Annotated in this window: 53 protein-coding genes and 3 pseudogenes (1 of these 56 running past the window's edge); 34 read left to right on the top strand and 22 right to left on the bottom strand. The window is 67.1% G+C overall.

The genetic code is table 11. The features are described from left to right. From H5T77_RS11605 to tkt, 6 genes are all read right to left on the bottom strand, one after another. Positions 1–625, bottom strand: the 5' portion of a protein-coding gene (locus H5T77_RS11605; protein ID WP_292649246.1) for a type IV toxin-antitoxin system AbiEi family antitoxin domain-containing protein. Its footprint begins 344 nt before the window's first position; only the first 625 of its 969 coding nucleotides appear in the window; its start codon is at positions 623–625; its stop codon lies off the left edge, out of view. A 143-nt stretch (positions 626–768) separates the two neighbouring features. Next, positions 769–1950: an endonuclease gene (locus tag H5T77_RS11600; protein WP_292649244.1), complete on the bottom strand. Its 1182-nt coding sequence runs from the start codon at positions 1948–1950 to the stop codon at positions 769–771. Between the two features lie 148 nt (positions 1951–2098). Continuing rightward, positions 2099–2842, bottom strand: a complete 744-nt coding sequence (gene pgl / locus H5T77_RS11595; RefSeq protein WP_292649241.1) for a 6-phosphogluconolactonase — start codon at positions 2840–2842, stop codon at positions 2099–2101. Continuing rightward, on the bottom strand, positions 2839–4512 hold the full coding sequence (gene pgi, locus H5T77_RS11590; protein ID WP_292649239.1) for a glucose-6-phosphate isomerase: 1674 nt from the start codon (positions 4510–4512) through the stop codon (positions 2839–2841). Before pgi ends, pgl begins: the two co-directional genes overlap by 4 nt. Beyond that, positions 4509–5615, bottom strand: coding sequence for a transaldolase (tal, locus tag H5T77_RS11585; protein WP_292649236.1), 1107 nt, complete (start codon positions 5613–5615; stop codon positions 4509–4511). The genes pgi and tal overlap by 4 nt, the downstream gene beginning before the upstream one ends. 2 nt (positions 5616–5617) lie before the next feature. Continuing rightward, positions 5618–7729, bottom strand: a complete 2112-nt coding sequence (tkt, locus tag H5T77_RS11580; protein WP_292649233.1) for a transketolase — start codon at positions 7727–7729, stop codon at positions 5618–5620. Between the two features lie 171 nt (positions 7730–7900). Between tkt and H5T77_RS11575 the strand changes: the two genes are divergently transcribed. Continuing rightward, positions 7901–8839 carry a heme o synthase gene (locus H5T77_RS11575; protein WP_292649230.1) on the top strand — a complete coding sequence of 313 codons (939 nt, stop codon included), beginning with the start codon at positions 7901–7903 and terminating at the stop codon, positions 8837–8839. 103 nt (positions 8840–8942) lie between these two features. On the opposite strand, the gene H5T77_RS11570 is transcribed toward H5T77_RS11575, so the two are convergent. From H5T77_RS11570 to H5T77_RS11560, 3 genes are read right to left on the bottom strand one after another with little or no spacing between them, the layout of a single operon-like run. Beyond that, entirely contained in the window at positions 8943–9860 is a 918-nt protein-coding gene (locus tag H5T77_RS11570) for a COX15/CtaA family protein (RefSeq protein WP_292649258.1), read from the bottom strand. Next, positions 9857–10648 (bottom strand): ABC transporter permease, encoded by a 792-nt coding sequence (locus H5T77_RS11565; protein ID WP_292649227.1) that lies wholly within the window; start codon positions 10646–10648, stop codon positions 9857–9859. Before H5T77_RS11565 ends, H5T77_RS11570 begins: the two co-directional genes overlap by 4 nt. Then, positions 10641–11618: an ABC transporter ATP-binding protein gene (locus H5T77_RS11560; protein ID WP_292649225.1), complete on the bottom strand. Its 978-nt coding sequence runs from the start codon at positions 11616–11618 to the stop codon at positions 10641–10643. The genes H5T77_RS11565 and H5T77_RS11560 overlap by 8 nt, the downstream gene beginning before the upstream one ends. A gap of 246 nt (positions 11619–11864) precedes the next feature. Here H5T77_RS11560 and H5T77_RS11555 point away from each other — a divergent pair, with 246 nt between their 5' ends. From H5T77_RS11555 to H5T77_RS11500, 12 genes are all read left to right on the top strand, one after another. Beyond that, positions 11865–12506: a VOC family protein gene (locus H5T77_RS11555; protein WP_292649222.1), complete on the top strand. Its 642-nt coding sequence runs from the start codon at positions 11865–11867 to the stop codon at positions 12504–12506. Further along, entirely contained in the window at positions 12472–12942 is a 471-nt protein-coding gene (locus H5T77_RS11550) for a PPOX class F420-dependent oxidoreductase (RefSeq protein WP_292649220.1), read from the top strand. Before H5T77_RS11555 ends, H5T77_RS11550 begins: the two co-directional genes overlap by 35 nt. Positions 12943–13224: 282 nt before the next feature. Then, positions 13225–14424, top strand: a complete 1200-nt coding sequence (locus H5T77_RS11545) for an RtcB family protein (protein WP_292649218.1) — start codon at positions 13225–13227, stop codon at positions 14422–14424. Positions 14425–14563: 139 nt separating this feature from the next. Beyond that, on the top strand, positions 14564–14947 hold the full coding sequence (locus H5T77_RS11540; RefSeq protein ID WP_292649216.1) for a hypothetical protein: 384 nt from the start codon (positions 14564–14566) through the stop codon (positions 14945–14947). Between the two features lie 170 nt (positions 14948–15117). Further along, positions 15118–15435 (top strand): hypothetical protein, encoded by a 318-nt coding sequence (locus H5T77_RS11535; RefSeq protein WP_292649213.1) that lies wholly within the window; start codon positions 15118–15120, stop codon positions 15433–15435. Positions 15436–15519: 84 nt separating this feature from the next. Then, positions 15520–16251: a helix-turn-helix transcriptional regulator gene (locus H5T77_RS11530; RefSeq protein WP_292649211.1), complete on the top strand. Its 732-nt coding sequence runs from the start codon at positions 15520–15522 to the stop codon at positions 16249–16251. After that, entirely contained in the window at positions 16248–17666 is a 1419-nt protein-coding gene (gene sufB / locus H5T77_RS11525) for a Fe-S cluster assembly protein SufB (protein WP_292649209.1), read from the top strand. Before H5T77_RS11530 ends, sufB begins: the two co-directional genes overlap by 4 nt. Continuing rightward, positions 17666–18847: a Fe-S cluster assembly protein SufD gene (gene sufD, locus H5T77_RS11520; protein WP_292649208.1), complete on the top strand. Its 1182-nt coding sequence runs from the start codon at positions 17666–17668 to the stop codon at positions 18845–18847. Before sufB ends, sufD begins: the two co-directional genes overlap by 1 nt. Beyond that, complete coding sequence (sufC, locus tag H5T77_RS11515; protein ID WP_292649207.1) at positions 18844–19602, top strand: Fe-S cluster assembly ATPase SufC; 759 nt, start codon at positions 18844–18846, stop codon at positions 19600–19602. Before sufD ends, sufC begins: the two co-directional genes overlap by 4 nt. A 1-nt stretch (position 19603) precedes the next feature. After that, positions 19604–20857, top strand: coding sequence for an aminotransferase class V-fold PLP-dependent enzyme (locus H5T77_RS11510; protein ID WP_292649206.1), 1254 nt, complete (start codon positions 19604–19606; stop codon positions 20855–20857). Between the two features lie 23 nt (positions 20858–20880). Further along, on the top strand, positions 20881–21321 hold the full coding sequence (sufU, locus tag H5T77_RS11505) for a Fe-S cluster assembly sulfur transfer protein SufU (protein ID WP_292649204.1): 441 nt from the start codon (positions 20881–20883) through the stop codon (positions 21319–21321). 143 nt (positions 21322–21464) lie between these two features. Then, on the top strand, positions 21465–21800 hold the full coding sequence (locus H5T77_RS11500; RefSeq protein WP_292649256.1) for a metal-sulfur cluster assembly factor: 336 nt from the start codon (positions 21465–21467) through the stop codon (positions 21798–21800). Between the two features lie 266 nt (positions 21801–22066). Here the strand turns inward: H5T77_RS11500 and H5T77_RS11495 are convergent, their stop codons facing one another. Further along, entirely contained in the window at positions 22067–23320 is a 1254-nt protein-coding gene (locus H5T77_RS11495) for a tyrosine-type recombinase/integrase (RefSeq protein WP_292649202.1), read from the bottom strand. A gap of 200 nt (positions 23321–23520) precedes the next feature. Here H5T77_RS11495 and H5T77_RS11490 point away from each other — a divergent pair, with 200 nt between their 5' ends. Beyond that, positions 23521–23709 (top strand): helix-turn-helix transcriptional regulator, encoded by a 189-nt coding sequence (locus H5T77_RS11490; RefSeq protein ID WP_292649198.1) that lies wholly within the window; start codon positions 23521–23523, stop codon positions 23707–23709. 297 nt (positions 23710–24006) lie between these two features. Here the strand turns inward: H5T77_RS11490 and H5T77_RS11485 are convergent, their stop codons facing one another. After that, positions 24007–24807 carry a hypothetical protein gene (locus tag H5T77_RS11485; protein ID WP_292649196.1) on the bottom strand — a complete coding sequence of 267 codons (801 nt, stop codon included), beginning with the start codon at positions 24805–24807 and terminating at the stop codon, positions 24007–24009. Positions 24808–25033: 226 nt separating this feature from the next. Here H5T77_RS11485 and H5T77_RS11480 point away from each other — a divergent pair, with 226 nt between their 5' ends. The 3 genes from H5T77_RS11480 to glyS all read left to right on the top strand — a co-directional run bounded on the left by H5T77_RS11480 (position 25034) and on the right by glyS (position 29041). Then, positions 25034–25513: a hypothetical protein gene (locus H5T77_RS11480; protein ID WP_292649193.1), complete on the top strand. Its 480-nt coding sequence runs from the start codon at positions 25034–25036 to the stop codon at positions 25511–25513. A 493-nt stretch (positions 25514–26006) separates the two neighbouring features. After that, positions 26007–27050 carry a glycine--tRNA ligase subunit alpha gene (locus H5T77_RS11475; protein WP_292649190.1) on the top strand — a complete coding sequence of 348 codons (1044 nt, stop codon included), beginning with the start codon at positions 26007–26009 and terminating at the stop codon, positions 27048–27050. Continuing rightward, entirely contained in the window at positions 26945–29041 is a 2097-nt protein-coding gene (gene glyS, locus H5T77_RS11470; protein WP_292649253.1) for a glycine--tRNA ligase subunit beta, read from the top strand. The genes H5T77_RS11475 and glyS overlap by 106 nt, the downstream gene beginning before the upstream one ends. 300 nt (positions 29042–29341) lie before the next feature. On the opposite strand, the gene fxlM (H5T77_RS11465) is transcribed toward glyS, so the two are convergent. The 3 genes from fxlM (H5T77_RS11465) to H5T77_RS11455 form a co-directional block, all read right to left on the bottom strand. After that, positions 29342–31108 carry a methyltransferase, FxLD system gene (gene fxlM, locus H5T77_RS11465; protein ID WP_292649188.1) on the bottom strand — a complete coding sequence of 589 codons (1767 nt, stop codon included), beginning with the start codon at positions 31106–31108 and terminating at the stop codon, positions 29342–29344. A 207-nt stretch (positions 31109–31315) separates the two neighbouring features. Next, positions 31316–32110: a glycosyltransferase gene (locus H5T77_RS11460; RefSeq protein WP_292649185.1), complete on the bottom strand. Its 795-nt coding sequence runs from the start codon at positions 32108–32110 to the stop codon at positions 31316–31318. Between the two features lie 7 nt (positions 32111–32117). Further along, a complete protein-coding gene (locus H5T77_RS11455; protein WP_292649182.1) occupies positions 32118–32939 on the bottom strand; it encodes a GntR family transcriptional regulator in 822 nt (273 codons plus the stop codon). Between the two features lie 601 nt (positions 32940–33540). On the opposite strand from H5T77_RS11455, the gene H5T77_RS11450 reads away from it, so the two are divergent. The 9 genes from H5T77_RS11450 to H5T77_RS11410 all read left to right on the top strand — a co-directional run bounded on the left by H5T77_RS11450 (position 33541) and on the right by H5T77_RS11410 (position 43864). Next, a complete protein-coding gene (locus tag H5T77_RS11450) occupies positions 33541–33828 on the top strand; it encodes a hypothetical protein (RefSeq protein ID WP_292649179.1) in 288 nt (95 codons plus the stop codon). A 176-nt stretch (positions 33829–34004) separates the two neighbouring features. Beyond that, on the top strand, positions 34005–35267 hold the full coding sequence (fxlM, locus tag H5T77_RS11445) for a methyltransferase, FxLD system (protein WP_292649175.1): 1263 nt from the start codon (positions 34005–34007) through the stop codon (positions 35265–35267). 81 nt (positions 35268–35348) lie between these two features. Next, complete coding sequence (locus H5T77_RS11440; RefSeq protein WP_292649174.1) at positions 35349–35513, top strand: FxLD family lanthipeptide; 165 nt, start codon at positions 35349–35351, stop codon at positions 35511–35513. 192 nt (positions 35514–35705) lie between these two features. Next, entirely contained in the window at positions 35706–38705 is a 3000-nt protein-coding gene (locus H5T77_RS11435) for a lantibiotic dehydratase (protein ID WP_292649251.1), read from the top strand. After that, positions 38702–39943, top strand: a complete 1242-nt coding sequence (locus H5T77_RS11430) for a lanthionine synthetase C family protein (protein ID WP_292649172.1) — start codon at positions 38702–38704, stop codon at positions 39941–39943. The genes H5T77_RS11435 and H5T77_RS11430 overlap by 4 nt, the downstream gene beginning before the upstream one ends. Before the next feature lie 14 nt (positions 39944–39957). Then, complete coding sequence (locus H5T77_RS11425) at positions 39958–40785, top strand: thiopeptide-type bacteriocin biosynthesis protein (protein WP_292649170.1); 828 nt, start codon at positions 39958–39960, stop codon at positions 40783–40785. Then, a complete protein-coding gene (locus H5T77_RS11420; RefSeq protein ID WP_292649168.1) occupies positions 40782–41957 on the top strand; it encodes a hypothetical protein in 1176 nt (391 codons plus the stop codon). The genes H5T77_RS11425 and H5T77_RS11420 overlap by 4 nt, the downstream gene beginning before the upstream one ends. Then, complete coding sequence (locus H5T77_RS11415; RefSeq protein WP_292649165.1) at positions 41896–42975, top strand: lanthionine synthetase C family protein; 1080 nt, start codon at positions 41896–41898, stop codon at positions 42973–42975. Before H5T77_RS11420 ends, H5T77_RS11415 begins: the two co-directional genes overlap by 62 nt. A 145-nt stretch (positions 42976–43120) precedes the next feature. Beyond that, a complete protein-coding gene (locus H5T77_RS11410; protein ID WP_292649162.1) occupies positions 43121–43864 on the top strand; it encodes a nucleotidyltransferase domain-containing protein in 744 nt (247 codons plus the stop codon). Positions 43865–44040: 176 nt separating this feature from the next. Here the strand turns inward: H5T77_RS11410 and H5T77_RS11405 are convergent, their stop codons facing one another. Further along, positions 44041–44586 carry a hypothetical protein gene (locus H5T77_RS11405; RefSeq protein WP_292649160.1) on the bottom strand — a complete coding sequence of 182 codons (546 nt, stop codon included), beginning with the start codon at positions 44584–44586 and terminating at the stop codon, positions 44041–44043. Between the two features lie 606 nt (positions 44587–45192). Between H5T77_RS11405 and H5T77_RS25750 the strand changes: the two genes are divergently transcribed. After that, positions 45193–45276, top strand: coding sequence for a hypothetical protein (locus H5T77_RS25750; protein ID WP_442940998.1), 84 nt, complete (start codon positions 45193–45195; stop codon positions 45274–45276). A 307-nt stretch (positions 45277–45583) separates the two neighbouring features. Next, the gene (locus H5T77_RS11395) at positions 45584–46030 is read left to right on the top strand and encodes a hypothetical protein (RefSeq protein WP_292649158.1); all 447 of its coding nucleotides are present in this window, start codon (positions 45584–45586) and stop codon (positions 46028–46030) included. Here H5T77_RS11395 and H5T77_RS11390 read toward each other — a convergent pair. Next, positions 45977–46435 carry a hypothetical protein gene (locus tag H5T77_RS11390; protein WP_292649155.1) on the bottom strand — a complete coding sequence of 153 codons (459 nt, stop codon included), beginning with the start codon at positions 46433–46435 and terminating at the stop codon, positions 45977–45979. The genes H5T77_RS11395 and H5T77_RS11390 overlap by 54 nt on opposite strands. Positions 46436–46459: 24 nt before the next feature. On the opposite strand from H5T77_RS11390, the gene H5T77_RS11385 reads away from it, so the two are divergent. Then, the gene (locus tag H5T77_RS11385) at positions 46460–47509 is read left to right on the top strand and encodes a serine/threonine-protein kinase (RefSeq protein ID WP_292649152.1); all 1050 of its coding nucleotides are present in this window, start codon (positions 46460–46462) and stop codon (positions 47507–47509) included. A gap of 64 nt (positions 47510–47573) precedes the next feature. On the opposite strand, the gene H5T77_RS11380 is transcribed toward H5T77_RS11385, so the two are convergent. Together H5T77_RS11380 and H5T77_RS11375 are read right to left on the bottom strand one after the other, a co-directional pair. Beyond that, positions 47574–48716, bottom strand: a complete 1143-nt coding sequence (locus tag H5T77_RS11380; protein ID WP_292649149.1) for an OB-fold nucleic acid binding domain-containing protein — start codon at positions 48714–48716, stop codon at positions 47574–47576. Continuing rightward, on the bottom strand, positions 48713–49375 hold the full coding sequence (locus H5T77_RS11375; protein WP_292649147.1) for a DUF4365 domain-containing protein: 663 nt from the start codon (positions 49373–49375) through the stop codon (positions 48713–48715). The genes H5T77_RS11380 and H5T77_RS11375 overlap by 4 nt, the downstream gene beginning before the upstream one ends. A 216-nt stretch (positions 49376–49591) precedes the next feature. On the opposite strand from H5T77_RS11375, the gene H5T77_RS11370 reads away from it, so the two are divergent. Then, positions 49592–50011, top strand: coding sequence for a hypothetical protein (locus tag H5T77_RS11370; protein ID WP_292649144.1), 420 nt, complete (start codon positions 49592–49594; stop codon positions 50009–50011). Between the two features lie 8 nt (positions 50012–50019). Further along, positions 50020–50193 (top strand): hypothetical protein, encoded by a 174-nt coding sequence (locus H5T77_RS11365; protein WP_292649141.1) that lies wholly within the window; start codon positions 50020–50022, stop codon positions 50191–50193. 127 nt (positions 50194–50320) lie between these two features. On the opposite strand, the pseudogene H5T77_RS11360 reads toward H5T77_RS11365, so the two are convergent. Together H5T77_RS11360 and H5T77_RS11355 are read right to left on the bottom strand one after the other, a co-directional pair. Further along, positions 50321–50524: pseudogene (locus H5T77_RS11360) on the bottom strand (NUDIX domain-containing protein); the annotation flags it as partial. A gap of 71 nt (positions 50525–50595) precedes the next feature. Further along, positions 50596–52140 carry an ISL3 family transposase gene (locus H5T77_RS11355; protein ID WP_442940947.1) on the bottom strand — a complete coding sequence of 515 codons (1545 nt, stop codon included), beginning with the start codon at positions 52138–52140 and terminating at the stop codon, positions 50596–50598. A gap of 170 nt (positions 52141–52310) precedes the next feature. Between H5T77_RS11355 and H5T77_RS11350 the strand changes: the two genes are divergently transcribed. Beyond that, positions 52311–52763 carry a transposase gene (locus H5T77_RS11350; protein WP_292649138.1) on the top strand — a complete coding sequence of 151 codons (453 nt, stop codon included), beginning with the start codon at positions 52311–52313 and terminating at the stop codon, positions 52761–52763. A 340-nt stretch (positions 52764–53103) separates the two neighbouring features. Then, positions 53104–54285, top strand: a pseudogene (locus H5T77_RS11345) (IS256 family transposase); the annotation flags it as partial. Between the two features lie 81 nt (positions 54286–54366). Here H5T77_RS11345 and istB read toward each other — a convergent pair. Both istB and istA read right to left on the bottom strand, forming a co-directional pair. Next, on the bottom strand, positions 54367–55170 hold the full coding sequence (gene istB, locus H5T77_RS11340) for an IS21-like element helper ATPase IstB (RefSeq protein WP_292649136.1): 804 nt from the start codon (positions 55168–55170) through the stop codon (positions 54367–54369). Then, a pseudogene (istA, locus tag H5T77_RS11335) lies at positions 55170–56427 on the bottom strand (IS21 family transposase). Before istA ends, istB begins: the two are co-directional and overlap by 1 nt. Before the next feature lie 213 nt (positions 56428–56640). Here istA and H5T77_RS11330 point away from each other — a divergent pair. Continuing rightward, positions 56641–57585, top strand: a complete 945-nt coding sequence (locus H5T77_RS11330) for a site-specific integrase (protein WP_292649133.1) — start codon at positions 56641–56643, stop codon at positions 57583–57585. Positions 57586–57671: the final 86 nt, after the last annotated feature.

Below are 57671 nucleotides of genomic sequence, written 5' to 3'. Positions count from 1 at the left end.
CGGCGCGGCCATCAGCGAGCGGTCCGACGGCCCTCAGCGTGGTGACGTACCGCTGTCCACGGAACCTGTTGATTCCAGCAAGGAACTCGTCGCAGTCGTAGCGACCGAGCCGGTGCATCTGGTCGACCGCGGCGACGGCCCGCTCCGGCCAACGCACCCGGCCGACGTCCCAGGCCGTGCGGAGTGCGCTGGTGACCAGCAGACCGTCGACATCGACGATGTCATCGTCGTGGAAGGTGCGTTCACCGCTGGCAGCGAGGTCGTTACGCAGACGTCCACGGCCGGCGGGAAGGAAAACGGAGAGGGGCTGCAGGTCGAGGTGTTCCCCAGGAGCGAGCATCATGTCGGCGCCTAGAAGCCACCCGGCATGCCGATCGACCACCACGGCGTCTTTGGGAATCACAAGCTTGAGCCCCGCGACCCGCAGTCCGAGCGAGTCGCCCATCTCCGTTGCGAGGTAGACCCCTTTGATCAAGCGACGGATCAGGCCCAGGTGCACGAGTTCGCGCAGTTGTCGATAGGTCACGCCGGAATCGAGCGCCATCTTGGCTGTGAACGGCAGGGTCGCTGCCAGCGGAAAGTCGGGGCCGAGCGTACGGGTGAACTGCATCTGTTCGATATCCATGGGCCCAGCATGAGCGGGACCACCGACATTTGACCTTGAGCGCCGAGTCGGCTCGTTGTGACGAGCCGACTCGGCGCGGGATCTGATCAGGATGAGCCGACTCGATGAGTTCTTCGGTCAGGACGCGCCGACTCGGCAGGGGGTCAGCAGGTTGCGCCGAAGACGGCGTCGGCGTACTCCGGGTGGTCGACGAACGGGTTGCGGTTGCGCTGGTAGGTCGAGTAGATCCTGTCGTTTCGCGAGCGCTCGGCTGTGGTGACTGGGTCGGCGCCGTGCCAGTCCAGCAGGACGCAGACCTTGCCGAGGTAGTTGGTCGAGCCGTTGATGGTGTTGTTGACCTCCAGGTCGGCGAACCCGTCGTCGCCGTTGTAGCGCACGGCCATGTAGAGGATGCCGCGGGCGAGGTCGCCCTTCACGCTGTCGCGGGGCTCGAACGAGTCCGAGTCGGTCCAGCAGTCGCCGCACTCCGAGACGGCCGACCCGCCGAGGTCGAAGTCCTTGCTGCCGCGGGTGGAGTTGACGGTGACGTCCTCGGGCCGCAGATGGTGCACGTCGGTTCCCGGGCCGTTGCTCGTGCCGAAGTCGCCGCGGCTCTGCGGCCAGGTGTGCTCGCGGTTCCAGTTGTCGGCGCCGCCACCGTTGTTGGTCTTCGGCGTCGAGACGCCGGAGTAGAACTCGATCACGTTCGCGGAGTTGTTCGGGTCCTGGTCGAGCACCTTCAGCGCCTCCCACACCGCGCTGTAGGACATCGTGGTGTGGCCGTCGATGATGTTGTGCAGCGCCGACTTCAGCTGCGCGCCGGAGAGGCCGGACGCCGAGTCGTAGTAGCCAGGTGGAACGCCCGGGGCGGTCGGGGGCGGATCGGACGGGTCGGTGGGCGGGGGAGTGGAGCCGGCGAACGCGAAGGCGGTCGCGTTCTTGTGGCCGGGATGAGAGAAGTACGCCGCCAGGGTGCCGGTGACGTCGATCTGGCGGCCCTTCAGGCTCGGGTTGGACCGCAGGCCCCAGGCGGACCGGAAAGCGGTCGGAATCTGCACGTAGAGCATCCGCGAAGTGCTGGTCTCTGTCGCCGAGTCCGCGATCGCGAGGGCGTAGTCGCTGGGGTAGTTGCTGGTGACGACGGTGTTGGTCGCCGTGGGTTGGCCGACGACGTAGCCACGTACGGTGGCAGTCGAGCCGTTCTGGGAGGCGATCGCCGTGCTGACGTTGATCGTGGCCGCCTGGGCCGGGGCGGTCGTGATCACGACCGCCATGAAGCTCGCCAGGGCGAGGGCAACGAGGCTGGCCAGGGTCAGGCGCAGCCGCCGAGAGGCGCTGATGGGCATGCTCGGATGGTGGCAGGTCCGCAGGGGTGCGCGGCACCCGTAATGGGAAAGATTTACCCGGCGTTAGCATCCTGGGTAACTGAATTTCCGAGACGTTCGCGCCGACTCGGCGCGCCTGCGTGCGGCAGTTGCGCCGAGTCGGCGGAGGTCAGAGCTTCGAGGCGGCGGCCCGGTCCAGGAACCAGGTGGTCTCGTGGGTGCCGATGACGCCGGCGGCCGGGATCTCGGAGATCGGGGCTCCGGCGTGGGCCTTCGCCACGGCTTCGGCCTTGCCTTCGCCGCTGACCAGGAACCAGACGTTTGTGGACCGGCGCAGGGCCTCGAAGGTGAAGGTGATGCGCTCGGGCGGGGGCTTGGGGGAGCCGGTGACGCCGACCGCGATCGCGTCCTTCGTCTCCAGCTGCGGGAAGCCGGGGAAGAGGGAGGCGATGTGGCCGTCGGGGCCGACGCCGAGCATGAGGATGTCGAAGCTGCCGCCGCCGTGGCTGCGTACGTCCTCGGAGAACTGCGCCGCGGCCTCGTCGACGCTCAGGCCTGAGTCGGAGGCGGGCATCTCGTGGATGCGGTGGTCGGGCACGCCGACGGAGCCGAGGAACGCCGCGCGGGCCTGGCCGGCGTTGCGGTCGGGGGAGTCGGCGGCGACGTAGCGCTCGTCGCCGAAGAAGATCTCGACGGCACCCCAGTCGACGCCCGACTCGGGCGCGAGCCGCGCGATCTCGCGGTGGATGGCCTCGGCGATGGTGCCGCCGGTGAGGCCGATGGTGGGTACGTCGCCGGCGGCCTGCAGGTCGGCGACGCGGCTGAGGAACTCTCCGGCGACCGCGGTGGCGAGCGCTTCCGCGGTGTCGTGGACCTCGATGAGTGACTCGGGGTGACCGTCGCTGGTCGTCACTGACGCTTCTCTCTGTAGTAGGCGATGAGGGACTGGGTGGAGGTGTCCTGCTGGCGAGCGGTGCTCGCGTCGCCGGAGACGGCGGAGCTGATCTGCTGAGCGAGCTGCTTGCCGAGCTCGACGCCCCACTGGTCGAAGGAGTCGATGCCCCACACCACGCCCTGGGTGAAGGTGATGTGCTCGTAGAGCGCGATCAGCTGGCCCAGGACGCCGGGCGTCAGGGCCGGCGCCATGATGGAGGTGGTGGGCCGGTTTCCGGAGAAGACCCGGGCGTTGACGATGTGCTCAGGGGTGCCCTCGGCACGCACCTGCTCGTCGGTCTTGCCGAAGGCCAGCGCCTGGGTCTGGGCGAAGAAGTTGGCCAGGAACAGCTCGTGGACGTCGACGTCCTGCCCGTCGCTGTTGTCCACGAGCGGGTAGGCGGGGTTGGCGAAGGCGATGAAGTCGGCCGGAATCACCCGGGTGCCCTGGTGGATCAGCTGGTAGAACGCGTGCTGCCCGTTGGTGCCGGGCTCGCCCCAGAACACCTCGCCGGTGTCGGTGGTGACTGCGGTGCCGTCCCAGCGCACCGACTTGCCGTTGGACTCCATCGTCAGCTGCTGAAGGTACGCAGGGAACCGGTGCAGCAGCTGGGAGTAGGGCAGCACGGCGTGGGTCTGAGCGTCGAGGAAGTTGACGTACCAGACGTTGAGGAGACCCATCAGAGCCGGCACGTTCTGGGCCAGCGGGGTCTCGGCGAAGTGCTTGTCGATGGCGTGGAACCCGCCGAGGAACTCGCCGAACCGCTCCGGCCCGATGGCAATCGCCAGGCTGATGCCGATCGCGGAGTCGACCGAGTAGCGGCCACCGACCCAGTCCCAGAATCCGAACGCGTTCTCCGGGTCGATGCCGAAGTCCGCGACCTTGTCCAGCGCCGTGGATACCGCGACGAAGTGCTTTCGCACGGCGTCGGCCTGGTCCACGTCACCGTGCTCGGCGAGCGCGTCGAGCAGCCAGGCCCGCGCGAGGCGGGCGTTGGTCAGCGTCTCCAGCGTCGAGAAGGTCTTCGAGGAGACGACGAACAGGGTCGTCGCCGGGTCGAGGCACTTCAGCTTCTGGCCGGCGTCGGTGGGGTCGATGTTGGAGATGAACCGGCACTCGATCTCCGGGTGGCGGAACGGCTCCAGCGCTTCGTAGGCCATCACCGGACCGAGGTCGGAGCCGCCGATGCCGATGTTGACGACCGTCCGGATCCGCTCGCCGGTGACGCCCGTCCACTCACCGGAGCGGACCCGGTCGGCGAAGGCGTACATCTTCGCCAGGGTCTCGTGGACGCCGGGCACGACGTCAGTGCCGTCGACGACGAGAGACGCGTCGGCGGGAAGACGCAGCGCGGTGTGGAGCACCGCGCGGTCCTCGGTCACGTTGATGCGCTCACCGGCCAGCATCGCGTCGCGGCGCGCCTCCAAGCCGACCTGCTCGGCAAGCGCCAGCAGGCTGGCCAGGAGGTCGTCGGTGATGAGGTCCTTGGAGAGGTCGACGTGGAGGTCGGCCGCTCGATAAGTGAAGCGAGAGGCCCGGCCGGGATCGTCGGCGAACCACGAGCGCAGGTCCGGCTCGAAGCCGGCCCGCAGCTCGGTGAGTGCCTTCCATGCTTCCGTCGTCGTCGCGTCGACCGGGCCTTCGGTCACTTCTTGACCGCCTCGATCTGAGCGACCACGGTGTCGACGAGCTCGGTCCAGGAGGCCTTGAACTTGTCCACGCCCTCGGTCTCCAGCGTCAGGAAGACGTCGTCGACGTCGATCCCGACCGAGCGCAGCGACTCGAAGACCGTCGCGGCCTCGGCGCCCTTGCCGCTGACGACGTCGCCCTTGACCTCACCGTGGTCGGCGAAGGCGTCCATCGTCTTCTCCGGCATCGTGTTGACCGTGTCGGCGACGACCAGGTCGGTGACGTAGAGGGTGTCGGGGTAGGCCTTGTTCTTGACCCCGGTCGAGGCCCACAGCGGCCGCTGGGCGTTGGCACCCTGGCCGGCCAGCGCGGTCCAGCGCTCGCTCTTGTGGACCTCCTCGAACGCGGCGTAGGCGGCGATGGCGTTGGCCACCGCGGCCTTCCCGAGCAGCGCGTTGGCCTCGGGGCTACCGATCACCTCGAGCCGCTTGTCGATCTCGGCGTCGACCCGGGAGACGAAGAACGAGGCGACGCTGCGGATGGTGGACAGGTCCTTGCCGGCCGCCTTGGCCTGCTCCAGGCCGGTCAGGTAGGCGTCCATCACCGCGCGGTAGCGCTCGACCGAGAAGATCAGGGTCACGTTGACCGAGATGCCCTCGGCGATCGCGGCGGTGATCGCCGGCAGACCTTCCAGGGTCGCCGGGATCTTGATCAGCACGTTGGGACGGTCGACCGCGGCCCACAGGGCCTTCGCCGAGGCGATGGTCGCGTCGGTGTCGTTGGCCAGGGTGGGCTCGACCTCGATCGAGACCCGGCCGTCGTCCTTGGTGGCCTCGGCGACGGGCGCGAGGATGTCGCAGGCGTTGCGTACGTCCTCGGTGGTGAGGGCGAAGATGATCTCGTCGACGGGCTTGTCCTCGGCGACCAGCGAGCGCAGCTGCGCGTCGTAGCGTTCGCCGTCGGCGATCGCGGCGGCGAAGATGGTCGGGTTGGTGGTCACCCCGACGACGGACTTCTCCTTGACGAGATCGGAGAGATTGCCGGTCTCGATCCGCTCCCGGGAGAGGTCGTCGAGCCAGATGGACACGCCGGCGTCGGCCAGCGCCTTGAGACGGTCAGACATGTTCATGCTCCCTTGTTGATGGCGGCAAGGCTCTCCTTGGCGGCCGTGACGACCGCCTCAGGGGTGAAGCCGTACTCCTTGAACAGCAGCGCTCCGGACGCCGAGGCGCCGAAGTGCTCGAGCGAGACGATCCGGCCGGCGTCGCCGACGTACTCCCGCCAGCCCTGCTTCACGCCGGCCTCGACGCTGACTCGCGCCTTGATGCTGGGCGGGATCACCGAGTCGCGGTAGTCCTGCTCCTGGGCCTCGAACCACTCCAGGCAGGGCAGCGAGACGACGCGGGCGCCGATGCCCTCCTTCGCGAGCTCCTCGCGGGCGGCGACGGCGTACTGCACCTCGGAACCGGTGCCGAGCAGCACGACGTCGACGTTGTCGGTGGGGGAGTCGAGGAGTACGTAGCCACCCTTGGCCACGCCCTCGGTGGTCGCGTAGCCGTCCTTCCCGCGCGGGAAGGTCGGCAGCGCCTGGCGGGTCAGGACGAGCGCCGAGGGGCGGTCGTGGTGCTTGAGCACCTCGAGCCACGCGGCGGCGGTCTCGTTGGCGTCAGCAGGACGGATCACGTCGAGGCCGGGCATGGCCCGGACCGCGGCGAGGTGCTCGACCGGCTGGTGGGTCGGGCCGTCCTCGCCGAGGCCGATGGAGTCGTGGGTCCAGACGTGGATCACCGGCAGCTTGGACAGCGCCCCGACGCGTACGGCGCCGCGCATGTAGTCGGAGAACTGGAAGAACGTGCCGCCGAAGACCTTGGTCGGGGAGTGGGCCGCGATGCCGTTGAGGATCGCGCCCATGCCGTGCTCGCGGATGCCGAAGTGGAGCACGCGGCCGGCGTACGGGTCGGCCTTCCACTCTCCGGTGGAGCGGTCCTCCGGGACGAAGCTGGGCGCGTCCGAGATGGTGGTGTTGTTGGAGCCGGCGAGGTCGGCCGAGCCGCCCCACAGCTCGGGCAGCACCGGCGCGAGGGCGTTGATCACCTTGCCGGAGGCGGCGCGGGTCGCGATGCCCTTGGCGTCGGCCTCGAAGACCGGGAGAGCGTCGTCGATGCCGTCGGGGAGCTCGCCTGCCTGGAGACGCTCGAGCAGCTTCGCGCCCTCCGGGTTGGCCTCGGCCCAGGCGGCCTCCTCGGCGCGCCAGGCCTCCTCGGCCTCTTCGCCGCGCTCGATGAGCTTGCGGGTGTGGGCGAGCACGTCGGGGTCGACGTCGAAGGTCTTGGCGGGGTCGAAGCCCATGATCTTCTTGGTCGCGGCGACCTCCTCCTCGCCGAGAGCCGAGCCGTGGGAGGCTCCGGTGCCCTGGGCGTTGGGGGCGGGCCAGGCGATGACGGTGCGCAGCACGATCAGCGACGGCTTGTCGGTGACCTCGGCGGCCGCGTTGATCGCGGAGAACAGCTCCGGCACGTCCTCCTTGTACTCGGTTCCGTCGTTGGTCCAGTCGACGACCTGCACGTGCCAGCCGTACGCCTCGTAGCGAGCGGCGACGTCCTCGGTGAAGGCGACGTTGGTGTCGCCCTCGATCGAGATCCGGTTGGCGTCGTAGATCATCGTGAGGTTGCCGAGCTTCTGGGTGCCGGCGATCGAGCTGGCCTCGCTGCTGACGCCCTCCTGCAGGTCGCCGTCGCTGGCCAGGACGTAGGTCTTGTGGTCGAACGGGCTGGGCTGGTCGGCCGGGGTGTCCGGGTCGAGCAGGCCGCGCAGCCGGCGCTGGGCCATCGCGATCCCGACGGCGTTGGCGACGCCCTGGCCCAGTGGGCCGGTGGTCACCTCGACGCCGCGGGTGTGGCCGCGCTCGGGGTGGCCCGGGGTGAGCGACTCGAACGTGCGCAGGCTCTCCAGGTCGCCGAGCTCGAGGCCGAAGCCGCCGAGGTAGAGCTGGATGTAGAGGGTGATGCTGGAGTGGCCGACGGAGAGGACGAACCGGTCACGGCCCAGCCAGTCGGTGTCAGCGGGGTTGTGCTTCATCACCTTCTGGAAGAGCAGGTACGCCGCCGGGGCCAGGCTCATCGCGGTGCCAGGGTGGCCGTTGCCGACCTTCTGCACGGAGTCCATGGCCAGAACACGGACGGTGTCCACGGCCTTGCTGTCCAGATCGGTCCACTCGAGTACAGGTTTGGTGCTCACGAGGTGCCTTTTCAAAATCGTAGAGTCCACTTGGGAAGTTCTTGGGCTGGCCGTGGGGGGCTGCCGAATCCGAGCCTACTCACGACCCGGGTTAGACTGCGAGCCGCATGCTGTGAACTGCCGCTGTGAGCCGCATGTGACGCCTCAACCCGATCGAGAAGGATCTTCTCAGTGACGCACGTCGAACAGCCGGTCCCCGACCTCGACCAGCGTAGCGACCGCGCGTCAATGCGCGATGTCATCTCGGCGTACGTCTCCTTGACGAAGCCTCGCGTGATCGAGCTGCTGCTGCTCACCACGGTGCCGGTGATGTTCTTCGCTGCCCAGGGTGTCCCGGGCGTCGGCCTGGTCGCTGCCACGGTCGTCGGCGGGGTCTTCTCGGCCGGTTCGGCTTCGGTCTTCAACTGCGTCTACGACCGCGACATCGACGAGCAGATGAGGCGTACGCGGCGCCGGGCTCTGCCGCGGCACGTGGTCACTCCGCGCGCGGCGCTGATCTTCGGGTCGGTGCTCGCCGTGCTGTCGGTCGTCGTTCTCGGGTTCTTCGTGAACTGGCTCTCCGCGGGTCTCTCGCTGGCCGCCAACGCGTTCTACGTCTTCGTCTACACGATGCTCCTCAAGCGGCGCACCACCCAGAACATCGTCTGGGGTGGCATCGCGGGCTGCTTCCCGACCCTGATCGGCTGGACGGCGGTCACCAACCAGGTCTCCTGGGAGCCGCTGATCCTGTTCATGGTCGTTTTCTTCTGGACCCCGCCGCACACCTGGGCGCTGGCCCTGCGCTACCGCGAGGACTACGCGCAGGTCGACGTGCCGATGCTGCCCGTGGTCAAGTCCGCCCGCCACGTGGGTGGCCAGATCGTGGCGTACTCCTGGGTCATGGTCGCGACCTCGCTGCTGATGTGGCCCCTCGCCACCACGGGCTGGCTCTACCCGGTCGCCGCCATCGCGCTCGGCGCCGTCTTCCTCGTCCAGGCCCACCAGCTGCACGCGCGTGCCAAGGGCACCGAGGACCTCACCAAGATCCGCCCGATGCAGCTCTTCCACTCGAGCAACCTCTACCTGAGCCTGCTCTTCGTCGCCCTCGCGGTCGACCCGCTCGTCCGCTGACCCCTCTCGCCGAGACGTCACCCGCGTCGGCCGACGCACCTGACGTCTCGGCCTGCAGGAGTGACTTCTCGGCCGACCGAGGTGACGCCTCGGCGGGGGTGGGTCAGGCGGTGTGGGCGCGGGTGGAGACCAGTACGCGGGCGATGCCGGCGGAGATGAGGGCGGCGCCGAGCATGTGGAAGCCGACCAGGACGACGGGGAGGTCGGTGAGGTACTGCACCCAGCCGATCAGGCCCTGGGCGAGCTCGATGACCAGGAGCACGATCGTGACCCGACGGACGTACGCGTGCTTGCGGCCGAGCCAGAGAGTGATCAGGGTCGCGGCGACGAGCGCGTAGACGGCGTAGGCGTGGATATGGGACATCAGCGCCGGGTCGAGGCCGGTGCGGCGGGAGTCGAGGTCGCCGGAGTGGGGGCCGGAGCCGGTCACGACGGTGCCGAGCCAGAGGGTGACCCAACCGAGGGCGAAGGTGACCAACGCGGCGACGCGCACGCTGCGCGGCGCCGCGTCACGCACGGGGGAGCGGAGCTCGTCGAGCAGCCAGACGCACAGTCCGACCATCGCCATCGACAGCAGCAGGTGGAGGGCGACGACGTACGGGTTGAGGTCGGTGAGCACAGTGATCCCGCCGATGACCCCCTGGAGCGGTACGCCGCAGGCGATGGTGATCGCCAGGTTGCGGATGACCCCTCGTCGGTTCCAGACGGCGACGACGACCGTGATGGCGATCGTGGCCAGGACGTAGGTCAGCATCCGGTTGCCGAACTCGATGACCCCATGGACCCCGAGCGCCTCGTGAGCCACGTAGGACTCATCGGTGCACTTGGGCCAGGTGGGGCAGCCGAGGCCCGACCCGGTCAACCGGACCACCGCACCGGTCACCACGATCCCGACGTTGGCGACCAGGTTGGCGATCGCCAGCCCGAACACGTGGGCGCGGAGCCAGGCGAGGACCCTGTCTTTGGCTGAGGGAGTCTTGGCCGAGGGCGACGGGCCGGTGGAGCGCTCGGTGGAGGTCATTCCCACTTGAAGGTCCTAGCTGTGAGGGTGGAGCCGAGGAGGGCCCAGATCAGGAGCACGCCGAGGTCTCGCCAGGCGGGGACGCCGTCGAGGAAGGCGGTGCGTACCGCCTCACCCAGCGCGCCCGAGGGCAGCCAGCGGGCGACGTCGCCGAAGGAGCCGTAGGCCGTCAGCGGCAGCACCACGGCGCCGCCGGCGAGGAGAAGCAGGTAGATGAGGTTGGCCGCCGCCAGGGTCGCCTCGGCACGCAGCACGCCGGCGACGAAGAGCCCCAGCGAGGCGAAGGCCAGCGTGCCCATCGCGATGGCGAGGAAGAAGGCGAGGACCGTGCCGAACCCGGCGGCCGGGGTCCAGCCGAGGAGCTGGCCCACGGCGCCGATCACGAAGAGCTGCACGAGCTGTACGCAGCCGAGCGCGAGCACCTTGCCGGCGAGCAGGCCGATCCGGGGCAGCGGTGAGGCACCGAGCCGCTTGATCACGCCGTAGCGCCGCTCGAAACCGGTCGCGATCGCGAGACTGGTGAAGGAGGTCGACATGATTGCCAGGGCGAGGACGCCGGGGGTGAGGAGGTCGACCAGCGGCCGGTCGGTGCCGAGGTCGAGGTCGATCGCGTTGCCCGCGGTGACGCCGCCGATCAGGACCATCACCGGGATCACGACGGCGAGCAGGAGCTGCTCGCCGTTGCGGAGCATCAGCTTGGCCTCCATCAGCGCCTGGGCGATCACCTGACGGGGGAGCGGGGCACTGCCGGGCTTCGGGGTGAAGGTCCCCGTGGTCACCTCAGACATGCTCGACCCCGTCCGTGAGAGTGAGTCCACCGGTGAGGTCGAGGAAGACGTCCTCGAGACTCCTTCGGCCCAGGGTCAGCGACTCCGGGAGGACGTCGTTCTCCTCGCACCAGCGGCTCACCTTGGCGAGCGTGGTCGGGTCGGCCCGGCCGGTGACCCGCATCGAGCGCTCGTCGAGCAGGATCACCTCGGTGTCCTCGCCGAGCGCCTCGCGCAGGGAGTCGCGGGCGCCGGGCGGGAACGGCTTGGTCACCACGAGCCTCACGGTGGCCGTGGCGCTCATCCCATTTCCTGGGCCGCGGGTGAGCTCGAGGGGAGTGCCCGAGGCGATCATCCGCCCGCGGTCGATGATGTGCACCTGGTCGGCCAGCTCCTCGGCCTCCTCCAGGTAGTGGGTGGTGAGCACGACGGTGACGCCATCGGCGCGCAGCTCGCGGAGCAGCTCCCAGGTCGTACGCCGCCCCTGCGGGTCCATCCCCGCAGTCGGCTCGTCCACGAAGACCAGCTCCGGGCGGCCCACCAGGGCCATCGCGAGCCCGAGCCGCTGCTGCTGGCCGCCGGAGAGCCGTCGGTAGGGGGTGCGGCCGCACTCGCCCAGCCCGAGGCGCTCGGCAAGGAGGTCGATGTCGAGCGGGTGCGCGTGCAGCCGGGCGATGTGGCGCAGCATCTCCATGGCGCGTACGCCGCTCCAGGCGCCCTGCCCCTGCAGCATCACCCCGATCCGGGGGAGCAGCCGCTTGCGGTCGGCGATCGGGTCGAGCCCGAGCACTCGCACCGTCCCCTGCTGGGGTCGGCGATAGCCCTCGCACGTCTCCAGCGTCGTCGTCTTCCCGGCGCCGTTGGGCCCGAGGACAGCCGTGATGGAGCCGGACGCGACGCTCAGCGAGAGCCCGTCGACGGCTGTCTTGTCGCCGTAGGTCATGCGCAGGTCGCATACCTCGACAGCGGGCCTGGCGACGGAAGATTCCACGGCGGCAGTCTAAGAAGGCCCACGCCACCAGCCCAATCGCGTACGGCTGATCCTGTGGATTCTTAGGCATCTGTCAGGACGTTGGCCGCCCAACTCCCACCGAAGGACGGCCAACGCGGGGATGAGACGCGATGCCCCCGGTCCTATGACGCGGTGTCTCAGACACAATTTCTGCTCAGAAGATCAACAGGCAAGGCGGTCAGGAATCGAGAAGCCCCGAGGTCCCGGGATTCCTAAGGTCAAGACATGTTCACTCTTCAGACCATCACCCTCGACGCAACCGACCCCACGGACGCCCGGGCGTTCTACGACAAGGCCTTCGGGCTCACCGACCAGATCTCCGTACGCCAGGGCCCGGGCGCCGGCACCGGCCGGCCGTTCACGGTCTCGCTGGTCGTCGGCCAGCCCTCGACGGTCGACAGCCTCGTCGACTCCGCGCTCGCTGCCGGTGCCACCTCCCTCAAGCCGGTCGAGAAGTCATTCTGGGGCTACGGCGGCATCGTCCAGGCCCCGGACGGCTCGATCTGGAAGGTCGCGACCTCGGCCAAGAAGGACCGCGGCCCCGCCACCCGGGAGATCGACGACATCGTCCTCCTCCTCGGTGTCGCCGACGTCAAGGCGAGCAAGAGGTTCTACGCCGAGCGCGGGCTCGGCGTGAAGCGGAGCTTCGGCGGCAAGTACGCCGAGTTCGAGGCCGCCCCTGGCGCGGTCCAGCTCGCGATCTATCCCCGGCACGCGCTGGAGAAGGAGACCGGTGTCGCGCTCGACCCGTCTGCGGCGTACGGCATCGTTCTGGGAGGTGGCGGCGAGGCATTCACCGATCCGGACGGGTTCACCTGGCAGGCTGTGGACCATGGCACGCACGATCGCGACGAACACGACCGTTGATCTCGAGGGGCTGCTGGAGTTCGTCCGCCCCCGGCACCAGATGGTCCTGGTGACCAGCCGGTCCGACGGGTCCCCGCAGCTCTCCCCGGTCGCCGGCGGCGTCGACGACGACGGCCGGATCGTGATCGCGACCTATCCGGAGCGGGCCAAGACCCGCAACGCCCGCAGTCGCCCGCAGGTCAGCGTCCTGGTCCTCTCCGAGGAGTGGAACGGCCCCTGGGTCCAGGTCGACGGCGAGGCCGAGGTGCTCGACGCCAACGCGGGGGAGGCCGCCCTGGACGCCTTCGTCACCTACTTCCGCAACATCTCCGGCGAGCACTCCGACTGGGACGAGTACCGCCAGGCGATGGTCGACCAGGACAAGTCCCTCCTCCGGATCACACCGCACCGCTGGGGGCCGGTCGCCACCGGCGGCTTCCCCGCCCGCCTCACCTAAACCAGTGGCACCAGACGTACGCCGCTGACTACCGTTGCTGCCTCAGCAACACGTGACGAGGAGATGAGCATGCGCAGGTCGGTCGAGATCCGCTCCGCCGCCGGGAACCCCGGTCTGGCGAGCGAAGCCTGCCTGCCGTCCGGCCTCCGCTCGGACCGCATCGGCCAGGAGCTGCCGACGCGCTGAGCCACAGCGCATCCCGTCGAAGGGCCGCTCCCGCCGAACAGAAACCCGGCCGGAGCGGCCCTTCCGCATGTCCGGCCACGACCCGAGGAGAGAAGAATGACGAACGAGTTTCCGATCGCCCTGGCCGGTGCCAAGGCCGAGACCCTGATGTGGGCCCGCCCGCACGAGATCGAGCATGCCGCTCAGGACCAGTTGCGCAACATCTCCAAGCTGCCGTGGGTGCACGGTCTCCGGGTGATGCCCGACGTGCATCTGGGAAAGGGTGCCACGGTCGGGTCCGTCGTCGCGATGAAGGACGCGGTCTCGCCGAGCGCGGTCGGCGTCGACATCGGCTGCGGGATGATGGCGGTCAAGACCTCGGTCACGACCAGCCACCTCCCCGACGACCTCGGCGCGCTGCGCTCGGCGATCGAGGAGGCGGTCCCGGTCGGCTTCCAGGCCAACGATGGCCAGGCCGGCGTGGTCCGCAAGGACCTGAAGCTGAAGGTCGCCTTCGACAAGCTCTTCGGTGGGTTCGAGGAGCTGCGGGCGCCGCGGCTCGACGACCGGCACAAGCGGGCGGTCGCGCAGTGCGGCTCGCTCGGCTCCGGCAACCACTTCATCGAGGTGACGTCGGATGACGACGGCGTCGTGTGGTTGATGCTGCACAGCGGGTCCCGCAACATCGGCAAGGAGATCGCCGAGCGGCACATCTACGCGGCCAAGGGGCTCGAGCACAACCTCGGCCTGCCCGACCGCGACCTGGCTGTCTTCCTGGCCGGCACCGCGGAGATGGACGCCTACCTGCACGACCTCTACTGGGCCCAGGACTACGCCAAGCTCAACCGGCGGATCATGATGGCCACGGTCAAGAACGTCTTCGCGCGCTTCTTCCCTGAGGTCGTGTGGGGTCGCGAGGTCAACGCCCACCACAACTACGTCGCCCGGGAGACGTACGACGGCGTCGACCTGGTCGTCACCCGCAAGGGCGCGATCTCGGCCAAGTCCGACGAGCTCGGGCTGATCCCGGGGTCGATGGGCACGGGCTCGTACGTCGTGCGCGGGCTCGGCAACGAGGCCTCCTACTGCTCCGCCTCCCACGGCGCGGGACGGAAGATGTCGCGTACGAAGGCGAAGAAGACCTTCAGCGTCGCCGACCTGGCCGCCCAGACCGAGGGCGTCGAGTGCCGCAAGGACGCCAGCGTCGTTGACGAGATCCCCGGCGCGTACAAGTCGCTGGAGAGCGTCATCGAGGCGCAGACCGACCTGGTCTCGATCGAGGCCCGGCTGCGCACCCTGCTCTGCGTGAAGGGCTGAGGTCGTGAAGCTGAGAGTGGTCTCCGGGCCGCTCTCAGTTTCACAAGCCGACGATCCGGCCGTCGACGACTGCTACCGCGCTTTTCGCAGCATCCGCGAGCGGTTCCGTGTGCCGTCGCTGACCGGTACGCTCTCGAACATGAGATCGACTAGCGGTGTGTCCCGGTGTGACGTACCGCTGCCGTTCGACGTCGCCGCCCGTGCGGTGCCCGCGCCCGCCATGCGAACGCGGGTGCCTGCATTGGAAGACGGAAGGCAGGTCCACCGACTTGTCGGCGCTCACCTGACCTCCCGCGGCCTGCCGCCCGGCTCCGACCTGGTGATCAACCCCGGTCGACCCAAGCGCGGGGAGGTGGCGATCGTGCGTTTTGGCGGCCGCACCAGGGTCGGTGTCTTCGACCTCGAACGTGGACGCGCGGTCCTCCGCTCCGACCGTGGCACGCGCTGGCTGCCGCCCGACACCGTCTACGTCGGCGTCGCTTCTCTCGCCTCGCCGACCCTCGACGGGATGCCGGCGAGCTGATCCCCTCAGATCTGTCGGTGCTTGGTGAGGATGTGGCGCAGGTTTTCGATGTTGCCAAGGGCGGGCAACCGCGAGGGACCTAGCCGGTGGGGCAGGTTCACACGCGGCCACCCGCGCACGTTGCCCGGCCGGCTGCTGCCTCAGCTATGACGGGGGACAAGGCCAACCACATGATCCCGTGGTTGAAGTACCTCATGATGACGTTCCTCACGGCAGGTGCGAAGGCGGAGGGGCCAGCAGGTTTTGAGGATTTCACCTGCGATCACGTCCTCAACGGGATGGTCGTGGGATCGCGCCGCGACAACGGCGAGCTCTATGCGATCGCCGTCCACGACAACCAGGTCGAGGTGGAGATGCTCTGGCCGGGGGTGAAGGACTGGAGCACCTACCCGCCGCTCGGCTCCACGCATCGCCGACCACGCGATGAAGGCGGCTCGCCGCTGATCGGGGTGCGCTGCCGGTTGCTGCCAGGCCGCGTGCAGTGGTGACGTACGGCACATTGTCGTTCCCCGCCGAGGAAGTAAGGGTCACCTTCGTTGAATCCCCCGGGGGAATAACGTCACAATGGTGTTGTGAAATTCGACGAGAGCACTCTGCAGCCCGCAGAGCCCAACGAGGAGAGCACCCGTCAGCGGGTCGCTCGCTCGCTGCTCGTCGACGGCCCGCAGACCGCTGCGGCGCTGGCGAAGCGGCTCGACCTGACGCCGGCTGCGGTCAGGCGCCACCTGGACGCCCTCGCTGACGAGGACGCCGTGGAGCAGCGTGAGCAGCGCATCGCTTCCACGCGAGGGCGGGGCCGTCCGGCCAAGCTCTTCGCGCTCACCGACCAGGGTAGGGACGGCTTCGAGAAGAAGTACGACGACCTGGCGGTCGAGGCGCTGCGGTTCCTCTCCGAGGTGGCAGGCGAAGAGGCCGTACGGGAATTCGCGGAGCGCCGCGCAGCGTTCATCAAGCAGGGACTGGATCGGATCGCCGCCAGCGAGACGGATCTGAGCCCCGCCCAGGTGCTCGCGAACGTGTTCACCGCCAACGGCTACGCCGCCTCCGTCCGGGAGCTGCCGCTGATCAACGGCCACGACGCCGGTGAGCAGCTGTGCCAGCAGCACTGTCCGGTGGCTCACGTCGCCCAGGAGTTTCCCGAGCTCTGCGAGGCGGAGACAGAGGCCATCGCGAAGCTGCTCGGCACCCACGTACAACGCTTGGCCACCATCGCCCACGGCGACGGTGTCTGCACGACGCACATCCCTCCTGGATCCTCCGGTCCCGGCGAAGTTTCGAAGAAGAAGGAGCAGGTCACGACATGACCTCCATCGAGGAGCTCAACCCTGAGCTGAAGGGCATCGGCAAGTACGAGTTCGGCTGGGCCGACTCGGACGTCGCCGGTGCTACGGCACAGCGCGGTCTCAACGACGCCATCGTCCGCGACATCTCCAGCAAGAAGTCCGAGCCGCAGTGGATGCTCGACATGCGCCTGAAGGGCCTCAAGCTCTTCGGCCGCAAGCCGATGCCCACGTGGGGCTCCGACCTCTCGGAGATCGACTTCGACAACATCAAGTACTTCGTGCGTTCGTCGGAGAAGCAGGCGACCTCGTGGGAGGACCTCCCCGAGGACATCAAGAACACCTACGACCGGCTCGGCATCCCCGAGGCGGAGAAGCAGCGCCTGGTCGCTGGTGTCGCCGCGCAGTACGAGTCCGAGGTCGTCTACCACTCGATCCGCGAGGACCTCGAGGAGAAGGGCGTCCTCTTCCTCGACACCGACACCGCGCTGAAGGAGCACCCGGAGCTCTTCCAGGAGTACTTCGGAACGGTGATCCCGGTCGGCGACAACAAGTTCTCCGCGCTGAACACCGCGGTGTGGTCGGGTGGCTCGTTCATCTACGTGCCCAAGGGCGTCCACGTCGACATCCCGCTGCAGGCCTACTTCCGGATCAACACCGAGAACATGGGCCAGTTCGAGCGCACCCTGATCATCGCCGACGAGGACTCCTACGTTCACTACGTCGAGGGCTGCACCGCGCCGATCTACCAGTCCGACTCGCTGCACTCCGCGGTCGTCGAGATCATCGTGAAGAAGAACGCCCGCGTTCGCTACACGACCATCCAGAACTGGTCGAACAACGTCTACAACCTCGTCACCAAGCGCGCCGTCTGCGACGAGGGCGCGACCATGGAGTGGGTCGACGGCAACATCGGCTCCAAGGTGACCATGAAGTACCCGGCCGTCTACCTGATGGGCGAGCACTCCAAGGGCGAGACGCTCTCCATCGCCTTCGCCGGCGAGGGTCAGCACCAGGACGCGGGCGCCAAGATGGTCCACGCCGCCCCGAACACCTCCTCCTCGATCCTGTCGAAGAGCGTTGCCCGCGGTGGCGGCCGGACCTCCTACCGCGGCCTGGTCCAGATCAACGAGGGCGCGCACGGCTCGAAGTCCAACGTCCTGTGCGACGCGCTCCTGGTCGACCAGATCTCGCGTTCGGACACCTACCCGTACGTCGACATCCGCGAGGACGATGTCTCGATGGGTCACGAGGCCTCGGTCTCGAAGGTCTCCGCCGACCAGCTGTTCTACCTGATGTCGCGCGGCATGGCCGAGGACGAGGCGATGGCGATGATCGTGCGCGGCTTCGTCGAGCCGATCGCCAAGGAGCTCCCGATGGAGTACGCCCTCGAGCTGAACCGCCTGATCGAACTGCAGATGGAAGGAGCGGTCGGCTGATGACCGCAGCTGTACAGGAGGCCCTGGAGCTCGGCACGGTCGAGTCCCACCTCCACCCCGAAGGCTCTTTCGACGTCGACGCCCACGAGGTGCCGAAGGGTCGCGAGGAGATCTGGCGGTTCACCCCGCTCAAGCGCCTCAAGGGCATCCACGACTCGGCGCCCTTCGCCGACGGTGCTACCAAGGTCGAGGTCGAGGCTGCTGCCGGAGTGAGCGTAGAGACCGTGGCGGCCGACGACGCCGTACGCGGCACCTCGGGTCTGGTCCCGACCGACCGTGTCTCGGCGCGGGCCTGGGCGGCGTCGACCGGGGCCACCGTCGTGCGCATCCCGACCGACACCGTCATCGAGGGTGCGACCGTGATCCGTCACCACGGCACCGGCTCGGAGACCGCCGGCGCCGGTCACGCGGTGATCGTCGCGGAGAAGTTCGCCAAGGCGACCGTGGTGCTGGTCTTCGAGGGCTCTGCCGTCGTCGCCGACAACATCGAGATCGTCGTCGAGGACGGTGCCGACCTGACCGTCGTCTCCGTCCAGGACTGGGCCGACGACGCCGTCCACCTCTCCACCCAGCACGCCAAGGTCGGCCGCGACGCCAACCTGAAGCACGTCTCGGTGAGCTTCGGTGGCGACGTCGTGCGCCACGACTTCACCGCCGAGTACGCCGGCCCCGGCGGCTCCGTGGAGGCGCTCGGTCTCTACTTCGCCGACGCCGGCCAGCACATCGAGCACCGTCTCTTCGTCGACCACACCGCCCCGAAGACCAAGTCCAACGTGGTCTACAAGGGTGCGCTGCAGGGCGAGAAGGCCCACGCGGTCTGGATCGGCAACGTGCTGATCCGCAAGGAGGCCGAAGGCATCGAGACGTACGAGGAGAACCGCAACCTCATCCTCACCGACGGTGCCTGGGCCGACTCCGTGCCCAACCTGGAGATCGAGACCGGCGAGATCGAGGGCGCGGGCCACGCGTCGGCGATCGGCCGGTTCGACGACGAGCAGCTCTTCTACCTGCAGAGCCGCGGCATCGCCGAGACCGAGGCCAAGCGCCTGGTCGTGCACGGCTTCTTCAACGACCTCATCCGCCAGATCGGCGTCCCCGAGCTCGAGGAGAAGCTGACGAGCACGGTCGAGGCCGAGCTCGCCAAGAACATCAACACTCTGATCACGAAGGACAACGTATGAGCACGCTTGAGATCAAGGACCTCACGGTCTCGGTGGAGACCGAGGACGGCCCGAAGGAGATCCTCAAGGGCGTCACGCTGACCATCAACTCCGGCGAGACCCACGCGATCATGGGCCCCAACGGCTCGGGCAAGTCCACCCTTGCCTACTCGATCGCCGGTCACCCGAAGTACACCATCACCGGCGGCACCGTCACCCTCGACGGCGAGGACGTCCTGGAGATGTCTGTCGACGAGCGCGCCAAGGCGGGTCTCTTCCTCGCGATGCAGTACCCCGTCGAGGTTCCCGGCGTGAGCGTGGCCAACTTCCTGCGCACCGCGAAGACGGCGCTGACCGGCGAGGCCCCCAAGCTGCGTACCTGGGTCAAGGACGTCAACGGTGCGATGGACAAGATGCACCTGGACCCGACCTTCTCGCAGCGCTCGGTCAACGAGGGCTTCTCCGGTGGCGAGAAGAAGCGCCACGAGATCGCCCAGCTCGACATCCTCGACCCGGCGTTCGCGCTGCTCGACGAGATCGACTCCGGTCTCGACATCGACGCGCTCAAGGTGGTCTCCGACGGCATCAACGACTTCCGCGCCCGCGACGGCAAGTCGGTCCTGCTGATCACCCACTACACCCGCATCCTGCGCTACATCAAGCCTGACCACGTGCACGTCTTCGTGGCCGGCCGGATCGCGGAGTCGGGTGGCCCGGACCTCGCCGAGGAGCTCGAGGCCAGCGGCTACGAGCGGTTCACGAGCGCGGCGGTCTGACATGAAGGGTCTGCTGCCCGACCTGGATCTGGTCCGCAAGGACTTCCCGATCCTGGAGCGCACCTTCGACGGCGGCGAGACCCCGCTGGTCTACCTCGACAGCGCCAACACCTCGCAGAAGCCGCAGATCGTGATCGACACCATGGTCGACCACCTGGAGCGGCACAACGCCAACATCGCCCGGGCGATGCACCACCTGGGCGCCGAGGCGACCGAGGCTTTCGAGGGGGCGCGCGACACCGTCGCGCGCTTCCTCGGCGCGCCCGAGCGCGACGAGGTGATCTTCACCAAGAACGCCTCGGAGGGTCTCAACCTCGTCGCCAACACGGTGCCGCTGAGCCCCGGTGACGTGGTCGTGACCACCGAGATGGAGCACCACTCGAACATCGTTCCGTGGCAGCTGGCCACGCAGCGGTCCGGTGCGTCGTTGAAGTGGTTCGGGCTGACCGACTCCGGTGAGCTCGACCTGTCGAACATCGACGAGCTGATCACCCCGGCGACCAAGATCGTGGCGCTGACCTGGGTCTCCAACATGCTCGGCACCATCAACCCGATCGCCGAGATCACTCGGAAGGCCCACGAGGTCGGTGCGCTGGTCGTCATCGACGCTGCCCAGGCCGCCCCGGTGCTCCCGATCGACCTGGCGTCGATGCCGGAGGAGGAGCGTCCTGACTTCCTCGTCTTCACCGGCCACAAGGTCGTCGGCCCGACCGGCATCGGGGTCCTGTGGGGCCGGCGTGCCGCGCTCGAGGCGCTGCCGCCGTTCCTCGGCGGTGGCGAGATGATCGCGACCGTGACGATGGAGAAGGCGACCTACGCTCCGATCCCGCACAAGTTCGAGGCCGGCACCCCGCCGATCGCCGAGGCTATCGGTCTCGGTGCGGCGCTCGAATACCTGATGCACGTCGGCATGGAGAACATCCACGCCCACGAGCAGGCGATCACGGCCTATGCACTGGAGCGTCTGGCGAGCGTGCCCGGTGTGACCGTGCTCGGCCCGCCCGACGCGGCCAAGCGCGGCGGCGCGATCTCCTTCGAGCTCGACGGAGTGCACCCGCACGACGTGGCTCAGGTGCTCGACTCCAAGGGTGTCGCCATCCGCGCCGGGCACCACTGCGCCAAGCCGGCCCACCAGCGGTTCGGCGTACAGGCCTCCAACCGGATGTCGTCCTACCTCTACACCACGCCTGCTGAGATCGACGCGCTGGTCGAGGGGTTGGAATACGTACGTAGCTTCTTCAAGTTGGACAAGTGATGACTGCCGCGAACCTAGAATCGATGTACCAGGAGATCATCCTGGACCATTACAAGAACCCGCACGGGAAGGGTCTTCGCGACCCCTTCGAGGCGGAGGTTCACCACGTCAACCCGACCTGCGGTGACGAGATCACCCTGCGGGTGCACGTCGTCGGCGGCAAGATCGAGGACATCTCGTACGACTCCCTCGGCTGCTCCATCTCGCAGGCCTCGGCCTCCGTGCTCAACGACCTCGTCGTCGGCAAGACGGTCGATGAGGCGATGGTCATCCACGAAGAGTTCCTGCGGCTGATGCAGGGCAAGGGCCAGGTGGAGCCCGACGAGGACATTCTGGAGGACGGCATCGCCTTCGCCGGCGTCGCCAAGTTCCCCGCCCGGATCAAGTGCGCGCTGCTGTCGTGGATGGCCTGGAAAGATGCAGCCGCCCAGGCAAACGAGCACGCGCTCGCTGAGGAGAAATGATGACTGAGACCGACCACAGCACACACGACCACGCGGGTCACGACCACGCCGGTCACGACCACGCCGGTCACGACCATGCAGGTCACGATCACTCCGACCACTCGGGCCACGGGCACGGGCACGAGGCTCCGGAGTGGCAGGGCATGCGTTCGTCCACGGTCGAGGGCGCGAGCCTGAAGATCGAGGACGTCGAAGAGGCGATGAAGGACGTCGTCGACCCCGAGCTCGGCATCAACGTAGTCGACCTCGGCCTGGTCTACGGGATCCACGTGGAGGAGCACTCCAACGTGGTCCTCGACATGACCCTGACCTCGGCCGCCTGCCCGCTGACCGACGTCATCCAGGACCAGACCTCGCAGGCTCTGGAGGGCATGGCCAACGACGTGCACATCAACTGGGTCTGGATGCCGCCCTGGGGTCCGGACAAGATCACCCCCGACGGCCGCGAGCAGCTGCGCGCCCTCGGCTTCAACGTCTGACGGTTCCACGCCGGAGGATTCTGCACGCTTAAATGGCAGGTCAGACCAGCACCCTCGTGCCGCTGACCTGCCATTTTGCATCTCACGGACACGTTCGCTGGAGTGCTTGGGCTCAATAGGAGCGTGGCATGGGGGATCTTGGTGGGTGTCAGATCGGATGAGTGGTTCGGGGCGCTGTAGGGCTCTGAGGGGTGCCTGAGGTATCCGAGCTTGCGCGTAGTCCAGCGCGTAGTTTCGCAGCGCACGAGCCTGATCCCCGGATTCGGCTAGGGCTTGGGAAGCTTGGCGGCGGCCGCGAGACCCCTGAGGTCGCGGACGTCGGTGTAGTGCTTCTGGGCGACCTTCTCGGAGTGGCCGAACTGGGAGTTCAGCACGGCCGGCGGTACGTACCCTTCGTAGAAGCTTCGCAGCGTTGTGCGCCACATGTGGGACCGCTCGGAAAGCATCACGTCGATGCCCAGTTCCTTGGCGCCCAATTCGTAAAGCTCGCGGACCGCTGCGCCACAATTGCTGCGAGCCCACATCTTTGAGGGGTCCGAGGGGGAACCGAGGACGTACCCGATTGCTTCGGTCTCATGCTGACGGTCAAGGAAGCGCTTGGCCACCCGTTGATCGAGTACGAGAACGACTCGGGCGTCGCCGGTCTTGGCGACTTCCTCGGTGATGTCGAAGCTGATGACGCCTTGGTCATTGACCTGCATCAAGGGCCAGGTGAGGCGTCGGGCTTCGGTTTGTCGCAGCCCTGTCGTCATCTGGAGGAGGGTCATGTCGATGGCATTGCGAATCTTTTGGATCCGCACCTCTTTCGGCCAGGCATGACCCTTCATGATGATGAGGTCGGCGGGTTCCAGGGCTAGGAGCCAGCGGAGAAATCTCTTGTACTGCTTTCGGTCGATGGCGCGGCCACCTCGTGTCCGCGTGGCCTTCTTCTTGCCGGTGACGGTCGATAGGCGCATCCCGGCGAGTGGGTTCGCGGGTACCAGGTCGTCGCGGACGAGTTTCTGGATGAGGTACTCGTTCAATATGGTTCGACAATGCCGGGCCTTCGCGACCCCGTGGCGCTCGGAGACCTCTGCGAGCAGGTTCTCCAGTGGGGCACGGCGAATTCCTGCCCCGATCGTGTATGACTTGAGCCCGAACTCGTGGCGTCTTCCTTGCCTAGAGCATTTGACGCACTTGCCGAGCACCATCTCCAGGGCTGCGTCATAGCTGGCTCTAGTCAGCGGGCGGAGGTCGGCCTTCTTCAGGGCAGGCTTGGTCACTTGGTTGATGTACTCGGAGAGGGGAGTAGTCAGCTTCCAGTCTCCACCCCCGGTCTGCAGTAGTTCCTTAGCCTTGCTTTTGGCGCGCCGACGGGCTTCGCCGACAGTTGGTCCGAACGAGCTCGGCCTCTTGGTACGGCCATCACGCAGAACGATCGTCCACTGGATTCGCCACGAGCCGTCGGGCTGTTGGATGGGGTGCACTCGATCGATGCTGTCCTCGCCAGGGGCGAGTTTGCTGGTTGCTGCTCGGGTCACAAACAGAGCGTAGCCCAACTAGTGTGATTAACGCATGTTCAAAGTAAACTAGTGTTAGTTCTGCATGAGACGAAGGGGCTGTCTGGATAGTCCCGCGACCGAAGGATGCTGCGATGACGAGTCCGCGCAATGTTGACCGAGGTCGCGCTGGTCCACATGCTGAGGTATCGGCGGGGGCGCGAGCGTCGCATGGTCCGGCAGTGCGGGCGCTGCATGACCGAATGGCATTGACGCCGGAAGATGCGGCGGTGTTCATGGGCATCGCTTGCGCAACCCTCAAGAAATGGCGTGGCGCGGGCGATGGGCCGGCGTACGTCAAGGTCGGGTCAAAGATTGTGTACCTCGTGGAGGACCTCGAGTCGTTCCTGCGCGCGCATCGAGTGGCTTGACTGCTCTTTCGGCGGATGGCCGGCGGGAGGTCGGCCAATCGGCACGCGCTCATGGGTCGAAGCTCTCTCGCGGGGTTGACTCGTATGCGCCGGCGTCCGGGGCGCTCGGGGCACGTGTTGCCGGCCAGGCTTTCCGTGTCTGCTGTTGGAGGTGTTGACGAGTGGAGCCTGGGGAGTTTCTGCAGAAGTCGCGCTCGCCACGGGTGGGTCACGAGAGCGTGTGCCTACCCTCCATGCTGCTGCGGCCTTCGGGGACATGTTGGTCCCATCGCTGATGGGCAACTGGCTCGATGTTCGTCAAGTCTGGGTAGCCTGGTCGACCTTCTTCGTTGCGGCCTCGACGATCTCCAAGAAGGCGGTGGGGTCCTTGACGCTCCCGTCGGTTCGGACGGTGATTACTGTTGTGTGGCGAATGATGTATGCGAAATAGACATCGGTCAGCGTGCCGTCGGGCTGGCCCCATGTCTGTGCTAGGCCGATGTTGTCCCTGCTGAGATCGAGGACCTTGATGCCTCCCGTGTATGCGGATCCGTCAGGCCTGGTCACTTGGTAGGAGGCGCAGGCCTCCGGCAGTTGATCGAGGGGGTGGCGAAGTTGCTCCGGCTCGAGGCTGGGGTCGTTGGTGATGGAATGGGTTACGAGCGCACCGTCGCTGTTCTGGTACGTCGTCTTCTCCTGAATAGGCGCGCCGTCCCACTGTTGCTGGATGGTGTCAAGCCTTGCCCAGGCTGATGCGCAGCTGGCGGGGGAGAGTCCTGTGGTGTCGAGTGATGTGAAGCTGCGCTTCACGGCGCTGTCCTCCGGGCGCCAGTCTTTGGGGAGGTCGTCCGCCTCGAGGAGAAGCGTTTGCGCCTCTGTTGGGGTAAGCCTTCCGGAGTGCACGTGCTCGGCGGGTTCTGTGTGGTCTGCTGACCTGCAGCCGGCGGTGAGTGTGACGACGGCCATGGTGGTTGCTGTGGCGGTGATCCAGTGCATGAATATCGTCGTCGCCCCCTTGTTGAATCGAACTGCGTCTGCCGCTCCGCTTTCGACGGTCTTTGCGTCTTGTTGGATGTCGTCGTGGGGCGTGCTTGCCCACTTGCAATGTGATGTTTTCACATGATAGCGCGATGAACATGTGAAAATCGCATGATTCGTTGTCTGTCTGCCTCGCCCGACGCGTTTGCATGGGACCTCGAACCGCGCCCAGCTGCCGGACGGCGACGATGACAGCACTGATGCTGGGGTGGGTCGCACGGCGCGGCGCCCCTTGTGCTGTGATGTGAGCATGCGCCCACCCGCACCGCCAACGGTGCCTGGCACGCTGCCACCGCGACTGCGCGACGTGCCCAGGATGGTGTGGTGGGCCGAGCGCGGCTACGTGCACGGGATCCGGAATGGAACCGCCGCGGAACGGATCTTGTCGTTGATGTTGGCGTTCCTGTGGTGGCCGGCCCACGTGCTCTTAGTGGTCGTGCAACTCGTGGTGGTCAGGTGGCCGGCGTCCCGGTACTACATGACTCTCGACCGCGACGCTGTCATAGCGGTGATCGGAACCAATCGGCGCGGCTGGATCATCCTCGACCATATGTCCGCACGTCCGGGCTGTGGCAGCGGCCGTGACCTGCGCCGAGCGGTCCTTGCGATGCTTCGCGAGGCTGCTGACGAACGAGGAATGGTCATCGAGACGACCGCTACTACCGGCCGTCTCGCTGAGGTCTATCACGCGGATCTTCCTGGTCTCGGTATTGCGGGGAAGGCGTTCCCGCGGGGGAAGCGGATGCGGTGCGAGCCGGACCGCGTCCAGGGGCCGGCCACTCTCTGACCAAGGCTGGGCACTTGGTGGGCCGAACGTGACCGTCGATGGGCCTCATCAGGTGCCTCAGGCACGCGACGGTCCGCGGCGGCCACCTCGTGCCCGTGACCGGTCGGGGACTGACCGGTGACCTCCCCGCTGCCGACACCTATGCGCACATTGCTTGAATCGGCCGGTGCTGAACCCTGAACGCAGCCCCCAACACCCTGAGGTTCACTCCGTGAGTGGCGGTGAGAGGAGAGGTGGTTCCGATGACGGGGTTGTCGGCTCGCGGTGAGCCCGTAGCTGGTCGTTGATGGCGATCAACCCGAAGTTTCTCTATGTCACTATCGCGTCGCAGGCGCTGCCAAGGTGATGCAGAGGCGCAAGATATCCGGTGGTCTCGCGACGAAGTCGGCTGAGAGGATGGCTTCCAGGAAACCTGGGCCGATGATGTTCTTGGCCGTGTTTCTGTGCGCATTTTCCAGGTTCGGGACGCGCTCTCGCCTTCGACTGATGAACGATGGAACTGATGCTGAGTCTCCAGGACGTATTGCTGCGACTGACTGCCTACTGGACCGAGCGCGGCGCGATGATCGTGCAGCCTTTCAACACCGAGGTGGGTGCGGGTACGGCTAACCCGGCGACCACGCTGCGGGTGTTGGGGCCGGAGCCGTGGCGGGTGGCCTACGTTGAGCCGAGTGTTCGGCCCGACGACAGCCGCTATGGGAAGAACCCGAACCGGCTGCAGACCCACACTCAGTTCCAGGTGATCTTGAAGCCGGACCCGGGCGACCCCCAAGAGCAGTACCTGGCGTCCTTGGAGGCGATCGGGGTCGATCTTGGCGCGCACGACATCCGGTTCGTTGAGGACAACTGGGCGTCGCCCGCGCTCGGCGCGTGGGGTCTGGGTTGGGAGGTCTGGCTCGACGGCTTGGAGATCACCCAGTTCACCTACTTCCAGCAGGCCGGCACGCTCAAGCTCGACCCGGTCTCGGTGGAGATCACCTACGGTATTGAGCGCATCGTGATGGCCCTGCAAGGTGTCTCTCACTTCGCCGACATCGACTACGCGCCCGGGATCACCTATGGCGAGGCGTTCGGTCAGAGCGAGTACGAGATGAGCCGCTACTATCTCGACGAGGCTGACATCGTCAGCACGCAGCGGCTCTATGACTTGCATGCCGCGGAGGCGCAGGCGATGCTCGATGCGGGCTTGGCGTTGCCCGCCTACTACAACGTGCTCAAGTGCTCGCACGCCTTCAACGTCCTTGACGCGCGTGGTGCGGTCTCCACGGCGGAACGAGCGCGCGCCTTCACCCTGATGCGGATGCTGTCCAAGGGTGTGGCCGAGTTGTGGGTCGATCGACGCGGCGAGCTCGAGTTCCCCCCCCCGGTACGGTCGCGCCGCCGAAGCTGCCGAGTCCGCTGCCCATGCCGGAGGTCACCCAGTCTGAGCGGCTGCTCTTCGAGATCGGGGTCGAAGAGCTCCCCGCGGCAGAGGTCACTCGGGCCAGGGACTGGCTGGAGTCGACGATCACCGACCGGCTCGCCTCGACCAAGCTGAGCCACGGAACAGTCCACGCTTATGCGACTCCGCGTCGTGTGGTGGTGCTCGTCGAGGATGTCGCCGCCTGTGAGGAGGACGCGGTCGAGACCCTGCGCGGCCCGCGGGCCTCTGCCGCGTTCGATGAGACCGGGGCTCCGACGCGCGCCGCGACCGGCTTCGCGGCCAAGCACGGCCTCGACGCTGCGCAGTTGCAGCGGGTCGAGCACGAGGGCAGCGAGCATGTCGCTGTCGTACGTAACGTGGAGGGCCGGCCTGCGCCTGAGGTGCTCTCGGCGTTGCTCGCTCAGGTTGTAGTGGATCTGCGTTCTGAGCGCAACATGCGGTGGAAGGACCCCGCCTTGTCTTACGCTCGCCCGGTGCGTTGGCTGCTCGCCCTGCTCGGTAGCGCCCCGGTCCCGGTCACGGCCTCCGAGCTGACCAGTGGGACGACGACACGTGTTCAGCGGATGGCACCCCAGCCGATTGTGGAGGTCTCCTCGGCTGAGGGCTACCTCGAGTTCCTTGGTGAGCATGACATCGTGGCTGATGAGCAGGCGCGTAGGTCGATGATTCTCCACGCGGCTCAAGCCCATGCTGCGAAGGTGACCGGCCGAGTGGATCTGGAGGCAGATGCTTCCGTGGTGGATGAGATCGTCAACCTCGTTGAGTCGCCCGTGCCGATCCAGGGCTCCTTTGATGAGCGCTACCTGGACCTGCCGCCGGAGATCCTCACCTCGGTCATGCGTAAGCACCAGCGCTACCTGCCGCTACGGACCACCGACGGCCTCCTACCGCACTTCCTGACCTTCGCCAACGGTGCCTGTGACGTTCCCACGGTCACCCGAGGCAACGAAGCCGTGGTCCGGGCGCGTTTTGAGGACGCCCTGTTCTTCTGGGAGGCCGACCTGCAGGTCCCTCTGCAGACGATGAAGGACGGCTTGGCGAAGCTCACGTTCGAGGAGACCTTGGGTTCGATGGCCGACCGCGCCACACGGATCGCGGTCGTCGCCAAGGCGCTGGGGGAGCGGGTGGGGCTCGATGACGCCGAGCGCGCCGCTCTGCATCGCGCAGCGGAGCTGGCGAAGTTCGACCTTGGCTCGCAGATGGTGATCGAGATGACGTCGCTGGCGGGCACCATGGCCCGCTATTACGCCACCAAGGCGGGCGAGAGCCCGGCGGTGGCCGCGGCACTGGCAGACTTGGAGCGGCCCCGTACCTCCGAGGATGCCGTGGCCACCAGCGCCGCGGGTGCGGTCCTCGCGATCGCTGACCGCACGGACCTACTGGTTGGCCTGTTCGCCGTTGGCGCCAACCCCACCGGAAGCTCGGACCCGTTTGCCCTGCGCCGGGCAGCGCTCGGTCTCTTGGCAACCATCCGCTCGAACCCCATCTTCGAGGCCGTCACGGTCAACGACGTCCTCCAGATTGCGGCAAAGGCCATTAGCGGCCAGGGTGTGGCCGTCTCCGAGGCGGCCTTGTCCGCGACCGGGGACTTCGTGCATGCACGGTTCGAGCAGTCCCTCCTCGACGCGGGGAACTCTCCGGACGCGGTTGCCGCGGTCCTTCCGCTCGCTGATGAGCCGCGGCGCGCGGAGGCCACCTTGACCGACATCGAGAACCTGGCCGGAGAGGAACGACTCGCCTCGCTCGTCGAAGCGGTCCAGCGCGTCCGCCGGCTCATCAAGGATGCCGATCCCGACGGCGACCCGGCGCTCTTGACCGCCCCCGTCGAGCAGAGGCTCGTCACCGCAATCGAGGCGCTCCAGGCCACACTCGAGGGAACGACGGCGACTGTGCCCGAGCTCATGTCGGCCTCGAGCGAGACGATCAGCGCCCTGGAAGATTTCCTTGATGAAGTCCTCGTGATGGATGAGATCCTCAAGGTTCGAGACGCCCGCATCGCGCTGCTGGCGACGGTGACCCGCATCGCTGGTCGTACTGGGGTCGACTGGGACGCGATGAGCCGCTTCGTAGCGACAGAGCGCCAGCCTGTTGACGCCATGGCATGAGCCATCACGCACACTGCAACGGGCCCGGGACCTCACTTGATGTCTCGGGCCCGCTCAGTTCGGTGGGCGGGTCATGTGCGTATGTCGTCGACCGGCCACTGTTAAGTACTCGGTCACCAGACGCCTCGGTCTCATGACCGCCCTCGTCGTACAAAGGACCTGAGGGCCAAACGGTGAAGGACCGGCCCGGCCTTTACGGGCGAACGGCAGCACGTGACCCTTGTTTGACCTCATAGAACTCGCCGCCGCGGCATGGGTGTCGATCGCTCTCCTCACCTGTGGAAGGGTGGAGGGGCGGCGTCACTGGTGCACCTGCCAGGTGAGGGCTACGTGACCATGCTTCTTCTTGAGCAGTAGAGAGTGATCGACTGCTTCGGCGGGTGGTGTGTCCTTGCGGAGGTAGCGGATCTTGGGCTCGCTGGGCCGTCCCGCGTGGTCCCATGCTTGGAGCAGCGTTATGACTCGTCCAGCGGCTTCCGCGCCTTCCGGGCCGAACCCGCGGGCTCCGAGTTCGAACCCGTCGTCGGTGTTGCTCAGGTCGCGCATGGTGAGTGTCGAGAACGCGTCGTAGGTGACCAGCGCGTTCGGCCATACAGTCAGGACCCTGTCGGGATGGAGGGCGCCACCGGCTGGGCTCATCGCCCCGCACCACTCGGGTTCGTGGCTCGTCATCCACAACAGCATCCCTGACAGATCGACCTGCCCCTGCGCGATCGAGACGCCCGACCAGGCCTCGGTGCTCTCGCCGCTGAGCATCTGGCCAAGGTCATCCGGATTGAGCGGCATCACACTGTCCGAGGTGAATGTCACCGGAATCCCGGCGGGGTCGGTGACGTGCATTTGGTGACGCACGTGTGCGCCGATGCCCTGCATCGGGACGAACCCACACACTTGGGACGAGGTCGCCACCAGGTGGTCGTCTTTGCGGCGGAGGGAGAGCGACCTGGTGGTGAGCCCCATCGCCAGCGGGACCACGAGGTGGCCTGCGGGCGCGAGTTGGTCGGTCCAAGCCGATGGGATGTCCCAGGCTCCGACGGTGACGATGATCGCGTCGAACACGCGCTGGCCGGGCAGGGGGAGCTCGGCGTCGGCGGTGATGACCTCGACTCGGTCGCCGTACCCGGTTGCCTCGAGGAACCGCTGGGTGCGTGCGGTGACCCACGGGTCGACGTCGACGGTGACCACGGTGCCGTGCTCGCCGACAATCTCGGAGAGCAGGGCGGCGTTGTAGCCGCCGGAGCCGATCTCGAGCACCCGGTCGCCAGGGCGCAGGCGAGCGGCGAGGGCCATCTGAGCCTGCAGCCACGGCGCGGAGACCGACGAGATGGGCATCCCGGTCAGGTCGTGGCGGGTCATGATCGCCTGGTCGATGTCGTAGGCGTCAGAGAGCGGCGTCCCGGCGGGAACGAACATATGGCGCGGCACCGTCGCGAACGCGGCCAGGACCGATGGGTCGGCCAAGTCGGGGTTCGCCGCGAGGGTCTCGACCATCGCCTTGCGTGCGGTGGCGGCGTCAGCGGTGGTGATCTCGCCGGTGGCCCAGCGCAGGTTGTTCTCGGCGCGGGTGAGTGCCTCTCGCATGAGCGGCTCAGCGACCTGCCACGCCACCGGCACCTCGCTGGACTCCGGATAGCGCTCGCGGATCTCGGCGAGCAGGTCGTCGAACGTGTATCTCTCGCCTCCCGGTCCCGACGTCAGGTCGGCGGCGGCGAGTAGGTCGTCGAGCGGTGTGTCCTCGAACCCGAACTCGGCGTGCTCATCGGCCAATCCGCGTGCGTATGCCTCGAACCGGGCACCGGAGTGGTGGGCCACCAGATCGACCACGGTCGGCGGCCAACCCTGCTCACGAAGATGGAGCGCACCGTCGATCGGGGCGTACCCGGTGCGCTCGAGCTCGGGGGCGTGCCCGATGTCGTGCAGCCACGCTGCGGCCACGACCGTGTTCCGCTGCTCGGGTGGGAGGCCTGCGGCGAGCTCGGCAGCGCGTTCTGCGGTGCCCTGAGCGTGTTCCCAGCGCTGCCCCATTGGGGCGAGGAACCGCTCGGCGAGGTCGCGTGCCTGAGGCACCAGGGTGTCCATATCGTTCAGATTTCCTCTCGTTTGAGGGTCGCGGTCCAAGGCGACCGCGACATGGGTGAGCCGCCTCGCGACGCTATCGGTGCGCCGTCGAGGTCCCGGCCAGCGAGGTCCGACACATCGACACGCCCTGGGCCGCTGCCCACCAGGGGAAGGGGACCACGCGCCCCAGCGCCATTTCCATCGCTGGATTGAGGCTTAGGCCTCGACGGCTGCCGCGGTGTTGACCGTGGTGTTGATGGTGGTGATCTTGGTCCAGTCCCACTGGAGGTGTCGCAGGGCGTCGGCCCGGGCGAGCCCGATGCTGCGCATGCCGGGTGTGTTGATGACGGGCTGGGATGCGTCGCGGGTGGCGGTGGTCTGTTTGGGCCAGCGCCGGTACAGGATTGACGGCACACCCAGCATCCAGCCTGGTGCTACTGCTTCGAGTGCAAGCAGTAGCGCGACGTCTTGTCCGACGGGTAGTGCGGGCCAGCCGCCGAGTGCGTGGACGAGGCTGGTGTAGGTGGTGGTGGTGATTCCGAGCACCGGAAGTAGGCCGGCTTCCTCTCCGTCGCGGAGGCAATTGTCAGGCAGCGGTCCTGTTTCTGGGTCGCGTGGCCCGCGTTTGATCTGTCCGTCTTCGAGGAGGTCCAGGGCGGGGGAGACGACCCAGCCGACGGGGTTCGAGGTCAGTGCCTCGATGTCGCGGGTGAGCGCGCCGGGGGTGAGTTGGTCATCAGCGTCGAGACCGCGGACGAACACTCCATTGACGTGGTCGAGCGCGAGGGTGCGCGCGGCGGCGGCACGCCCACGCGGTCCGGTAGCGTAGGTGATCTGGGGATGGTTGGTGGGGATCCGTGTCGCTGGTGAACCGGTTTCGCCGTCTTCTTGGACGACCCATTGCCAGTCCCAGCCTGGCGGGAGCTGCTGGGTGGCGATGCTGTTCCAGGTCTGGGTGAGGTGGTCGTCGCGTCCGGCGAGGACGGCGGTGATCAGGGAGATGGTGGGCATTGTCGCGTCACTGGGCTTTCGGGAGGTCGAGGACGAAGCGGAGTTCGGCGCGGTCTGCTGGCCAGGCGACTCGGGTGGCGCAAACGACGCGCCCGGTGGGGTCGCTCATGCACCCTGCCGCCCGCAGGATGGGGATGCCGGGGTCCATCTCCCAGCGTTTGATCTCGATAGTCGTGGGCGCGCGGGCGGTGATGGTGTCTTCGTTGTGGGCGACCTCAACCCCGACGGTCGAGAGTTGGTGTTGAGTGCCTCCGGGCCAGGGTTCCTCGTCTTGGTCCAGCAACTTGGGGTTGGCCTCGATGATGCTGATCGGGAGGAATGAGGTCGACCAGGCGAGGCGTCGGCCGGTCGCGGTCTCGACGGTCTCGTACTCGCGCTGCAGCAGCGGAGTACCCGGGTCGTACTCAGGGACGGTGTCGTCAGCGACGATGCGGGTGTAGGTCGCTGTGAAGGTGGCGTCACGGATGCTGATGCCGGTGGTGTCTTCGAGGTGGCCACTTCGACGCCGAATCTCTTCGGGCAGGTGGATGCTCTGTTTCTCCTTGATGAGGGCTGCATTGGAGAAGGTGATCTTCGGGGGCGGGGTGCGCACGAGGAGTCGTTTGCCCTGTCCGCCGGTGACAAGGGCCTGGGTCCTCAGTGAGTTGTGGGCCTGTCGGGCCGTGCCTTGGGAGACGCCGTAGGTGTCCACGAGCTCGCCGAGGGATGGGATGGGGTCTCCGGGCCCGAGCTCTCCGCGTTCGATCGCGATGCGGATGTCGTCGGCGATGCGAAGCCAGCCAGGCCGGTCGACGGGTGTCTGCGCGATGTGCTCGCTGGGGGTGGTCACGCCGAGAGTCTAAGACTTTGTTGACAAAGTAGCGAGGATTGGGGGTAGGTTAACCGTGCTGCTTTGCTAACAAACTGATGAGGAAGGAGTGGTCGCTCGTGACTAGTTGCATCACCCGGCCTGCACCGCGCCACGCCCCAGCGGGGTCGCCACCGTCCCCTCGCGGTCTACGGCCGAGCGAAGTCCCTGTGTCTGGCCGAGTCCGGCACGATCGCGTTCACGGGCACAACGACATCGCGGTCTGTACCCGCTGTGCGGGTACGTGGCGGATTGACACCACCGACGGTTCCTGGCTGGTCGACCTCGATCGCCGTCTCCTCATGAACCTGGCCAACCCGAATCAGCCGACACTCACACTCCTGCGTCTGGCCCTCACCCAGCCGGGTCAGCCGCTGACCTTCTCCGTCATGACGCGGCCCCGCGACGACTACTCAGCCCTGGTCGAGACCCGCAGCACTGGCGCCGTCACAGGTCTCACCCGGCTGAGTGCTCCCATGACCCGCTGCGCGAGGTCATCGGGACCGCGACCTGGTCCATCCCTGGGGAAGCCGTCCTTGGAATCGACGTCGACTCCAACTGGCCAAGAAGAGTGCTGAGCGCCTTGAGTGAGAAGCCGACTTCCGAGACCGCCGCTGGCGGGCCGGGGCAGCTGACGCTGTGGCGGATCCTGGCCAACCCGCCGGGCCGGATCCACATCGAGGATGAGTCCACCAGCGCCGGTGTGGTGACACTGTGCGGCGCCCGGATCCCCGAGGACGCCGATGCCCTGACCAGTCGCCAGCCCGAGACCCGAGTCCGGAACCCGGACGCCCCGATGTGTGTGACCTGCCTACGCGGGCTGGACCACACCCGCGCGACCAGCAAGATCGTCCCTGCTGCCGCCCTATGAGGAGGACAGCAACCGATCGTGACCACATGCGCACGCGGCACGCCTGACCCCAAAGCGTTCCGGAGCAGTCCGGACAGCAACTAGGCCGCGCAGCACCCGTGCCATACAGGCGCGTGCATCCATAACCCCGGAACAACTCCTGGAAGAGTGAATGAGTGAACACACTGCGAGACACTTTGCGTCAGTCGATGGTGGCGAGACTTCGCGAGGAAGGTCTGATCACCACCGAGGGCGTCGCTGCCGCGATGAACGCGGTGCCCAGACACGACTTCGCGCCCGGCGAACCCTTGGAAAACGTCTACCAGACCAACACCACACTGGTTCCGAAAGTCGACGCCCAAGGCCGTCAAACGAGCGTCGTGTCCGCCTCGCACATCCAGGCAATCCAGCTCGAGCAGGCCGACGTGCGGCCTGGCATGAACGTGCTGGAAATCGGCTCGGGCGGCTATAACGCAGCCCTCATCGCGGAGATGGTCGGTCCCGGCGGCTCGGTGACGACAGTAGACATCGACGCCGACGTCATCCACCGCGCCCAAGCGGGCCTGCACCGGGCGGGGTACGAGCAGGTCAACGTCGTGCTCGCCGATGCCGAACACGGTGTCGCCCAGCACGCGCCCTACGACCGGATCATTGTCACGGTCGGGGCGTGGGACATCCCGCCTGCCTGGCTTGACCAGCTCAGCCCGGAGGGCCGGATCGTGATGCCGATGCGGTTTGCCGGGATCTCCCGGCTCGTCGCCTTCGACCGCTCTCCGGACAGCCTGGTGCTAACTGCCAGCAACTATCGGCTCGGCTCGTTCGTGCCGATGCAGGGCGACGGCGCCGCCACGGAGCAGTTCATCGCGGTCACTCCCGACCTCGGCCTGCGCATGGACCAGACCAGTCACCTCACCTTCGACGTGCCGGCACTGCGCAAGGCGCTTAACACCGCGCCGGTGACCAGCTGGTCGGGCACGCCGTTCGACATGCCTGACGAGTTGGAGCTGTACCTGCTGACCGGCGGCCCTGAGGTGGCGATGATGTACGCCGCCCAGGATGCCGTTGATCAAGGCGTCGTGGACCGCACGGTACGCAACGGCACTCCGGCGCTTGTGCGCGGTGACACCTTCGCCTACCGCATCAAGCGCGAGAACCCGGAGACCGTCAGCGGATTCGAGACCGGTGTCCTCGCCCACGGGCCACAGGCCTATCACGTCGGCAACGAGCTGCTCGGCATGATCCGGGCGTGGGCCGGCCGCTACTACCGGCGCAACGTCGCGCGCATCACCTACCACCCGAACATTCGCCTGAACACCGCCGACAACACCGCCGACAACACCGCCGACAACACCGCCGACAACACCGCCGACAACACCGCCGACAACACCGCCGTCGCCACCGGCCTGACCGGGTGGTACACGACCAAGCGGCACGGCGTACTGGCCATCTCCTGGCCCTGAGACTTCGGCGCTCACCTGTATGACCGACATATGGGTGAGCGTTGGGGAAGCCCTATCCACTCTCATTCAAGGAAGTTGTCCATGACTCAGATCACCACGTCCCTGCCCGAGGCCGAGGGCCGCACGCTCGATGACTTCGATCTAGACATCGAGTTCATCGAGGCCGGTGGCACCGTCGAGCACATCATCACGATGACCGAGGACAACTGCGGCAGCAGCTGCGTGTCAGCTTGCACTAGCTGCTGACCCGCCGCGCCCCGCTGATGGCCTGCTCTGATCGCCAGCCCGTCCACGTGGCTTGGCCCTGGAGTTAGCCATCACCTCCGGTCACGGGTGCCCGGCCAGGAAGAAGAATCTGCCCGGTCCGGGCGCCCGCCCAGCTGAGAACGACTATGCCTCCGGGAGGTCTGTGTGTACCGCAGCGTGAACAACGCCCTGATGCTCCGGGCATCGGTGCTTCACCCCGATGACCTCGGCCGCTGGCCCGACCTGAGCGGCCACGACACAGAGCCCGGTTGGCAGCAGTGGCTTCAGGAGACACTGGCAATCCCCGGATTCGCGGCCGCCATGGCCCACGCCTCGCCGAGCCTCGCGCAGCGCGTGAACGCCGCGGAGAACGGCACCCTGACCCAATCCGAGGTCCGCCGGGTCGTGCTCGCGGTCATGCGATACCTGCTGCGAGCCACCAGCCGCGCCACCCCGTTTGGACTATTCGCAGGCGTCGCACCGGCCACAGCGAACCGCACCGGCACCGTCGGTTGGGGGTCTGACCACCGACCAGTCGCCCGTCTCCAGGCGGCGTGGTTGGCCGAGGTCACCGACCGCCTCGAGTCCGACCCGCGACTCCGGCCTCACCTGCTGGTTTGCGTGAACAACCTGCTCGTGCAACGGGCGGGAGAGGTCATATTGGCCAACCGTGCCGCCAAGAGCGATCCCCAGGGTGCGCCGACCCATCTGCGCATCAAGGCGAACAGCACCCTCCGTGCGGCGCTCGACTTGGCGGCCGAGCCGATCAGCTGGGCGGATCTTTGCGGCAAGCTGGCTGCCGAGCGTGGCGCGCCGCCAGAAGCTGCCGAGCGGCTTGTCAGCCAGATGGTGACCGAGGGGCTACTGCTGACCAGCCTGCGCCCGCCGTCGACGCAGACCGATCCGCTCGCACACCTCGTGGACGAGCTCGAGAGCATCGCGACCTCGGGCGGTAACCCGGGGGAGGGTTTTGGGCAGTTGCGCACCCTGCGTCAGTTGAAGGCGCGGCACGACAACGCCCCCGACGCTGTGACGGCCGCCGCGCACCGCGAGGACCTCGTCCGAGCTGCCGCCATGATCGGTCCGGCAACCGCGGTCGGGGTCGATCTGGCACTGGATTGCGAGCTCGTGGTGCCGAGGTCCGTGACGGCTGAGGTGTGCCGGGCCGCTGCCGCGTTGACGCGTCTCGCCCGCCCGCCGTCGCGGCAGTGGCGAGACTGGCACGCCCGTTTCTTGGAGCGGTACGGCCTCTATGCTCTCGTCCCCGTCGTGGATGCCGTCGACGCGCAGGTCGGCCTTGGGTACCCGAAGGGATCCGTTGGTGAGCCCACCGCTGAGTCTGCTGAGGATTCCGCCGTACTTGTCGATCGGGATCGGAGGCTTCTCGCACTGGCACAACGGGCTGCGCTACGCGGCGAACACGAGGTCGTCGTGGATGACGCCTTGTTGGAGCAGGTAGCCGGCACCGCCACCGCCGAGGCTTCACCGACCGCCGAACTCACCGTGCGCGTCCACGCCGATTCGCTTCACGCCATCGAGGATGGCGACTTCCAACTCTCGGTCGTGCGGGCCGCAGCCCGAGCCTTCTCGACCGCGGGACGGTTCCTCGACCTGTTCGGCGACGACGTGCGAGACCGGATGGCCTCCAGCGCGGCCGACATGCCGCCGAGCAGCGACGGAGCACTGTCAGCGCAACTGAGTGCGGTGACTCGCTACACCGTCAGCTTGGATGTCAACCGCGCTGCCCAGGTGCTGCCGCACTTGATCCCGATCGGGGAGTTCCACCATCCATCACAGGCCACGATCGACTTGGACGACATCGCGGTCACCGCCGACGCCCACCGCCTCTACCTGGTCTCGATCTCGCGCAAGCGTGCCCTGCAGCCGGTCGCGGTCAACGCCGTCGAACAAGTCCGGCACGCGCATCCGCTGACCCGCTTCCTAGCCGAAGCACCTCTCGCCCTGAGCACAGGATGCCAACCAGTGGAGTGGGGGCCGGCGGCCACGGGCCTACCGTTCCTGCCAGCTCTTCGATACGGCCGCACCTTGCTCAGTCCCGCCCGCTGGCACCTGGCCGCAGCCGAGCTTCCAGACCGACAGGCAACATCGGACCTGTGGGAACAGGCGCTCACAGCCTGGCGGCAGGCCACTGGGTGTCCTGCCGCGGTCTGGCTCGGCGTTGGCGACCAAACCATCCGCCTCGACCTGCTCGAGCCCGCCCACCGGGCGCTGCTTCGCGACCACTTAACCCGTGAGCCCAACGCCGTGCTGCGCGTCATCCCCGACAGCGACGGTTGGATCGGTGGGCGCCCACACGAGATCGTGGTCCCGCTGAGCGCCACTACCCCGAGGCCGGCGGCGCCACGCCTCAGCAACTCCCCGGTCGAGGTCTGCACCCACGGCTCTCTGCCCGGCCGCGACCTCGACTACCTGAAGATCTACGCCCGGCTCAACGAGCAAACCGCGATCTTGACCAGCCACCTGCCCCGGTTACTGTCTCAGCTCCCAGGTACCGGCCGCTGGTGGTTCCTACGCCACGCCGACCCCGACCCGCACCTGAGGCTACGCATCACCGGCCTGCCCACCGATGTCATCACCGGATGGACGCAGCAGGTCGCAGACGCGGACCTGACGCGCCGAGTCCAGTGGGACACCGACTTTCCCGAACCCGGCCGCTTCGGGAGCCTCGCCGCCTACCAGGCCACGACGACAGTGTTCGCCGCAGATTCCGGGGCCGCGCTCGCCGAGCTTGGCCTCACCCGGAGACATCCGACGGTGGACCGGCAGGCATTGATCGCGGCGAGCATGGTGGACCTCGTCACTGCGGTGATCGGCAACGCGCACGAGGGGTTTCGCTGGCTGATCTCGCGCACCCGAACGGACCGGTCGGCGCCCGCGCGGTCGGTCTATGACCAAGCCATCCGCCTGGCCAACCCGCACGACCCCACCGCGCTCGTCTCGATGCCCGGCGGCGATGCCGTGCGGGAGCAGTGGGCCGAACGCCGCCACGCTGTCGTCGCATGGCGCGACCGGCTACCCACCCTCAGCACCACTGCGCCTGCCGATCTGCTGCCCGACCTGCTGCACCTGCACCATGCCCGCGTCGCCGGGCTCGACCTCGACAGCGAACGTGCCTGCCTGCACCTCGCCCGTGCCGCAGCGCTCAGCTGGACGACAAGGAGCACCCGATGACCTCCCCATCAATCACGCCAGCGCTCACCCCGGGTCTCACGCCCGGTCCCCTGGACACGCTCACCGCCGCCTGTGCGAGGCTCGCGAGTCCGTCCATCGTCGGTCCGTCACCAGACGGGCGGACCCAACCGCAGTCAGTGGCCGGCGGCGCGGCTGGCATCGCCCTGCTGCACATCGAGCGCGCAGTCGCAGGACACGGCGAGGAGGCAACAGCCCACGACTGGATACGCGCCGCGGCCAGCGAGCCGATCAGCATCGGGCGCAACTCCGACCCCTTCCACGGCGCCCCAGCCTTGGCCTTCATGCTGCACACCGCCGACGCCCTCGGCGGATACCGCCGAGCCCGGGCCAGCCTCAACGAGGCCACCACCACCCTCACCCGGCAACGACTGGCAGCCGCACACGCTCGCATCGATCGCCACGAACCGCTGACCATGTACGAGTTCGACCTAGTGCACGGCCTCACCGGGCTCGCGTTCTACCACCTGCACACCCACCCCGACCACCCCGTCAACCACGAGCTGGTGACCTACCTCGCCCGCATTACCGAACCCTTGGGCCAAGGCGAGGCCCGGCCGCCGTGGTGGCTGCACTCCGGGCTCGGTGGCACCGCCCATCCTGACTTCCCGCACGGACACGGCAACCTCGGAGTGGCCCACGGCATCAGCGCGGTCATCGCGCTACTCGCCTACGCCATCCTCCACGGCCAGGACAGCCCCGCACCCCGCCAGGCCCTCGATACTCTCTGCGCCTGGACCGACCGCCACCGCCAAGAGGACCCGACCGGAACCTGGTGGCCCGGCTACGTCGTCCCCGACGCTGAACCCAAATCGGGCCGGCCATCTTGGTGCTACGGCACCGCAGGCACTGCTCGCGCCCAGCAACTCGCCGGCCTCGCTCTCCACGACACCACCCGCCAGCACCGAGCAGAAGACGCGATGCTCGCCGCCATCACCTCACAACGGGAACGGCTGCCCGAGATCGGCCTGTGCCACGGCAAAGCCGGACTCCTCCAAGCTGCTTGCCGAATGGCCAACGACAGCACCGACCCACACCGATCGTCCCAGCTCAAGACCCAACTGCCTGTCCTGGCCGCCGACCTCGCCCGGCAGCTCGACACCGACTCCGACGGCACCCCGGAACTGATGGACGGAACCGCCGGAGCAGCGCTCGCCCTCCACACCGCTCTCACCGGCAACCCGGCCACCGGCTGGGACGCATTCCTGGCCCTCTCCTGAGATCGGAGGCACAGATGACAACACCTCAATGGCGTCAAGCCACCATCACCTTCGGCAACCCGGACACCGCCGTACAGATAGCCATGGACCATCTCGCGCCGATCCTTACCGAGGCTGAGACCCGCGGTCTCATCACCTGCTGGTTCTACGTACGCAAAGGCGACTGGAGGCTGCGCTACCTACCCACCGCCGACACGCCCACCGACAGTCCCACCAAACGCCACATGACCACCCGGCTGGACCAGCTGGTCCACGACGACGTTCTCCACCGCGCCGTCGCCGGCATCTACGAGCCCGAGGTCCACGCCTTCGGCGGACCTCAAGCCATGGATACCGCCCATCAGCTCTGGCACCACGACAGCCGCCACCTGCTCACCCGCAGCGCCGCCACAGCCACACGCGACCGCGAAGTCTCGATCATGCTCTGCGCAACAATGATGCGAGCCGCAGGGCTCGACTGGTACGAGCAAGGCGATGTGTGGGCCTGCGTCGCCGACCACCGAGACCCGCCCGCTCTTGCCCTCGCCGAGTCGCTCCAACAGCCCACCCACAGGCTTCTTACCGTCGACCCAGCCGACCTCACCCGCAAGGACGCACCGCTGGCCGGCTGCCACGAACAGTTCGACGCCTACACCCACGCCGGACAAGCGCTCCGAGAGCTCAACCAGCGCGGGCGGTTGCACCGCGGCCTGCGAGCCACCCTCGCCCACCACGTGATCTTCGCGTGGAACCGGCGAAGCATCCCCGGTGCCTACCAGGCCGCCCTCGCGACCGCAGCCAAGACCGTCGTCTTCGGCCCTGACCCCACGGCCTGTCCTTCCACACCGCGGGGTGACTCATGACCCCGGCCGCAGCCAGCAGATTCCCACTGGTTGCCCGGCCCCGGCCCACCTGCCTTCCCCTGCCCCAGCGCGTCAGCGGACTCCACGAGCTCGCCACCGAAGCACGCGAGCGCCGCGACGCGTCCCTGGCGACAGCGGTGTTCAATCTCGCCGCGCTCCTGGCCTCCGACTGCGGCATGCCCGCGCTGGCCCGAACCTGGTGCCACAGGCTCGCCATCACAGCCATTGAGCACGACCACGACCCACGGTACGCGCTTGAGCCCGTCGTCAACCTCGCCAGGCTCCACATCCGCGCAGGCGAGGGCTCCGCTGCGTGGACCCTCCTGGAGACCCTTTTCCAGGCAATCGACACCCGAACCGACACGACCATCGACGGCCTCACCATCCCCGCCGCCCGCCTGACCAGGACGCCCGACAGTCACGCCAAGGCGCGAACCTGGCTCTGGAGTGTCCTGCTCGGCACCGGCGCCCACGCCTTCGCCGCTGCCGGTAGATGGGACGAAGCCAGCATCCGCCTCGACCAACACAACGGCGTCGGCGAACGCATGCTCGATGGCAGGCAAGTCACGATCATCGCCCACGCCACTGCAGGCCGCTACCAGCAGGCGCGCACCATGCTCAACGCAACCCATCCGGGCGAGCCATGGGAGAACGCGGTCACCGCCGCCCTGCACCTCCACCTGCCCCTGGCCGACGCCGACCCAGCCGAACAAGTGGCCCCTGCGCTAGCGGCCCACCATGCCCTCGGGTCCATCAAGGCCGGCCTGACCGTCTTCCACACGCGACTGGGCCTCACCCTGGTCGACGCACTCGGCCCCGACCACCCCAACGCCGAACAGATTGCGATGCCCCTGATTCGCCACGCCGCCAACGACGGCTACGCGGCACGCGACCTCCTAGCCCACCCCGGCTGCCTCAGCATCGCGAGCCCTCAACAGATCGCCCGCCTCACCGAACTCGTCGCTGATTGCGGTCTCGGCCACCGAACCATGACCGCCGAGCACCTCGCCGTGGTCGCCGACGCCCTCGACACCGCCGAATCGGTGATCGCTCACACGGCTCTTGGGCAATACGCGACGGAACCTAAGAAGGAAGACGAGAAGGATTCCGATGAGACTTCAGTCCCTCGCCGAGGGCATCCCTGGGCTCGTGCTGCTCGCGGCCGAACGTGAGGAGAGTCCACGCCCGTGGGTAGCTCGGATGCTGTCCGAGCCCGTCATGGTCCACCCCGATGACGTCAGCCTCTTCGAGGGTGCGCCGGCGGTAGCCCTCGCGCTCAGTGTCACCGGCGAGTCAGGAATCCTGACTTCCCTCGACACCCAGATCGCCACCCTGACCAAGCGCCGCCTGGAGGCGGCGGCCCAACGCCAGCAGCGAGGCGACCCGCCACACAAGAGCGAGTTCGACCTGATCAGCGGGCTGACCGGCCTGGGTGTCTACCTGCTCCACCGCGGCCAGAACCTGCAGTTGCTGCACGCGGTCCTCACCTACCTCGTGGATCTGACCCGGACCCGCAGCAACGGCAGACCGGGCTGGTGGGCAACCGATGGCCCGACCGGTCCCGACCCGGCGTGGCGCGACGGCCACGGCAACCTCGGCATGGCCCACGGCATCGCGGGACCACTGACCCTGCTCGCACTGGCCATGCGACGCGGGATCGTCGTCGCCGACCACGCCAAGGCGATGCGACGCCTGTGCGCCTGGATCGACCTGCACCGCCAAGACGACCCCCACCCGTGGTGGCCCGGCACGGTCACGCTCCGAGAGCACACGCTCGGGGTCTCCCGCTACCGCGAGCGTCCCCGACCCTCCTGGTGCGAAGGCACCCCCGGCATCGCCCGCGCCCTACAGATGGCCGGCATCGCTCTCGAAGACCAAGAGCTCCAGCACACCGCCGGGACCGCGCTCCTCTCCTGCCTGTCCGACGAAGACCAGCTCGCCCTCCTCGAGGACGCGTCGCTGTGCCACGGCTGGGCAGGCGTCCTCCACACTGCCTGGCGGGCAGGCCACCACGCACCCGCCCTACGCGACACGCTTCCACGCCTTCTCGCCGGCTACCACAGCACCACACTGCCAGAGGAGCCCGGATTCCTCACTGGCAGCACCGGCACCGCGCTCGCCGAGCGCGTCGCGACCACCGGCCTCCCGCCCGCGACAGGGTGGGACGCAGTCCTCCTCCTCAACGAATGACGAATGACCGACGCAGGATCCCAATGACTCGGAATCCACCCCCGGATGCCCATCGGACCCGGCAGTACCGGCCCGGCCTACCCGCGTGGATTCCTCAGGCGGAAACCTGTTGTGACTGCAGGAGAGATGCCGCCACGCTGAGGCCATGACACGCAGACAGCCGATTGAGGTCGCCCGCCACTTGGTCGTTGAGCGGTTTCCCTTCGCGAAGCAAGGGTGGCTTGGAGGGTCCGTGGTCCTCGGACAGGCCACGACCACCTCGGATCTGGACATCACGGTCCTGGACGAGAGCGCGGCCGTGCATCGCGAGTCGCTGAGGTTCGCAGGTTGGCCGGTGGAACTATTCGTCCACTCCGAGGCGAGCATCCGGCACTTCGTCGCAAAGGACATCACACAGCGCAAGCCCTCGATGGCAAGGCTGGTCGCCAAAGGAGTCGAGCTCCTGGAAGGCGACGGGGGAGAGGCGGTGCGGAAGCTCTGCGAGCAGGTGCTTGCCGCAGGCCCGGGCCTCCTGTCCCAGGATGCGCTCGCCGGAGTTCGCTACGCCTTGAGTGATCTTGTCGACGACCTTCGCGGCGCAGTGCCCGGACCGGTCTGCACCGCCATCGCCGTCGAAGCATGGCGACGCGCCGGCGACCTCGTCCTTGCGATCAACGGGCACTGGACAGGAGGGGGAAAGTGGCTGGCGCGAGAGCTTCTCTCGCTCGATCAAGCCTCGGGCTCCAACTGGGCGTTGAAACTTCATGAGTCCCTTCAACACGCCATGGCTGGCGAGACGGAGGCACTTGAGCAGGTTGCCGAGGAGGTGCTGGATGCTGCCGGCGGAAGGCTCTGGGAGGGGTACGACCAGGTTGCCGCGGTTCCCGAGCACGGATGGGTTCGGGACTGACGTCGTCGCTTCGGTTTCGTATCGATCCCTGAGGGCCTGGACGACATCGACAGAGCGTTGGAAAGCACGACACTCCTTAGCCTTGGCCCGAACCTCGCCGTATGACCGACCGGCCTGTGGTCTCGGGTCAGCGCAGGTCAACCCTGCCGCCGATCTTGTTCCCCAATAGGACGGCGTCAACGCAGCGGTCCGAACGCGGCTTCTTCCCATGACCTGCGCAGCTGGTCGAGATCGGCCGGCTCGAAGTTCGCCCCGGCGTCGTAGCAGCCGTTTGGCGTGCAGAGGAATGTCTGCTCGGGGTGAAAGACGCCAGTACCCCCACATGAGGTGCAGTATGCCCAGGGCGCTGGTGCAGGGGCCCAACCTTCCTCTCCCAGATGGTCCCCGTGGTACTGGCCGATCCACCCCGATGCCCGGAATTCCGGGCCCCATCCGGGGTCGAGTCCGGGCAGGAGGAGCCGTCCGGCAGCGACTATCCAGATGTCGCCGTCCCAGGACGAGTCGGTGGCATGTTCAAACAGATCTGTGAGCACTGACTCCTGGTCGGTGTCACCAAGGTTGGCGACGTCAACGACGGCGAGCGCGGTACGGCCGGTGTTGCCGTGGATGGTGGCGGTGCTCCACCAGGGGCGTTCCTCGCGATCGTAGGTCAGATCCATCTCGAGGAGCTGAAGCAGCTTCACCCAGCGTGCCCCACGCTGGTCGCCAACCTCGAGGCTCATGCACGAGATGCTCTCATGGGGCCGGCTCATCGTCGTGGATCCTCGTGGACCGTCGCGGCAACGCCGTGACGCATCCGACAGCGATCACAGGACGGATGGAGAAGGAGGGCAGTGAGGGGACCTGTCGAACCGTGATTGGTTGGCGTCTGCGAATCGCGCTTTCTACCCACGAGCTACCGACGAGTTGTCGTCGGCTGGAGCCGTGGGCCCGTGCGCGATGAGATCTCGAGCTCTTGGGCGACGGTGTTGGCGATCAGCGACAGACTGGATTGAGACCCGTTCGTGGTTGAGTGCTGCTCCGGCGAGCTTGCGCGCGGGTCACCGGACGGCCGCGCGCGGTCCTCACCCTCCGTCGAGGGACACCTCTGTGCCTTCGGTGAGGTACTGATGAAGGGCGCTGGCGGTGGTGTCGACGAACTGGGTCGGAATGAAGTCGGTGCTGACCCAGCGCACTTGGGCGTATTTGCGTGGTTCGCGGTTCTCGGGCTCGCCGGCCCACTGGTCTGCAACGAAGACGACTGTGAGGAAGCCGTTGGGCTACTTCGAGCGCTCGCTCGCGGCGTACGGACGTGAGAGGGACAGCCGTGCGACCGGTGCGGTGCTCCGATGCGACGCATCGCATTCATGAACCGCTTCTCCTACTTCTGCCCCAAGTGTCAGCGCCCACCTGCTGGTTTGCCGAAACGCTGAGGTTGTCGAGCACTCTACTGCGGGGCGGGGTGGACATTCTGGACACCTGCTGATGTCAATGTGAGCGGGAAGAGGGTTCACCTCCGGCTCATCACATCGACGTCCCGAGGCGAATGATCGCGCCATGCCCTCACATGTCGGTGCTTGAGTCTGCGCCCTCGACGGGTGTGTTGGGAAACGGGGGGCCGCGGCGGCTGCACCGGTGAACGACTGGACGAATGTCGCCACTTCGAGGACACGCAATGGGTGACGCGATACTCTCGTTCGATCTGGCATCGTGGCGAGAAGGGCGGAGAGGAGATCTGTTGTGGACCTGGTGAGCATCATGAACCGCGGCTCAGCGGTCGTCCGCGAGAACGACGCTGCCGACCATCTGCGGCGCTGTGCTGAGTCTCTCGTGCGGGCGGCCTCCGTATACGAGGGCTTCGGTGTCGTAGCCGCCAGTCCCCAAGCGGAACGGGTGCTCGGGGCCGCGATGATGCTTGCCCCGACAATGCACGGGGACAGCAGCGGCCCGTCGATTGTCTTCGACGTGAACCATGCGAGCGGAACCCTGCTCGCTCGCGCTGCTCGACGTCTGCGGGATCGTGGCAACGAGTCACCGCTGGTCGGGATCGTGCTGAACCCGCTGGTCGAATCCGCTGGTGAGATTAGTGTCCCCGAGCTCGACCATGTCCGCGTCGAGCTCAAGCAGGCCTCGCTAGGGCAGCAGAGCCAGGGCGGCGTAGACCGCGTCTCGGTACTTGCGCGATAGCCCTTCTGCGGCGGCATCTGCGGCCGATTCTAGGTCGGCCTTCTTCTTACCGGCGAGTGTCGCGAGTCCTTGGGCGTCCTTGGCCTCAACGCGAACGTCGGAGACCTCGTGCAGCACGAACAGGAGAGCGCCCTCGGCGTGAGCTCGCTGGAACGTCGCGCGGTTTCGGCGCGCGACGGGCGACGCGCCTGCCGTCTTGATCGCGGCGGCGTCGAATGACAGCCCAGGGAGCCGTCCTTGGAGCAGCCGAGCGAGGCTGACTGCCTGTGCGCCGGGCTCCGTCTCCGTCGTCTTGATGGTGAATGCCTCGACGGAGCGCGGGCTGGACGGCCGCGCTTCTATGGTCGCGACGTGGACCTTCGGGCTTCCGGCCGCAGGGTCTACAGAGATTCCCAGCGCGCGCATGCGCGAAACCTTAGCCTTCTACTTGTGGATCTGTCGGAGTTTCCCCCCGGAACTACCATCAACGACCGCTACGAGCTGGCTGGCAGCCTCGGCGGCGGGGCTGACGGCTCGGTCTACGAGGCGCACGACCGACACCTCGACTCCCGCGTCGCGGTGAAGTTGCTCAACCCGTTGGAGGAGGGCGCGGCGGGCCCCTGGCAAGAGGCTCAACGGCTCGAGCAGCTCAAGTCGAGGTTCCTGCTTCGCGTGGTGAACGCCGATGTCGTGATCAACAGCGACATCCGGTTCATCGTCACTCCCATCATGAGCGGAGGCGACCTGGAAGGGCTCGCCCAGCCGTACGGCATTGCTGCGTCGAGGGCGGCTCACCTGGTGCAACAGATTGCCTCGGGGCTTGACCGCATCCACCGGGCCGGGATGATTCACCGGGACGTCAAGCCGGGCAACGTCCTGATCGAAGGCGTCGACGCAGTCTTGGGCGACCTGGGCTTCTGCCACCTCCTCGCTGACGATGGAACAGCGCCGCCCAACGGGACCTACTGCACGGTGGCCCCCGAGGTGATCCACGAAGGCGGCAAATGCTCGCCGGCGACCGACGTCTACTCGCTCGCGGCGACAGCGTTTTATCTCCTGAGCGGCGAATACCCGATCGGCCATCGAGCCTCGAGGCAGGATCAGCGCGATCAGATCCTGGCGGGCTCGACCCGAGAGCTCCGCAACATCGCTCCGCACGTGTCTCGAGCGGTCGGCGCGGTGGTGCGGAAATCACTGAACGGCGACCCCGCGCAGCGTCATGCGAGTGCTACCGACTTCGGCAATGCCTTGGCGGGCGCAGTCCAGGGCAGCAGGGACTGGCACCGCGTGACGCATGACGGACATCTGTACTGCGTCTTTGGAGCGCGGCATGGTGCGCAGAAAGAGGTCCAGGTCTGTTGTACGCAGGTCGACAAGCGCTCGATCGAGGTCAGCGCCCGACTTGCGGGCAGCGGGCGTCAGGTTCGCGGCAAGCCGGACACCCGCGTCACCCCGGGAAAGTTCATCGTGACCCTGCAGCAGTTGACGGCGAGCCTCTGAGGTCTGAGATGGCTGGTGCTTGCGCGTCGCGACTCCGCGGCGGCATCAACCACGGGCCGTCTGCTCACTCGACGTCGTCGAACGTGTCGCTCAGGGGCTGTGGGGTAGAAACCCCTTTGAGGCGTATGGGTCGCCCTGGACGGCGCTCGACTGTACCGTGCACGACGACGGTCGTACCCGAGTCCATCCAGTGGTGGATCTCGGAGAGCTGCTCCTCACGCACGACGACCTCGACTCGCCCGAATCTAGAACCGCTCGGGCTCGGCGTCTGGATCGCGATCTCGCCAAGCGGCTCACCGGGCACATGGCTGATGTGGATGATCGGGCCGGTGATCACGCGTAGCGGCTCGCTCTTCGGCGTCGAGAGCAGCCGTACAGTGCGGGTGAGGATCTCGCGAGCATCCGCGTCCGCCGGCACGGTTACGGCGCGTGGGATACCCGATGACGCGGATTCGATGGGTGCCCAGTTGAAGCCCGTCTCCAGCCAGGCCACACCGGGTTCAGCGATCGAGCGGCTCAGCTGGGCGAACATTTCCTTCGTCCCGCCGGCAACGACGACGGGTGTCAGGTCCTTCATCTGGGGATCGTGAGCCGGCTGAAGGACGTGCTTGTCGAAGGCAGACATCGCCTGGGCCAGGGTGCGCGTGACTCGTCGCTCCGAAGACTCGGGCCGCACGGACTCGACGGTCGCGTGCGGCAGCGGCGTCTCGCGTTCCGGCACTGGATCACTCAACCTGAGCATCACCGGGAAGATGAACGAGCCGGTCTCGGTGTGCCCGAGTCGGGCTTCACGCACGATCTCGTCGCCGAGTTTCGAGTAGTTACTGCCGATCGACTGTCGGGGTCGGCGTGCCGCTGTCGCGGCTGCCCGCAGCATGCCGAAGGCCGACCCGACAACGGTAGCCGCCGCCTCAAGGGGGACCGTCGGGCCATCGGGCGCGTCGTCGTTGACGCGGAATCGGGTTACGTCGAAACGAACCATCTCGACTTCACGCAATATGACCGATGCGCGCTCACCGTGTGCAGTTGCAACCCGTTCGGTGATGTCACTCCACTCGAAGGATCCGCGTGTGATGAAGCGCGGCAGATACATCTCCGCACGACCGTCCAGCGACCACAGGCTCGCACCGTTCGGGTTGTCACGGGTTATCGACCAGCCGCGGGCGCTGAGAAGTGCCGACACGTCATCGGCCAGGTTTTCGGTCATCGTGCACCTCCCGAATGGTTCTCGTGGAAGTCGTAGGTCTCGTCGCGCCAGTCGTACAGCGTCTCACTCGTGAGCTGGTCGGCCTTGGTGAACCTCATCGACGCGGTGTGTCGTTCTGTGTCGAAGCGCTTGCCGAAAGCCACTGTCCGGTGGAGAGTGCTCGTAGCCTTACCTTCGATCCAGTCGTGTACGTCGGGTGGGACCTTGACGAGGACGACGTAGACCGGGTGAAGACTGCTGGACCATTTCGCAACCCACTCGGGTTTGAGCGGGAGTGTCGCAGTCCCGTTGCCGACCTTGAAGGTGCTCTTGCACTTCACTTGCACTTCTGCGCTCGCGCGACCGAACTTCAGCGTGACGTCGATCGCGTCGACGTCCTCGTCGGCGGAGTTCTCTGTACAGCCGATGCCTGCATGGGCAGCGAGCGAGCGAAGGTAAGCCGCCCCGTAGCGTCCTCTTCGACCGTTATCCGTGAAGTTCGGGTTCGCGGCGCAATCGAGGCGCGACGGCGGCGGGTCCGTCTCCGGACCGGCTGCGCTCGATCCGGAGGTGCCCATCGTCGTCAGGTTATCGGCGCAGGTCCAGCTTGGTCGCCGAATCAGTGCAACCCCATCATCCGTTCTGTATTCGCGCCGTTGACGGGCAGCGTCGGCGGTCATGGCGCATCAGGCTTCTCCTTCGACTGGGTAATCGCGCCCACCGTACGGTCGATGACCTAGAGCAGCAACAGCCCGTCGGGGACGTAGCTCTTCCCCCGCTCCGGGGCAGCCTGCCCGCCGCCCTCGACCTTCCACCAGGACCCCCTCGCCGACCCTAACCCGTGATGCCGTCTGCGACGTGCCGAACGCCGCGGTCGGCGACGCCATGATTCCGCCATGGCAGAGCAGCCCCCTCAGAGCGTCGACCGACGCCTGGTCAGGTGGGCCCACATGTGGGCCGCCGCCTCATCCGAGACGTACGAGACCATCGAGTCCATCTCCATGCCCGAGTCGCCCGCGACGGAGATCGGCCGCCGCGACGCGATGACGATGGTGCTCGTTGACGTGGTGCGCAACGTCGTCCGCGGGACCGAGTTGGCAGTCGGCAAGGACAGCGAGATCGTCCAGCGCTTCAGCGAGGAACACCCCGCGCTCAAGGACCTTCGCGACAGGTTCGAGCACTACGAGGACTACGTCAGATGCACGGTGACGCACAGCGCAAGGGCAGGCGGCGCAGAGGAGAGCCCTTGGAGCTGGAACATGACGGCATCCGGATCTCGGCGTCGAGCGGAGGCGGTCCCGAGGGCCACCTGGTAAGCGTCGTCGTGATCGAGCGTGACGAGAACAACGAGGCGGCAGAGGTCGTCTATGAAGCGCCGTCCCGGACGATCGCCGTGGCGGTTCGCCGCTTGGCCCGCGATCTAGTCAATGCAGCGGACCTGCTCGATGAGCGCCACCTCGAAGCGTGCGAGATCTGCGCCGACCCGGAGGGAGTCTGAGTGCCAGGCCCTCCTGCGACGGTCAGATGTATCGCTAGGATTTCATAAGCTTTGGTCCGCCGCTAAAGCCGTCAGGAGTCGCCGTGCAAACTGACGGACAGGTGTGGACACGTCCGGACCATCAACGTCACATACTGCGCGAGTCTGCGGCTTCGGCTCCCCAGGCGCTGTGGATGATGTGGGCGACCTTGAGCCATTCGGGCTTCACTGTGAGGCCGGTTTCCTCGTAGAGCTCGCGGACGGTGGTCTGGGTGATCGGCTTGCCAGGGTCGCTCTTGCCAACGGGGATGTCCCACATGCCCTGGGCGAACTTGGCGTTTTGGCTTCGCTGGAGGAGGACAACGGGGACTGTACGCCCAACGGCTCTGTCGCACTTTCGGTGCTGCCCTTCGGTCCGTCTCGTTAGTTGAGCAGGATGCGGTGGCGGAGGAGGTCGAACCCGGCTCGGCCGTACATCTGGCGCTTGAGGAGCTTGATCTTGTTGTTGACGCCCTCGGTGCGGCCGTTGTGGTGCGGGAGGGTGAGCCCAGCGTCGACCGCGGCGCGGTCGAGGTCGAGCCCGCGGCTGAACGAGTGCACGCTCGGCAGATCGGCCTCCCTCACTGCGGTGATCCAGGCATCGAGCTGGGTGTCGTTGGCGTCGCAGGGGGTCAGGAGTGCAGCGAAGCTGGTGATCAGGCTGGTCAGAGCGGTCATCTCAGCACACGCGCCGCTCAACTGCGCGACGGTCTTCTGCTGAACGTCGCTGAGGTTGGCTGGGTTGGTGAGGAGGAGCCGGGCTGCTTTGCGGGGTGAGAGGTGTGACCGGTCGCCGTCGAGGCGGCCCTGGTTGATGTAGCGCACCAGCAGGTTCGAAGAGCCCTGGTAGCCGAGTTCGCGGATCTCGGCCAGGAGGTGGGTGAGCGGGATCCCGGGCTGCTCGGCACGGCGGGCACGGAGGTGGTCGCGGTACGGATCGACCAAGGTGGGCCGGTATTGGTGAGCACGGCGGAGCTGTTCGGGCTGTTCAACCCGGGCATACCGCTTCACGGTGTTGAGTGCCAGGCCGAGCCTGCGGGAGCAGTCCAGGAGCCCGACGCCGGCGTCGAGGAGGCCGTGGACCTGCTGCCACCGGTCCCGGGTCGTGGCGGCGCGCGGCCCGTCTTGGAGCCCGGTCGCCAGCCCGACAGCGGGGGTCCAGCAGGTCGCGTGGCCGGCGACCTCCTTACGGATCGCTTCCCCGAGCCCGTGCCACAGGTGCCACCGGTCGCTGACCTGGATTGCCGCGGGTAGCGCCTGGGTGATGGCGTCGCTGTAGGCGCCAGAGCCGTCGCGGCACACGATCTCGGCACCGGGGTGAGCGGTGAGCCAGTCCTGGACTGGCTGGGACAGTCTCGTGGGGATGACATCGATTCGGCGGCCGGTTTCGGCATCGATAAGGATCGTGGCGTACTCGTGCGAGCGTCGCAGCGCGAAGTCGTCGATCCCGAGGACCCGGGGAACGTCCATGGCGGGGAGCGGGATCCGCATCAGCGCCCGCAGCGCGGTCCACCGTGACAGAACGACTCCGAGCACCGGCAACACCCGCGCCGAGGCTCTGCCAGCAAGTTCACGTACGGTCGCGGCGACCTGGGCGTTCAGCCGGATCGTGCGCCGCTGGTGACGTTCGAGCAGGTCAGGAACCTGTTCACGAAACGAGCCTAGGACGCACTGCTCTTCGAGACACCGGAGCCGACGGACCCGGACCTTGACGATCACCTCGCGGCCGTCGACCGGGACGTCGGCCACAGTCCGCAGATGGTAGGAGTGCACCCGCCGCGTCAGCACGCCACAGGCCGGGCACCCGACTTCCCCCGCACGCGTCCTCGCATGGACCCGGATCGCGGAACCCACGTCGACGACATCGTGGATCACCAACGCCGCTAGGCCGGAGAACACGATCCTGGCCAGCCCCATTCCATCAAGCACGGCCCATCAAAACAGGTCGACGGCAACTATTCGACCACAGCACCGAAAGTGCGACAGAGCCGAATTCTTGACACGCTCGATCAAGGGCAACCAACCGACCGTGCAGGCCAAGCTCGCCGCGTTGCCGTGGCGGACATTCGAGAACCTCCATCTGACCAGGGAGAAGGTCCATGGTCGCATCGAGGATGCGTGCACTGAAAGCGCTCACTGCGAAGTCCCCGAGCCTGGTCGGGTTCTGGGGCGCGAAGCAGGCGGTCAAGATCGCCCGCACCACATGTCGGAAGAAGACCACGACCAGCCCGGCGTCGACCTCGACCGAGGAGCTCTACCTGGTCACCAGCCTGTCCGCGGAACAGGCCAGCCCAGCCGACCTTGCTGCGTGGGCTCGTGGTCACTGGTCGATCGAGGCCCTCCATCACGTCAGAGACCGGACCATGGACGAAGACCGTCACACCGTCAGGACCAAGAACGCCGCCCAGAACTGGGCCACCGTCCCCGACACCACCATCAGCGCCCTACGCCTGGCCGGCCACACCAACATCAGTAAGGCCCGCCGAGCGACCGCCGCCGACCCCGCTCTGGTCCTCCAAATCATCGCTCAGACCAGCGCGAACGGACTTTGACGGCGCCCTGGTAATGGGGTGTTCTTGGAGCGCCAGCGAACTGCTACTTTCACACCGGAAACCAAGTATTCTGCTCCTTTAACATTTGTCGGCATTATTTTGATGTATTTGAGATCGTTTAATCTTTCTAGGCTCGCAGGTCACCTAGGCTCAAACAGTGGCAGGCGCATCAAGGACGAAGCTCGAGCCAGGTGAGGACAGCACCGGCCGGGCCCGACGGTGGAGTCCAGCAGAGTGGTGTACGACGGTAGCCCGGTGAGCGTGTCGTCTAGAACGTAGGCGCGGTCACCGGGGACCCTTCGAGTGAACTCTCACACCCATCTCGAAGAAGGACCCACTGATGACCGCTGTACCCAGTATCGATCCTGCCCACTTTCTAGACGAGCATCTGTCTCAGGCGAGCCCTGACCTGATGCGCGAGTTGCTCGGCACGTTCATCAACACCCTGCTTTCCGCGCAGGCCGACTCGGTGTGTGGTGCGGGCTATGGCCAGCGTTCCGAGGAGCGTGTGAACTCCCGCAACGGCTACCGTCACCGTGACCTCGACACCCGCCTCGGCACGATCGATGTCGAGGTCCCCAAGCTGCGTCAGGGCTCGTTCTTCCCCGAGTGGCTCCTCGAGCGCCGCAAGCGTGCTGAGCAGGCCCTGACCTCGGTGGTGGCGACCTGCTACCTGCTGGGGGTCTCGACCCGCCGGATGGACAAGCTGGTCCAGTCCCTGGGGATCACCGGCCTGTCGAAGTCGCAGGTCTCCGTGATGGCCAAGGACCTCGACGAGCACGTGGCCGAGTTCCGCACCAGGCGCTTGGAGCAGGCCGGCCCGTTCACCTTCGTCGCTGCCGACGCACTGGTCCTCAAGGTTCGTGAAGGCGGCCGGGTCGTGCCCGTACACGCGCTGGTCGCGACCGGGATCAACGCTGATGGGCACCGGGAGGTCCTCGGGGTCCAGGTCACCTCCAGCGAGGACGGTGCGGGCTGGCTGGGGTTCTTCCGCGACCTGAGTGCCCGCGGCCTGGCCGGGGTCAAGCTCGTGACCTCAGACGCGCACGCCGGCCTGACCGCTGCGATCGCCGCCACGTTGCCGGGTGCCGGCTGGCAGCGGTGCCGGACCCACTACGCCGCGAACCTCATGAGCATCACCCCGAAGAGCTCCTGGGGCTGGGTCAAGGCACTGCTCCACTCCGTCTATGACCAGCCCGACGCCGAGTCGGTCCACGCCCAGTTCGACCGTGTCGTCGACACCCTGACCGAGAAGCTGCCCGCCGTCGCCGAGCACCTCGAGACCGCCCGCGCCGACATCCTCGCCTTCACCGCGTTCCCGAAAGAGATCTGGCGTCAGATCTGGTCCAACAACCCCAGCGAACGCCTCAACCGCGAGATCCGCCGCCGCACCGACGTGGTCGGGATCTTCCCCGATCGCAACTCCATCATCCGGCTCGTCGGCGCCGTCCTGGCCGAACAACACGACGAGTGGGCCGAAGGCCGCCGCTACCTCGGACTCGACGTACTGGCCCGTTCCCAGGCCGTCGGCACCAACTGTCGGCAACGCTCGAAAATGGGGCCGATGCGACGCTCGAAAACGAGGCCACTGGTTCGTTGTCTTCTAGTCTGCCGTGTCTTGGGTTCTGATGCTGGGCAGGGTCTCGATCCCGCGGTTGCGTAGCCGGTAGCTGGCGCCCTTCAGGGTGAGGACGTCGGCGTGGTGGACGACGCGGTCGATCATCGCTGCGGCGACGGCCTGGTCGCCGAAGACGCCTCCCCAGCCGCTGAAGGGCAGGTTCGATGTGAGGATCAGCGAGGCGTGCTCGTAGCGGGATGAGACGAGTTGGAAGAAGAGGTTCGCGGCGTCTTGCTCGAAGGGTAGGTAGCCGACCTCGTCGACGATGATCAGCCCGTAGCGGCGTAGCCGGGCGAGCTCTTGAGGGAGTCGCCCGGCGCGGTGGGCGTCGGTGAGCCGGGTGACCCACTCGGTCGCGGTGGCGAACAGGACCCGGTGGCCGTGGTTGGTGGCGGCGATGCCCAGGCCGGTGGCCAGGTGGGTCTTGCCGGTGCCGGGCGGGCCCAGCAGGACGACGTTGCGGGCTTCGGTGAGGAACCCACCCGATGCCAGGGACGCGATCTGGGGACGCACCGCAGGTTGGGCGTCCCAGTCGAACTCCTCGATCGTCTTGCGTGCAGCGAAGCCCGCGGCACGGATCCGCAGTTGGGCACCGGATGCGTTGCGGGCTGCGACTTCACGGTCGAGTACTGCGGCGAGGTACTCCTCGTGGGTCCAGCCGGCATCGCGGGCGTGGTCGGCCAGCCGGGCAGCGGACTCGGTGATCCGGGGTGCCTTCAACGCTGATGCCAGGTAGGTCAGCTGCTTGAGTGCCTCGGCGGCGTCGGTCTTGGCCTTCGCGGTCGCCATCAGGCCACCTCCTCACCGTCAGCAGGCCCGCCGGTCAGGCCGCCCTCGATGAGGCCGAAGGCTCGGTCGTAATCGGCCAGATCACGAGTCAGGTCCCGCACCAGATCGTCGTGGGGATCGGGGGCTGGCTGTGGGCTTTGAAACTGTTCACGCAGCACCTTCGCGGCGGCGACGTGGGCGGGGTCGGTGATGGTCATGCCACGTGCCCAGACCCGATCATGGGCAGCGACGAGCCGTCCTTCGTAGCGGACCTCGACGCGGGCCAGGTCCGCGGCCACGTCGACGAACCGGCCGATCACCGCGGGGTCGACGGAGTAGTCGCTGGCGTCGATACGGACGTAGTAGTCGCGTCCCAGCCGGACCCGGTTTGACCCACCCGAGGACCGGCGCCACCGGCGGCAGGGGCAGCATCGCGGCCCGATCGGTGTCGAGCAGATCGACCGGTCGGGCCTTGATCGTGCGCACCACGCGCGTGTTCGCGATGGTCAGCCAGTCGGTGAACTGGGTGTTGAAGTCGGCTGGCGATGTGAAGTCGCGCCCGGGCATGAAGGAGGTTTCGAAGAACCCGTTGCGTCGTTCCACGATGCCCTTGGACTCAGGGTCGTAGGGTTTCAGGCGCTGCAGCGTGGTGGCCAGGGTGCCGGTGAATGCCCCGACGCCCTCGGCGTGCCGCTTACCGCGGCCGATCCCGGACTCGTTGTCCCAGATCAGCCTGCGTGGCACCGTGCCGAGTTGCTGGAGCAGCACCCACATCCCCAACAGCAGGTCGGCCGTGTGCCGGGTCGGGATCATCTGGCCGAGCATGAACCGCGAGTGCGCCGCGGTGATCACCAGGACCGGCAACAGCACCCGGCTGCCGTCCTCGAGCGGGATCTTCCTCGGCGGGAACCACAGGTCACACTGGGCCGCGTCACCCGGCAGCCAGGTCAGCCGGTCCGAGGGATCGACCGGCCGATGTTCAGGACGAAGCCGCCGCACGTTGTCACGGAACCACGTGATCGATCCCGTCCAGCCGACCCGCTCCGCGATCACCGTGGCCGGCATGTCCGGCGTCGTGGCCAGGAGCTGTCGCACCAGCGGTTCGAACGGCGTGAACGCCGTCGACACCACTGGCCGCTCGTACTTCGGTGGCCGGTCCGAGGCCAACGCCCGATCGACCGTCGACCGGCCGATCCCCAGATCCCGTGCGACCTGCCGCCGCGGAACACCCTCCGCGACCAGCCGCCGGATCAACGCCCAATCCTCCACTGAGATCACCCATCCAATCTGTCTGGGTGGCCTCGTTTTCGCCCGTCGCTATGGCCTCGTTTTCAAGCGTCGTCGACACCATGCACACGCCGACAAGATCGACACCGTTTCGGGCTCAAGCAGTACACCATCGGTGCAGGCATCCGCGCCAGGCCGCTGAGCAAGCTGCTGACCGAGATCGCCCAACGACACGGCCCGGAGAAGGCCCACGCCTGCCGCACGGTGCTGAACACCTACATCATTACGCCCCTGATCATCGACGACCTGATCCCCCGCAACCCGATCGCCGGCCTGAACCTGACCCACCCACCCGGAGCAAAGGAGCCCGCACATACTCGCGGTGGCCGCTCGATGGACCACGCCGACTACTCGCCGTTCCTCACCTGGCTGCTCGATCTCGACCCCGCCAGTCTTGCACCACCTCGAGTGCCCCGCCTCCAGCCTCATTGGCGCGACCTCACAGTTGCCAAGTGGCACAACGCGATCGACCTCAGCCTTCTACAGATGGCCACCGGGCTTCGCCAGACCGAGGGACGCCGACTCACCTGGCCCCTGGTCCAAGTCGACGACCAAGGCGTAATGAGCATCAAGATCCCCAAGGACGTCGCAAAGACCAGGGATGCCCGCGTCGTCCTCGTCCTCGAGCCCCGGGTAGCCAAGCGGCTCCTGGAACGCCGCGATCGAGCCGGCGGCATTGGCTACGTGATCGGGGCACCATCGGATCCCACCAAGGTCTGGCACCGGTCCAACTGTGGCGCCGCTGTGGCCGCGCTGTACCAACGGGCCGCCACCGAACTCGGCATTGACGTGCTGCTCACCGAACGCTCGCACATGTGGCGAACAACCCTGCGCACCTTCTACCAAGGACAGGCCCCGGACGCCGTGCTCAACGCCCAGTTCGGCCACTCCCAGGCAATCGCCGACAAGCACTATACCGACTACCGCAGGCTCGATGACCTGGCCGACGCGGCCGGGCTCGGAACGTCCCAACAGCCCCAGGCAACCGCGCCCCTGCGACACCCGTCACGGTACTCAAAGTCGTGCCTCGGCTTGCTCTTTGACTTGCTCTTTAGGCCGCTGTCTGGCCCCTTCGCCCGAGGTCTGTCACCACACCCGACAGATGCCTCGAGCTTGGGGCCGATGACCCGCGACCGCCGGGCCCGATAGGAGTCGCCGAGATAAACCTGGCCCTGACCCGCCATTTCACCAAACGATGCGTGATACCGTCGAAGAACGAGATCAGACGTTGAAAC

This window comes from Nocardioides sp., assembly GCF_014360585.1.
GTDB lineage: Bacteria > Actinomycetota > Actinomycetes > Propionibacteriales > Nocardioidaceae > Nocardioides.
This window is presented reverse-complemented; position numbering and strand designations above follow the sequence as displayed.

Coding starts and splice junctions, on each gene's coding strand:
- H5T77_RS11600 (WP_292649244.1), bottom strand. CDS start 1,950: ATGCCCATCAGCGCCTCTCGGCGGCTGCGCCTGACCCTGGCCAGCCTC.
- tal (WP_292649236.1), bottom strand. CDS start 5,615: ATGTCTGACCGTCTCAAGGCGCTGGCCGACGCCGGCGTGTCCATCTGG.
- H5T77_RS11570 (WP_292649258.1), bottom strand. CDS start 9,860: ATGACCTCCACCGAGCGCTCCACCGGCCCGTCGCCCTCGGCCAAGACT.
- H5T77_RS11565 (WP_292649227.1), bottom strand. CDS start 10,648: ATGTCTGAGGTGACCACGGGGACCTTCACCCCGAAGCCCGGCAGTGCC.
- H5T77_RS11555 (WP_292649222.1), top strand. CDS start 11,865: ATGTTCACTCTTCAGACCATCACCCTCGACGCAACCGACCCCACGGAC.
- H5T77_RS11550 (WP_292649220.1), top strand. CDS start 12,472: ATGGCACGCACGATCGCGACGAACACGACCGTTGATCTCGAGGGGCTG.
- H5T77_RS11545 (WP_292649218.1), top strand. CDS start 13,225: ATGACGAACGAGTTTCCGATCGCCCTGGCCGGTGCCAAGGCCGAGACC.
- H5T77_RS11540 (WP_292649216.1), top strand. CDS start 14,564: ATGAGATCGACTAGCGGTGTGTCCCGGTGTGACGTACCGCTGCCGTTC.
- H5T77_RS11535 (WP_292649213.1), top strand. CDS start 15,118: ATGATCCCGTGGTTGAAGTACCTCATGATGACGTTCCTCACGGCAGGT.
- sufB (WP_292649209.1), top strand. CDS start 16,248: ATGACCTCCATCGAGGAGCTCAACCCTGAGCTGAAGGGCATCGGCAAG.
- sufD (WP_292649208.1), top strand. CDS start 17,666: ATGACCGCAGCTGTACAGGAGGCCCTGGAGCTCGGCACGGTCGAGTCC.
- sufC (WP_292649207.1), top strand. CDS start 18,844: ATGAGCACGCTTGAGATCAAGGACCTCACGGTCTCGGTGGAGACCGAG.
- H5T77_RS11510 (WP_292649206.1), top strand. CDS start 19,604: ATGAAGGGTCTGCTGCCCGACCTGGATCTGGTCCGCAAGGACTTCCCG.
- sufU (WP_292649204.1), top strand. CDS start 20,881: ATGTACCAGGAGATCATCCTGGACCATTACAAGAACCCGCACGGGAAG.
- H5T77_RS11500 (WP_292649256.1), top strand. CDS start 21,465: ATGCGTTCGTCCACGGTCGAGGGCGCGAGCCTGAAGATCGAGGACGTC.
- H5T77_RS11475 (WP_292649190.1), top strand. CDS start 26,007: ATGGAACTGATGCTGAGTCTCCAGGACGTATTGCTGCGACTGACTGCC.
- H5T77_RS11460 (WP_292649185.1), bottom strand. CDS start 32,110: ATGCCCACCATCTCCCTGATCACCGCCGTCCTCGCCGGACGCGACGAC.
- H5T77_RS11440 (WP_292649174.1), top strand. CDS start 35,349: ATGACTCAGATCACCACGTCCCTGCCCGAGGCCGAGGGCCGCACGCTC.
- H5T77_RS11435 (WP_292649251.1), top strand. CDS start 35,706: ATGCTCCGGGCATCGGTGCTTCACCCCGATGACCTCGGCCGCTGGCCC.
- H5T77_RS11430 (WP_292649172.1), top strand. CDS start 38,702: ATGACCTCCCCATCAATCACGCCAGCGCTCACCCCGGGTCTCACGCCC.
- H5T77_RS11425 (WP_292649170.1), top strand. CDS start 39,958: ATGACAACACCTCAATGGCGTCAAGCCACCATCACCTTCGGCAACCCG.
- H5T77_RS11420 (WP_292649168.1), top strand. CDS start 40,782: ATGACCCCGGCCGCAGCCAGCAGATTCCCACTGGTTGCCCGGCCCCGG.
- H5T77_RS11415 (WP_292649165.1), top strand. CDS start 41,896: ATGAGACTTCAGTCCCTCGCCGAGGGCATCCCTGGGCTCGTGCTGCTC.
- H5T77_RS11410 (WP_292649162.1), top strand. CDS start 43,121: ATGACACGCAGACAGCCGATTGAGGTCGCCCGCCACTTGGTCGTTGAG.
- H5T77_RS11405 (WP_292649160.1), bottom strand. CDS start 44,586: ATGAGCCTCGAGGTTGGCGACCAGCGTGGGGCACGCTGGGTGAAGCTG.
- H5T77_RS25750 (WP_442940998.1), top strand. CDS start 45,193: ATGCGACGCATCGCATTCATGAACCGCTTCTCCTACTTCTGCCCCAAG.
- H5T77_RS11390 (WP_292649155.1), bottom strand. CDS start 46,435: ATGCGCGCGCTGGGAATCTCTGTAGACCCTGCGGCCGGAAGCCCGAAG.
- H5T77_RS11380 (WP_292649149.1), bottom strand. CDS start 48,716: ATGACCGAAAACCTGGCCGATGACGTGTCGGCACTTCTCAGCGCCCGC.
- H5T77_RS11375 (WP_292649147.1), bottom strand. CDS start 49,375: ATGACCGCCGACGCTGCCCGTCAACGGCGCGAATACAGAACGGATGAT.
- H5T77_RS11370 (WP_292649144.1), top strand. CDS start 49,592: ATGGCAGAGCAGCCCCCTCAGAGCGTCGACCGACGCCTGGTCAGGTGG.
- H5T77_RS11350 (WP_292649138.1), top strand. CDS start 52,311: ATGGTCGCATCGAGGATGCGTGCACTGAAAGCGCTCACTGCGAAGTCC.
- istB (WP_292649136.1), bottom strand. CDS start 55,170: ATGGCGACCGCGAAGGCCAAGACCGACGCCGCCGAGGCACTCAAGCAG.